We start from the raw sequence: 57,458 nt of genomic DNA, 5'->3' as shown, positions 1-57,458 counted from the left end.
GAGTGGTCCAGCCTCCCTTGCCATCAAATCGCCGATCGGTCATCTCCACCGTCCATGGCAGTCTATACCGAAGTGACCGACGATGCGTTGGCGGGGTTTCTTGAAGCCTATGATATCGGCCGCGTCGTCGCGTTTCGCGGCATTGCCGAGGGGGTCGAGAACAGCAATTATTCGCTGCGCACCACCGCGGGCGATTTTATCCTGACGCTGTACGAAAAACGGGTCGATCCGGCGGAACTGCCGTGGTTTCTCGGATTGATGGAGCATCTCGCCGCGAAATCCCTGCCCTGCCCGCTGCCGGTGCGCGCACGCGATGGCCGCAACCTCAACCCGCTGGCCGGGCGAATCGCCGCGATCACCACGTTTCTGCCCGGCATCTGGCCACGCCGGCCGACCGCCGCGCATTGCGCACCGCTCGGCGCGGCCCTGGCGCGGCTGCACGTCGCCGGGGCGGATTACCAGGCCGAACGGGTCAATGCGCTGGGCCCGGCGGGCTGGCGACCGCTGCTCGAACGCTGCGGCGACAGCGCCGACCGCGTCGAGCCCGGGTTGGGCGACGCGCTGGCGGCATCGCTGGATGGTATTCTGGATCAATGGCCGCAGAGCTTGCCGCGCGGGCAGATCCACGCCGATCTGTTTCCGGACAATGTGTTCTTCCTCGATGGCGCGATCTCCGGCCTGATCGATTTTTATTTCGCGGCAACCGATTTTTTCGCCTACGATATCGCGGTCTGCCTGAACGCCTGGTGCTTCGAGGCCGATCTGAGTTTCAACATCACCAAATCGCATGCCCTGCTGCGCGGCTATCAGAGCGTACGGCCGCTCGGCGCCAAGGAAGGCGCGGCGCTGCCGGTGCTGAGCGCGGGGGCGGCCATGCGGTTTCTGCTGACACGGCTATACGACTGGATCAACACACCGGACGGCGCGCTGGTGACCCGCAAGGACCCGATGCCCTATTACCGCCGACTGCGTTTTCATACCCAAACCACATCGGCGACCGATTATGGACTCTGAAACCGAACGTCTGGTGGAAATCTGGACCGATGGCGGCTGCAAACCCAACCCAGGCGCCGGTGGCTGGGCGGCGGTGCTGCGATTCGGCGATCATGAGCGGGAATTATCCGGCGGCGAACCCGCGACCACCAACAACCGGATGGAACTGACCGCCGCCGCCGCCGCGCTGGAATCGCTGAAACGCCCCTGCAAGGTACGCCTGCACACCGACAGCGAATATCTCCGCAACGGCATCACCCGCTGGCATTCCGGCTGGGTGCGGCGCAATTGGCGCAACGCCAAGGGCGATCCGGTCGCGAATTATGAATTATGGCAGCGCGTGCTCGCGGCGGCGAAACCGCACAGCATCGAATGGTTGTGGGTGCGGGGCCACGCCGGTGATGCGATGAACGAACGGGTGGATGTGCTGGCGACCAAAGCACGCGAAGCCATGGCGCCATAACAGAAAACCAGCAGCCATAATTGGCCGCTGGTTCCCCTGTGGCGGCGGGGGTGGGGAGCCCGCGCCGTATCGGGTCAGCCTGATGTTACGGCATCGAAAGGCGGCTGATACCCGAATCCGATCCGATCGTCGCGGTCTGGTAGCCAGGCATTGCATGTCAGGTCAGACAGGATCGCTGACAGTTATACGCAGGAACCCGGCGTAACGCGATAGCGGCATCGCAGGCGTATCGAACGCCATCGCGGATCGTGGGCGCGCGGCAATGCGCCTTACAGCGCACCGGTGAGGAATTGCGCCTCGCCATTGCCGAACGACCAGTCCTCATCGGCATTTTCGGTGATCGAGATCATCACGTCGGACGGCGCGATGCCGCACCGCTCCTGCAACGCCGCACAAAGCCCGGCATAGAACGCCTCTTTTTCAGCCCGCGTGCGCGGACGCGAAGTGACCTGGAACACCACCACCCGATCAGTTCGCACAATGCCGAGGCCGGTGTCCTGCACGATCAGGCGCGACGGTTTGTGCTCATGAACAATCTGGTAACGATCGCGCTCGGGAACACCGAACGCCGCCAGCATCGCGCCATGGGTGGCATCCAGCAGGGTTTCGAGCTCCGCATCGCTGCGACCCTCCAGCATATCGATTCGCAGCAGAGGCATGATACTCTCCTTCAATTGGTTCGCCGCGATATGGTGCGCCGCAACATGATTGACCAGACTGCCGCAAGGGGAAACACCATGAACGCCACAGAACTGCGCGCCATGCAGGCGCCGATCAAACAAGCCTACCGCGACCACCCGGAAACCGCCGTGATCCCGGCACGCGCCACGGGACGGATCGATCAGGCCGCCCTCGCCTGCGTGGTCGAAACCGGACACGCCACAATCAAGGCCGGACTGCACCCCGCCGCCGGCGGCGATGGCAGCCTGGCCTGCTCGGGTGACATGCTGCTCGATGCCGTGGTGGCCTGCGCCGGCGTGACCCTCGCCGCCGTGGCGACCGCCATGGGAATCACCATCCATCACGGCACAGTCACCGCCGAAGGCCATTGGGACGCCCGCGGCACCCTGGGCACCGACCGCACCGCACCCGTCGGCGTCACAGACATCACCCTCCGATTCGCCCTCGATACCGACGCCGATGCCGCCACCACCACACGACTGATCGCAACCACCGAACGCTACTGCGTCGTGCTGCAAACCCTCCGCAACCCACCGCAGATCACGGTCGATCCGGGTTAGACCGGGGCTGGGACGCTGCTGAGAGCAAGCAAGCCGGGGGGCTTTGCCCCCTCGACCCCCACTAAGGGCTCAGCCCCTAGAACCCGCTAGTTTTAGGCAAGGGGAGGGCGATACAGGCCAGATCAGCGGAAAGTCCGAGGCAGCGCCCTCCCCTTACCTAAAACTAATGGATTTTAAAGGCTCCGCCTTTAACGGGGTCCAGGGGCGGAGGAGCCGAAGGTTCCAGCGATGCTCCTCATCGCTGGAATGGCTCCGGAGGGAGAGCCCCTGGCCTTGCTTGCTCTCAAGAGCGCCCCACCCCTGGTCTCACACGAAGCTCGCCGCTGATTGTGCGATGGTGGCGATGGCGCGGGTGAGGCTGGCTTGGACGTTCGGGAAGTTTTCGTTGCGGGTGATGGTACGTTCGTCCATGTAGAGTGGTTTGGCGATTTCGATCTGGAGGACGTGGGTGCGTTCGCGGGGGCGGCCGTAGTGGCGGGTGACGTAGCCGCCGGCGTAGGGGTCGTTGCGTTTGACGAGGTAGCCTTCGGCGCGCAGGGATTGTTCGACGAGGGTGACGATGGGTCGCGCGCAGGCGGCGCCGTGGGCATCGCCGAGCACGATATCGGGGCCGTGACCGTTTGTGATGCCGTAGGGTGTCGGCATCGAGTGGATATCGAGCAGCAGGCAGGCGCCGAACGCCACGCGGGTTTCGGCCATCAGGGCGGTCATGGCGTCGTGGTAGGGTTGCCAGCAGCTGGTGATGCGTGACGAGGCTTCGGCGAAGGTGAGTTTGAGGCGGTAGATCGGCTCGCCGGTGGCGACGACGCGGGCGATGGTGCCGAGCCCGGCGGCGACGCGGGGGCTGGTGGTGTTGACGTAGTCTGGCAACCGATCCTCGAACATGGTGGGGTCGAGTTCCCAGGGTTCGCGGTTGGCATCGCAATAGGCGCGGGGGAATGCGGCGGTGATCAGCGGGATGCCGAGGCTGGGGGCGGCGGCGCAGAGTTCATCGACGAAACTGTCCTCGCTTTTACGGAGCGAGCGCGCATCGAGGCGGGAGGCGGCGAGAAACGCCGGCGTATAGAGGTTGCCCGAGTGCGGCGATGCGATCACGATCGGGGCGGTCTGGCGGAGCGGGCGGGTGATGGTGAAGGTTTCGTGCGGCAGCGCCTCGGTTTGCGGGGCATCTTCTGACCGGTGCGGGGCGCTGACATCCATGACCATTTCTGTGCACCATAAAGCCGATGCAGAGCGCGCTGGTCAATGTTATGTGAAGCAACCAATCAGGGGGAGTGCAGAAGATGCCCGATATTCTCGTCGTCACCGTCAACGAGGTCGCGAATGCCCAGATCAGCCGCGTGATCGGGCCGGTCTACGGCACGTCAATCCGCAGCCGCACCATCATCGGCAACATGCTCGGCGGCATTCGTGCGATTTTCGGCGGCTCGCAGGGCGGCTATATCGCGATGGTCAATCAGACGCGTGATGAGGCGATCGAGGCGCTGAAGGCCCACGCCGCCTCGCTGGGTGCCAATGCCGTGGTCGGCATGCGGTTTGATTCCAGCGAGTTCGACGCGGGACAGGGTCAGGCGATGAACGAGGTGACCGCCTATGGCACGGCGGTGTTGATTCACCCGATCAACTGAGCACAGATTCAGTTGTTGGCGATTGCACCCGCCGTGCTGAGCAGCTGCTGGCGGACGGCCGGGTTGCTCTGTGCCGAGGCGAGCACCTGATTGTACTGGCTCACCGTGAGACCCTGTGCGCTGATCGCCGCCATGGCCTTCTGCTTGGCAGCCGCGACGATCCGCGCCTTGGTCGAGGGATCGGTCGCCGCACTCATTTTGGCGCCGTAGGATTGGTTGATCGCCATGACCTGGTGCATCGCCTTGCCGGCTTTGGCGATGGTGGTGCGCGAGACATTGGCGGCCGGCATCGAACGTCCCATCGCCTGGGGCGTGACGGGGTGGGTGGTGGCGGTCTGTGCCAGGGCCGTGCCGCTTGCGAGCGGCACCGCGATGAGGCCGGCGGCGAGCGCCAGACGTGACATGAAGCGCGTGTGCTGTTCCATCGTCAAAATACTCCTTCTGATGGGACGACCCGGCTTGGGACGTCTTCATGCACGGCAGATGAGGTCGCCGGGCTGTGATGCAAATTGCAATTCGGTCATCGCAGGGTAATCACGATGGCGAAACTACGCAGCTTTTCCCTGTGAAATGATGCGCTGGAGATTCGCGACGAGATCCCGCGCCGCCGCCAGTCTTGCCTGCACGTCCATCTCGCGGGCCATCACCAGCTTATGGTCCGGCCGCAGGCGCAGCAGGCCGGCGCGGGTGGCGAGCCAGGCGATCAGGCCGCCGGGGTTGGCGAAACTGTTGCCGCGGAAGCCGATCACCATGCCTTTCGGGCCGGCTTCGAGTTTTTCCACCCCGATGTCGCGGCAGGCGCGCTTGAGGGCGACGGTGGCCAGCAGGTTCTCGACCTCGGCCGGCAGCGGGCCGAACCGGTCGACCAGCTCGGCGGCGAGCGCTTCGCTCTCGGCATCGGTGCCGAGCGAGCCGATCCGGCGATACAGGCCAAGGCGGACCGGCAATTCCGTGACATAGGCTTCCGGGATCAGCACCGGCAGGCCGAGGCTGATGTTGGGTGTCCAGTCGCGGGCGGATTCGCGCTCGGTCTTGCTGCCTGAGGCGCGCAGATCGGCCACCGCGTCCTCGAGCATCTGCTGGTAGAGCTCGATGCCGACTTCGCGGATATGGCCCGATTGTTCATCGCCCAGCAGATTGCCGGCACCGCGCAGATCGAGATCGTGCGAGGCGAGGGTGAAGCCGGCACCCAGCGTATCGAGCGTCTGCATCACTTCGAGGCGTTTCTGTGCCGAGGCCGCGAGTTTATGGGTCGCGGGCCAGGTGAGATAGGCGTAGCCGCGCTGCTTGCCGCGCCCGACCCGGCCGCGCAGCTGGTACAGCTGGCCGAGGCCGAACAGATCGGCGCGCCAGATCAGGATGGTGTTGACCGCCGGCATGTCGAGCCCGGATTCGATGATGTTGGTCGCGAGCAGGACATCGTATTTGCCCTCGCTGAACTCGGTCATCACCCGTTCGATTTCGGTGGGGGCGAGCCTGCCGTGGGCGGTGGCGCAGCGCAGATCGGGCGCGATTTCGGCCAGGCGCTCGCGCATCCGGTCGATATCCTCGATATGCGGCACGACGCAGAACAACTGCCCGCCGCGGAAGCGTTCGCGCGCGATTGCCTCGCGAATCACCAGCGCGTCCCACGGCATGATGAAGGTGCGGACGGCGAGGCGATCGACCGGCGGGGTGGTGATCAACGACAGGTCGCGCACGCCGGTCAGCGCCAGTTGCAGGGTGCGCGGAATCGGCGTGGCGGTGAGCGTCAGCACATGGACATCGGCCTTGAGCTGTTTCAGCCGTTCCTTGTGGGCGACGCCGAAATGCTGCTCCTCATCGACGATCAGGAGCGTCAGATCGGCGAATTCGATCGATTTGGCGAGGACCGCATGGGTGCCGACGATGATACCGACGGTGCCATCCGCCAGTTCGGCGCGGGTCTTTGCCGCGTCCTTGGCGGTGACCAGGCGGGAGAGTTGCGCCACCTTGATCGGCAGGCCAGCGAAGCGTTCGGCAAACAGGCGGTAATGCTGGCGGGCGAGCAGTGTGGTCGGCACCACGACCGCGACCTGGGTGCCGGCCATGGCGGCGACGAAGGCGGCGCGCAAGGCGACTTCGGTCTTGCCGAAGCCGACATCGCCGCAGACCAACCGGTCCATCGGTTTGCCGGAGGCGAGGTCTTCCAGCACATCGGCGATGGCGCGGGCCTGATCCTCGGTTTCGGTGTAGGGGAAGCGCGCGCAGAATTCGCCGAATGCGCCGTCTTCGGCGGCGAGCAGCGGTGCGTCGTGCAGCTTGCGTTCGGCGGCGATGCGGATGAGGCCGGCCGCCATATCGCGGATGCGGTTCTTGGCACGGGCCTTGCGCGCCTGCCAGGAGGCACCACCCAGCCGATCGAGCCCGACGCCGCCGGTTTCGGTGCCGAAGCGTGACAGCAGATCGATGTTCTCGACCGGCAGGAACAGCTTGTGGTCGCCGTCGTACAAAAGGCGCAGGCAGTCGTGCGGCGCGCCGTCGACGCTGAGGGTAACCAGCCCGTCATAGCGGCCGATGCCGTGCTCCTGGTGGACCACCAGATCGCCCTCGGCAATTTCGGTCGCATCGGCGATGAACTGATCGGCGCGCTGGCGGCGGCGCGGCGGGCGGGCGATGCGCGCGCCGAGCAGATCCTGTTCCGCGACGATGGCGAAATCATCGGCGACATAGCCGCGTTCGAGCCCGAGCACCGCGAGCAGCACGGCGTCGCCCTGGGCGATACGGGCTTCGGCTGCGTTGTCGATCGGGATCGAACGCATGCCGTGGTCGCGCAGCAGGGCGGCGAGGCGATCGCGCGAACCGGCACTCCAGGCGGCGAGGACGACTTTGCGCCCGGCTTCACGCCAGCGCGACGCGAGCATCCTGAATTCGTCGTAGACCGAGACGCCGGATTGGCCGGTTGCCAGGATGGCACCGGGCCGGCCGCCGGCTTCTACGCCTGCCGCGCCCTCGGGCCGGCCGAACGGCGAGAAGCTGGTCGCCTGGCGTCTGGCGAGGGTCTGCTCGAAACCTGCTGCGTCGAAATACAGCAGGTCCGGCTTGATCGGGCGGTAGGGCAGATCGCCGGGCCGGGCAGGTGCCAGGCGGGCCTGATAATGATCGGTGATCATTTCGAACCGTGCGGCGGCGGCGGCCTCGGCCTGATGATCGAGGGTGACGGCGGCGTTCGGTACATAGTCGAAAATGGTTTCCATCGCACCGGCGAACAGCGGGGCGAAATGTTCCATGCCCGGCTGGCGGCGACCATCGGAGATCGCCTCGTAGGTCGGGTCCTTGACTGCATCGGCGCCGAACATCTCGCGGAACGCCGTGCGGAACCGGCTCACCGAAGCGGTGTCGAACGGCAGTTCCGAGGCCGGGCGGAACACCAGAGTGGCCACCGTCTCGCCGCTGCGCTGGGTGCCGGGATCGAAACGGCGCAGGGTTTCCACCACATCGCCGAACAGGTCCATCCGCGTGGGCGTGGCCTCGCCGGAGGGCCAGACATCGAAAATACCGCCGCGGATCGCGAAATCGCCCGGCTCCATCACGGTGCCGACCCGGTGGTAGCCGTGCTGTTCGAGGAAGCGGGCGAGGTCTTCGGGGGCGATACTGCCGCCGGGCGCGATCGCGAGGCTGGCACCCTTGAACTGGGCGCGCGGCGGGGTGCGCTGCACCGCCGCGTTCACCGTGGTCAGCACGATGCGCTGGGTGGTCGGCGCATCGAGCAGCCGGGCCAGCGCGGCGACACGCTCGGCCATGATGGCGGGATTGGGCGAGACGCGGTCGTAGGGCAGGCAATCCCAGGCGGGGAACCGGATGATCTCGGCCTTGGGTGCGAAGAAGGTCAGCGCATCGGCGAGCCGCGCGAGACGGGCATCGTCGCGCGCGATGTGCAGGATCGTGCCGGTTTCCTCGGCACGGCGGGCGATCAATGCGGCATCGAACCCCTCGGGCGCGCCGTAGACGGTCAGCAGGCTCATCGTCCCTGCTTGGCCTGCGCAACCTCGGCCGCCTGATCGCGGATGCTGCGGAGCATCGGGGTATCCACGTCGTCGGGGATTGGCAGGCGGCCGGTCAGCCAGTCGGCCAGTTCGGCGTCCGGGTGTTCCATCACCGCCTCGAATTCGTCGAGCGAAACCTCGTCCATCGTGGCGATGTGTTTATGGGCATAACCGCCGATCATCAGGTCGTTCTCGTAGGTGCCGCGGTGCGTGGCCCGATAGAGCAGGCGGCGGCGGCGTTGCAGCAACGCGTCGGTGGGATCGGTGTGCATGATGGCTTGCGATATAGAGGACGGCCGCGCCACTGTCAGCCCGTGACGACCGATCCTGCCGATTCGCTTGCATTTTTTCGCGCGCCACTGACCAGCCTGCCCGGATTGGGGCCGCGCCTGTCGGTGCTGCTCGCGCGCGCGGTGGGCGGCGCGACCATCCGCGATCTGTTATTTCACCTGCCGGAGCATTTCATCGATCGGCGGTCGCGCTACCTGCTGAGCAACGCCATACCCGGCGCGATCGGCACGTTCACGGTCGAGGTGATGCGCCACGACAAGGGCGAGCGCGCGAAATCGCCCCAGCGGGTGGTGATCCGCGATGCCAGCGGCTTCGGCGAGATCGTGCTGTTCCATGCCGGGCGGCTGGCGCAGTTTCCGATCGGCGCGCGACTGACGGTTTCGGGCAAGGTCGAGCGGTTCAACGACCGGGTCTCGCTGCCGCATCCCGATTACGTGGTGCCGGCGGAAGCCGAGGCCGGGTTGCCGCTGGTCGAGCCGGTCTGGGGGCTGACCGCAGGATTGGTGCCCAAGGTGGTGGCGCGCGCGATGAACGCGGCCCTGGCCCGGTTGCCGGACCTCGCCGAATGGCAGCAGAACCAAATTCTGCGCGCGCGGGGCTGGCCCGGCTTCAACGCCGCTTTGCGCGCGTTGCAGGCACCCACGGACATCCCCGATGACAAGCCGGCCCGCCGCCTCGCGTATGATGAATTGCTGGCCCGCCAGATCGCCTTCGCGCTGATCCGCCGCCGCCGCCGCAAGCGGCCGGGCCGGTCGTTTCAGGGCGGCGCGGACCTGCGGCGCACCGCCCTCACCCGCTTCGGCCATCGGCCGACCGAAGCCCAATTATCGGTGCTCGCCGAGATCGACGCCGATCTGGCGGCACCGCACCGGATGCTGCGGCTGCTGCAAGGCGATGTCGGCTCAGGCAAGACGCTGGTGGCAATGCTGGCGATGCTGCGCGTGGTCGGCGCCGGCGCGCAGGTCGCGTTGCTCGCGCCCACCGAGTTGCTCGCGCGCCAGCATTTCGCCACGCTGTCGCGGCTCTGCCCGGTGCCGGTGGCGCTGCTGACCGGGTCGCTGAAAGCGGCCGAGCGCCGGCGGACGCTGGCCGGCATCGCCGATGGTGCGATCCCGATCGTGATCGGCACCCATGCGATCTTTCAGAAATCGGTGCAGTTCCATGATCTCGGTCTCGCCGTGATCGACGAGCAGCACCGCTTCGGCGTCGATCAGCGGTTCGCGCTGGGCGCCAAAGGCGCGGCAACCGACATGCTGGTGATGACCGCGACGCCGATCCCGCGCACCCTGCTGCTGTCGCACTGGGGCGAGATGACGATCAGCCGGATCACCGAAAAACCCGCCGGGCGCACGCCGATCCGCACCTCGCTCCACCCGATCGACAAGATGCCAGACGTGATCGAGGCGATCGAGCGGATGATCGGCCAGGGCGGGCGCGTCTATTGGGTTTGCCCGTTGGTGTCGGAGAGCGAGATGCTCGATATCGCCGCCGCCGAACTGCGCCATGCAGCGCTTGCCGAGCGGTTCGGCAACCGGGTGGCGCTGGCGCACGGGCGCCAGACGATCGAGGTGCGGGCCGCGGCACTCGATGGGTTTGCACGCGGCGCCGTCGATATCCTGGTCTCGACCACGGTGATCGAAGTCGGCGTCGATGTGCCGGATGCCAATGTCATGGTGATCGAGCACGCCGAGCGGTTCGGCCTCGCGCAGCTGCACCAGCTGCGCGGCCGGGTCGGGCGTGGCCGGGCAGCGAGCTTCTGCTTGCTGCTGCACGACAAGCTGACCAAGCCAGCGCGCAAGCGCCTCGCCATTCTGCGCGAGACCGAGGATGGGTTTCGCATCGCCGATGAGGATTTTTCACTGCGCGGCGGCGGTGATGTGCTGGGCGCGAAGCAATCCGGCCTGCCGGGGTATGTGCTGGCGAATGCCGAGCGCGACGGCGATCTGATCCCGATGGCACACAAGGACGCGACCATGCTGATCGATGCCGACCCCACCCTCGCCTCGCCGCGCGGACTCGCGGTGCGCACGCTGCTGCATCTGTTCGACCAGGCGCGCGCGATCCGCGCGCTGGTGGCCGGATGAGCCGGCGCTACCCCGATGCGCCGCGGGTGGGCATCGGCATCGTCGTGCTGCGCGGCGAGGCTGTTCTGCTGGTGCGGCGCGGCCAGCCACCGGCACAGGGCGCGTGGAGCCTGCCAGGCGGCGGGCAGGAATTGGGCGAAACCGCCGAGGCCGCGGCGCGGCGCGAGTTGTTCGAGGAAACCGGGCTCACGGTCGGGGCATTATGGCTCGCGGGCGCGGTGGATTCGATCCATCGCGACACCGAGGGCCGCATCGAATACCACTACACGATTCTCGATTTCGCCGCCGACTACCAGGGTGGCGAGGCACGGTCGGGCGGCGATGTCAGCGCCGTCGCCTGGGTGGCTGAGACTGAGTTCGATGCGTATGAATTATGGGCCGAGGCGCGGCGGATCATCGCCGTCGCCCGCCGGCGTTAGATCAGGCCCCACGCCTGAGGGCGCATGGTCGGGTCGATCGCGGATGCGGCTCGGCAGCAATTCGCCCTTGCTTTCCAGTACCGGATAGGCGGCGGCCGCGACCAGATGGGTGTTGACCCGCTTGAGGTCGCGCAACATGTCGAGATGCAGCGAACTGGTCTCCGTGCTGTCGAGCCGGCCGGCGCGCAGGCGCTGGAAATGCGCCTCGGTCGCGCTCGCCTCGATGTCGCGGAACTCCTGTTTCTCGGCGGCGAGGCGGCGGGCCAACCGCGCATCGTCGATCACGAACAGCGAGGCCGCGGTGCGGACATTGCCGAGCAGCCGGTCGATCGCGCCCAACAGCTCGGCTTCGCCCTGCGGTGAAAAGGCAAGGCCGCGCTTGATCTTTTTCGAAACCAGCCCGAGCAGATTGCGATCGACCACATCGCCCGCGTGCTCCATGTTGGTGGCGAACCGCAAAATCTCCATCGCACGACGATGATCATCCTCGGTCATCGCCGCCGGATCGAGGCCGACGACATAGGTCTTGATCGCGCCGTTCAGCCGGTCGAGCACGTCGTCGAGCGCCTTGGTCTCGGCCAGTTGCCTGCGGTCGCCCTTTTCGATCAGCAGGCGCAGGGCGATGAGCATGGATTCCAGCACATCGGCGAGCCGCAGCGATTCACGCGCCGCGCTGCCGAGCGCCACAAAGGGTGTTTCGACCGCCGAGGCATCGAGGTAGCGCGGCCGGGACGGATCGGCCGCGTTGATCCGCGAGGGCAGCAGGCGGCGCAGCAGACCGGCATAAGGGGCCAGCAGGGGCAGAAACACCAGCGCGAGCCCGATGTTGAACAGCGTGTGGAAATCGGCCACGGCGCGCGCCGGATCGGGCTCGATCGCGCTCATTTCACGGGCGATCCACGGCAGCAACGGCACGGCGATCGCAACGCCGAGGGCACGGTTCAACACATTGCCGAGCGGCAGGCGGCGGTTGGCCGGGTCATCGCCCTCCGGCCCTTCGATCAGCGGATTGATCGCGGTGCCGAGATTGGCGCCGAGCACCAGCGCGAGGGCGGCTTCGACCGGAATTGCCCCCCTGGTCGCAAACGACATGACCAGCAGCACGATGGCGACCGAGGAATGCGCCGCCCAGGTCAGCCCCGCCGCGATCAGCACATCGAGCACGGGATAGGCGGTGATCGCGCGCAGCGCGACGCGCAGCCCGGCGACATGCTCATAAGGGCTGAGCAGGCTGAGGAATTGATGCAAGGCGAGCAGCACGAGCCCGAGGCCGATCAGCACGCGGCCGAAATCCCGCGGCCCCTGCGTCATCCGGCGGAACATGGCAACGCCGGCCAGGATCAGGATGGGGGCGACGGCGCTGACGTTGAACGACAGCACCTGCACGATCAGCGTGGTGCCGACATTCGCACCCAGCATGACCGCGAGCGCCGGCACCAGGCCGACCAGGCTGTCCGCGGCGAAACCCGTTACCATCAGCCCGGTCGCGGTACTGCTCTGCAACACGGCGGTTACGCCGAGTCCGGCGATGAAGCCGGAAAATCGGTTGCGCAGGGCGGTATCGAGAAAGCCGCGTAGCCGAGCGCCGAAGGCGCGCTGCACGCCAGTCTGGACCATTCTGATGCCCCAGAGCAGCAGGGCGACGGCGCCGGCCAGATCGAGCAGGGTGAGGAGAATCATGCTTGATCTATAAATTAGCGACGCGGTGGGACAAGGGGGATCGTAAGGAGAGGAAGCACTTCTTTTTTTGCAAAAAAAGAAGCAAAAAAACTCTCGTTATCTGGGGCTGTGGCGTTGACGCGGGTGTAGTCCCAATAAGTGAAAGTTTTTTGCTTCTTTTTTACAAAAAAGAAGCGCTTTCTAAAACTTAACCTTAACCCCCACAATCCCCGCAATCGGCGCCGCAATACTATAGCTGCGCGGATTGCTGAAGCCCGGGTCCTGCGCCACGTAAACACCGCCGGCCGGCGAGAACGTGCCGTAATTATAGTAGGTGGTATCGGTGATGTTATCGACCACGCCGAACAATTCGAGCTTCGGGGTTAGTTTGTAGCGCGTGGTCAGGTTCAGGACGACATAGCCGGGCAGCGGCGGCGTCAGGTTGGCGGCGTCGCCGTACAGAAACGACGACGTCTGGGCGACGCCGGAAAGCCCGATCGACCATTTCGGCGTGACATCGTAGCTGCCGCCCGCCTTGAACAAATTGCGCGGAATGCCCGGCAGGTAATCGCCGGGTAGGATCGTGATATTGCCGTTGGCATCCGCGGCGGGGTTGTTGGATTGTGTGGTGAAGCCGTTCTGATAGGTCGCATTGACACGCGAATAGCCGAAATACGCGTGCCAGCGTGTCGCATCGAGGCGCAGTTGCAAGTCGAACCCGGCGCGCTTGACGTTGCCGATATTGCTGAAATAGCCGGTGCCAAGCGGGTTGTACGGCGATTGCAGGAACTCGATGTCATCGTTTGTGACGGTATGATAGTAATCAGCATTATAGCTGAAGGTCGACCCGCCCGGCCCGATCGTGGCACCGCGCAGCCCGAGCGCGAATGTGCGCGCCACGATCTGGCGCAGGTTGGGATCGCCCGACAGGAAATTCGCCAGCGCACAGCTATCGAGCGGACTCGCGCACGACAATTCGGCCGGCGTCGGCGCCGCATTCGCCTCGGAATAGCCGCCGTAGAGCGTCGTCAGCGGCGTGATGTTGTCGGCAAAGCCGAGGGCGGGGTTCAGATGCTCGTAATAATGCCGCCCGCTCAGACCAACGCCGGGGGCGTTCGGGTCGGTCGGATCCTGGTCGTGCAGCGCGATATTGGCAATATTGAAGCGCGCACCGGCGGTGAGGGAAAATGTGTCGGTAAGATCGAGCGTGTCCGACATATAGGCACCGTAATATTCGTTGCGAATCACGACGCCGACCGGCACGGTGCCGGGCTCATCGAGGATGTACCCCGGGCTCGGAATGCCGGGCAGCGTGTAGAACACGCGCGAGAACGTCGTGATGCCGCCGGCGTAAGCGGCCGCGTCGTAGGTGGTGAAGCCGCCATCGAAGCTGAGCCCGGCGATGATGTGGTTATGCAGGCCGAATACCGGCGTGGTGTTTGAGACCTGGATCGATCCGCCATAGCCGTTGGTGTTGGTCGAATTCAGGTCGAGCTGCCCATACTGATAATAACCCGCGGCATCGGCCTGGGGCAGGAAATTCGGAATCGGGGCGCCGCCGCGCGTCGTGCTGACCGGATTGCCGGGCCCGCCCTGGCACAGATAGCCCGCATCCGGTCCGGGGCCGCACGGCAGGTCGTTCGGGCCGTTGCCGTTGACCAGATGTTCGAGCAGGTAGTCGTAATAGATCACCCCCTGGATCGAGGTATCCTTGGTCAATTGATCGTTGAGGGTCGCGCTCAGCTTGGCGTATTTATCGGCGATCAGATTGGGGCCGGTGAACTGCGAGGACGGTGCGATGTTGAGAATCTCGATCGGCACCGTGCCTGGTCCGTTCAGCACGGAATTGGCGATGGTGGCATTGACATGCAGCGTCGAGTGCGGACCGCGCCAGCCCAGATCACCATAGAAATTCTGAAGATCGGAGGATTGCAGGTCGCGCCACCCCGCCTCGTGGCGTTCCTGCAGATCGACATAGGCGGCAACATTGCCGTGCTGGACACCGTATTGCAGGTTGGCGTCGATCTTGCCAAAGGAGCCGCCGGACAACTCGATCTCGCCGCCGTGATAATCGAAGCCCGTCTTCATCGCGATATTGACCGCACCACCCAGCGCGTTCAGCCCGAACAGCGGATTACCGTCCTCGACGCTGAGCGTATGGATCGCGCTGTCAGGCAATGCGCTCATGATCGCGAGATCGCCGAACGGCAGGTTGAAGCGCGCGCCATCGACATAGACGCTCAGCCCGGCCGGCGTGCCCTGAATCGGGGAGAGTTCGAAGCCGTGATAGAGAATGTTGGGCTGGTAGGGGTTGGCCTGACTGTTCACCAGATTGACGCCGGCGGCCTGGCGGTTGAGCGCCTGCGCCGCATCCGCCGTGCCGCCCGCGCTGATGTCCTTCGCATCGAGCACCTGCACCAGGGCGGGAAATTTGGCGATGTTGATGCCGGTGTCCGCCAGAGGCGAGGCATCGACCACGATTTTCCGGATGTGGATGCTCGATTTCGGTGCGGCCGGCAGCACGATGATCGGCGCTTGCGGCACGGTTTGCGCCCGCGCTGCGGACGCCGCCAGCAGAACCGCGACACCCGGTATCAGCCAGCCCGACCGGCGCGGATCACCCATGGAAAGCCTGATCATGTGTTCGTTTCGTCCCTGCCCGGCATGGCGCGTTCGTTGCCGGATTGGGCGAGTGTAGGGGTGCGGGATCGATGGGACAAGCTTGGTGACCAGCGGTCCGGCACGCAAAGGCAAGGGAAGATCTTCTTTTTTGTGAACAAAAAAGAAGCAAAAAAAACTTTGTTAATTTGGGCCCGTGCCGTTTCAAACGCCCGTGCCCCAGAGTCAGAAAGTTTTTTGCTTCTTTTTTACAAAAAAGAAGCCTTCCCTTTTATCCAAGCCACTCAATGGCACTTGAACCGATCGAACCCGGTCTCGCACGCGGTGCAGCGCCAGATCGCGCGGCAGGCGGTCGAGCCGAACGGGTTGACCTCCTCGACCGCGGGCGAGAGGCATTTCGGGCAAACCACCGGCTTGTTGCGTTCGGGCGGCGCGATGCCGGAAGCACTCAGTTTGCGCAGCGCATCGGGCGACATCATGTCGGTGCTCCAGTCCGGGCTGGTCACCATGGTGACCTTGACCGGAAAAATCCCGGCTGACGTCAGGGCGCCATTGATTTCAAGCGCGATCATATCGAGCGCGGGACAGCCCGGATAGGTCGGCAGCATCAGCACCTCGACCCCGCCGCGATAGGGCAGGATGTCGCGCAAGATGCCGAGATCGACGATGCTGAGCATCGGCAGTTCGGGATCGGAAACGGCTTCGAGCACGGCGCGCGCGCGCAGCACGATCGGGTCGTTATCGTCCTGTTGAATGTCGGCGCTCATCGGGACCTCCGTATGGCGTGTTCAAAATAGAAATCGTCGCTCGGCGTTCCAGGCGGTGACGATCTGCCTGGCTTCCGGCGAGCGATCCTGCAAGGTGCCGTGTTGGCGGGCGAGCTGCTCAGCGTAGTGCAGGGCGAGCATGAAGGCCTTGCGCGCCGGATCGTTCGCCTTGGTATAGCGCAAGGGGCCGCCGCGATAGGTGATCGGCGCCAGGATGGCGCCCTCGTGATCGACCGGCGGTGCCAGATAGCCGGTGTTGACCAGCAGCGTGCCCGGCGCATCGCGCATCCGTTCGAACGGGGCGCGGTAGTGCGCGGACCTGCCCTGATCGACGGTTGCCTGACCGGCGGCGAGCACCTTGAGCCAGCCGATCGCCGATTTCTGCATGTCGTGCCAGCCGGAGCGGCGCGGGTAGTGCGCGAGGGCGACGGTATGCGCGCGCGGCGTCGGCACCGGCCGGCCATCGAGCGTGCCGCCGTGATTGCCGGCATCGATCGTGATCCGGGTGCCGAGCCCGCCGCGGACGATCATTTTGGTGACACCGGTCGGCACGCGCACCCGCCAGCGCAGGCGCACCGGCACGATCAGTTCGGCCGCATCGTCTTCCACCGTGTCGAAATAATGCACCAGCGGCACCGCCACCGCACGGTCCTGCACCGGCCGCGCGGCCAGCAAATCGGCCAATGGCGCATCGGTCGTGGTGATGAACTCATCGGCATCGAGAAACACCACAAAGTCGGCGCGATGCATCTGGTCGGCCATGCGGTAGAGCCAGGTGTTCACCGCAACCTCGTCGAACCCCGCGGCAATCGTCTGAAACACCGACAGGCGCAGCCCCTCCGCCTGCAACTGGCGCAGGATGTCGAGCGTCGCATCGGTGCTGCCGTTGTCGAGAAACACCATGTGATCAAGGCTGGCGTGATTATGCCGCACGAACGCCTCGACGATGTCGTCCTCGTTCAGGATGCGCGTGACCGATACAAGGCGCATCGCAGCGATACTCAGTTCCGGCGCGTGACCGTATAGGCCGCGAGTGCCCGCAGCAGCGCAGCCTTTTCGCCGAAGCTGTCCAGATAGGTCGCCGCCTGCTTGGCCAGATGCTCCGCCTGCATCCGCGCGCGTTCGATACCCATCACCGACACCATGGTCGCCTTGCCCTGGGCAGCGTCCTTGCCGGCGGTCTTGCCGAGGGTGGCATCCGACCCTTCGGCATCAAGGATGTCATCGGCGATCTGGAAGGCGGCCCCCAGATCACGCCCATAAGCGGCGATGAAATGGCGCTGCGGGCCGGAGGCGCGGCCGAGAATGGCGCCGGCCTCGGCGCTGTACTGGATCAGCCGGCCGGTCTTCAGCGCCTGCAACCTGGTGATCAGGGGTGGCGCGAGGTCCTTGCCCTCGGAGACGATATCGATCATCTGGCCGCCGACCATGCCGCGCGAACCCGAGGCCGCACCGAGTGCGAGCACCAGTTCGCAGCGCACCTCGGCATCGGAATGGGTGTCGGGCTCGGCCAGAACCTCGAAGGCGCGGGTCTGCAGCGCATCGCCGGCCAGAATGGCGGTGGCCTCGTCGAACGCCTTGTGACAGGAGGGTTTGCCGCGCCGCAGATCGTCATCATCCATCGCGGGCAGATCGTCATGGATCAGCGAATAGGCGTGCAACATCTCGACCGAGGCGGCGACGCGCGCGGCACAGGTGATGTTGACCGAGAACATGCGCGCGGTTTCGATCGCAAGGAAGCCGCGCATCCGCTTGCCGCCGCCCATCACGGCGTAGCGCATGGCTTCGACCAGGCGGTGCTCCTCGCCCTCCGGCACCGGCAGCAAGGCATCGAGCTCGGTTTCGATCAGGGCGGCCGCGCCGTTCAACCCGTCACGCAGTGCGACGGTCTGCATGACTTCACTCATGACGAGGCATCCTTCAATCCGAGCGATCCATCGGCTTTCGCGACGATCGCCTGCACCCGGCTTTCCGCCTCGGCGAGGCGCGCGTCGCAATGGCGTTTCAGCGCGGCACCGCGCTCGTAGGCCGCGATGGCGTCCTCGAGTTTCTGCGACCCCGATTCGAGGCCGCGCACGATGCGCTCGAGCTCGGCCAGCGCGTCCTCGAAACTCAGCGCGCCGATGTCAGCGACCGCATCCGCCGCCGCCCCTGGTTTGGTGACCGCCATGGTGAAAACTCCTCGGTTTTGGCCACCGATAGCGGCGGATCAGATGCGCATCAAGGCACGGACATGCGCGGCGGTGCCGGCGGCGAGCGCTGCCAGATCGTAGCCGCCTTCGAGCAGCGAGACGATGCGGCCGCCGCAATGGCGGTCCGCGACCTCCATCAGCGCGGTGGTCAGCCAGGCGAAATCCTCGGTCTCGACATTGAGCTGCGCCAGCGGATCGGCGCGATGAGCATCGAACCCGGCCGAGATGATCAGCAGTTCCGGGGCGAACCGGTCGAGTGCCGGGATCAATATGTCGCGCCACGCGGCGCGGAACTCGGCCGAACCCGATTCGGGGGGCAGGATGGCATTGACGATATTACCCGCGATCCCGGTCTCGCTCGGCCCGCCGGTGCCGGGATAGCAGGGAAACTGGTGCGACGAGGCATAGAACAGGTCGGGGTCATTTTCGAACATCGCCTGGGTGCCGTTGCCGTGATGAACATCGAAATCGACCACCGCGATGCGGCGCAACCCGTGGGCGCGGGCGTGATTGGCGGCGATCGCGGCATTGCCGAACAGGCAGAAACCCATCGCGCGGTCCGGTTCGGCGTGATGGCCGGGCGGGCGGGTGGCCACGAAGGCGCAGCGCGCCCAGCCTTCCTGCACCGCATCGACCCCGCGCATCGCGCCGCCCGCGGCCCGCAGGGCGGCGCGCAGGGTACCTTCGCTCGCGATCGTATCGGCATCGAGGTGGATTTTTTCGTCGCTGGCCGGGGCGAGCGCGAACATCGCATCGACATAGGCGTCCTGATGCACGCCGCGAATCGCCGCTTCCGGCGCTTCCGGCGCGGCTTCGCGCAGCAGGGGTTGGAACTCCGGCTGTTCGAGGGCGGCGAGCACCGCCCGCAACCTTGCCGGCCGCTCGGGATGGTGCGGCCCGGTGTCGTGGTCGAAACAATCCGGATGGGTGATCAGGGCGACGGGCATGTCAGGGTCAGACCTTTGCGGGCGATGGCGGGGCGGCGCATTTGATGGTGAAGCTCAGGACACCTTTCAACTCGCTCCACGAGACCAGGGCGTGGCCGGTATCGCGGCAGAAATCGCGGAAATCGACCACCGCGCCGGGGTCGGTCGCCAGCACGCGCAGCCGCTCGCCGGGCGCGAGACCGCGCAGTGCGCGCGCGGCGCGCAGCACCGGCATCGGGCATTTCAGGAATCGCGCGTCCACCATCGCATCCGCCATGGCCTGTATGGTGGCGTGTCGGCCCCTCTTGAGCAAGAGCGTCATACGGGAGATAGAGGCGATAATAAAAACCCACAGGACGGACCATGACGTATCGTATCGGCATCGATCTCGGCGGCACCAAGATCGAAATCGCGGCGCTGATGGACAGCGGCGACCTTGAACACCGGGTGCGGGTGCCGACGCCGCCGGATTACCGGGCAACGATCGAGGCGATCGCGGAGCTGGTGGCGGGCACCGAGCGCGCGCTCGGGCGGGCCAACGGCATCGGCATCGGCATCCCCGGCACCATCAGCCCGGCCACCGGTTTTGTGAAGAACGCCAATTCCGAGCGGCTGAACGGCAATCCGTTCGACAAGGACCTCGAGGCACGGCTGGGAAGGCCGGTGCGTGTCTCCAACGATGCCAACTGCTTTGCGATGAGCGAAGCATCCGATGGCGCGGGCGCCGGCGCGCATTGCGTGTTCGGCGTGATCATCGGCACCGGCTGCGGCGGCGGCATCGTGGTCGGTGGTGCCGTGCTCGAAGGGCGGCATCGGATCGCCGGCGAATGGGGCCACACCCCCCTGCCCTGGCCACGCAGTGAAGAGGTGCCGATGCGGCGCTGCTGGTGCGGCAAGGTCGGCTGTCTTGAAACCTATCTCGCGGGTCCGGCGCTGGCGGCGGAGGCCGATGGCATCGGCGCGCGCGATGCCGGCGGGCTGCCGGCGCGGGCGGCGGCCGGCGATGAGCGGGCGATCCGGGCGCTGGCGATCCATGCCGAGCGGCTGGCACGCGGCCTCGCGATGATCGTGAACATCCTCGACCCCGATGTAATCGTGCTGGGCGGCGGGCTTTCCAACCTCGATCATCTGTACCGCGACGTGCCGGGCCTGATGAAACCCTTCGTGATCAGCGACACGTTCGACACGCCGATCCGCCGCAACAAGCATGGCGATTCGTCGGGCGTGCGCGGCGCGGCCTGGCTGTGGCCGGCCTGAGGGTCAGGGCCAGCTGCGGTCGCGGTTCGCGAGTTGCAGCGGGCTGAGCTGATAGGGTCCGGCGGCAACCTGCGGCGCGTGGTCCGGCAATTGCGAGGGATCGGCCCAGCACGTCGCGTTACCGAGCGTCTGCGTGCAATAGGGAACCGGCGGCGGCAGCGGATGCGGGTGGCGGCAGTAGGATTTGTTCTGGTCGAGCCGGACCATCGAGCAATCCTTGCCGGTGACCAGCGAGATCACCGCATCCGGAATGGTGCGGTGAATCGTGGTGATGGCAAGCACATTGGCGCCGGCGGTGACGCCGAGGTCGGCACCAGCGCCGAGGCCGCAGCCGGCGAGCGGGATCAGGCACAGCAGGGCGATGATGAAGCGCATGATCACTCCATGCCATGAAATAGTGAAAATCCGGTTACGTTGCCCTGAAACGCGCGCGCCGCTATGGTCCGGCCGCGTCAACCCCGAAATCGGCGCGCCGCCGCCCTGCCGGCAGCGCGCGCATTCCTGAAGCGAGACCCTGCGTGCCCGATATTTTCGACGAAGTTGCCGATGATCTGCGTGCCGAGCGCACCCGCAAGTTCATGGTCCGCTATGCCGGTGTGTTCATCGCAGCGGCCGGGCTGGTGCTGATCGGCATCGGCGGGTGGAAGACGCTGCAATGGTATCACCAGCGCGAGAATACCCGCGCGGCAACCGCCTACCTCGCGTTGACCGACCGGATCGCCGCGGCCGGCGCCGGCGCCACCAAAGCGAGCGATCTGGCGGATGCCAAATCGCTGGTCGCGTTCGCCGCGAAAGCCCCCGCCGGCTACGCAGCACTCGCGCGCTTCCGCGCCGCCGCCCTGTATCAGGGCGCGGGCGATACCAAGGATGCCGAAGCGCTCTGGAGCCAATTGGGCGCGGCGGATAGCGGCGCCGATGCGACCTTGCGCGGCCTTGCCAACCTGCTCTGGGCGCAGCACGCGATGGGCACGGTGCCGAACGCGACGGTGATGGCGCGGTTGCAGCCCCTGATGGCGGGGTCCAACCCCTGGCACGACATGGCGCAGGTGAGTGCCGCGGTGCTCGACATGCAGGACGGCAAGACCAGCGCCGCGACCACGCTGCTGGGCGAGGTCACCGCCGATCCGGCGGCACCGGCCAATGTGCGGAATCTGGCCGAAGGGCTGATGGCGAAACTGAACGGATGACCGAACATACCATGACAACACCACGCGCCATTTCCAACATCGGGCGGCGCGGCGCGCTGCTGATGTCGGCGGCCCTGCTTTCGGGCTGCAGCCTGTTTGAGGGTTCCGACAAGAAGCCGGTGCCGGGCATCAAGATCCCGGTGCTGCCGCCGCACGAGCCGCTCTCGGTCGACGACAACGCCCCGCCGGTCGGGCTGCCGGCACCGACGCCACGCGCCGACTGGCCGCAGGCCGGCGGCAATGCCAAGCACAACACCGGCGTCGCCGCGCTGCCCGAACGGCTGACCGAGGCATGGCGCACCAGCATCGGCGCCGGGGCGACCTATCGGCGTTCCCTGCATGTGCAGCCGGTCGTCGCGGCCGGCAAAGTCTTCACGATCGATGCCAACGGCTTCGTCGATGCCGTAATGTTCGCCAACGGACAGCATGTCTGGCGCCAGAAGATGCGCCCGAAACACGATAGCAGCTTCGCCTTCGGCGGCGGCCTCGCCTACGCTGAAGGCGCGCTCTATGTCGCGACCGGCTTTGCCGAGTTGCGCATGCTCGATCCGGCAACCGGGGCAACGCGCTGGACCCGCAAGCTCGGTCAGCCCGCGCGCTCGGCCCCCACGGTCGGCGGCGGCAACATCTATGTCGTGCTGATCGACAACACGCTGGTCGCGCTCGATGCGAAAACCGGCAATCTGGTCTGGCGGTTTCCGACCGGCTCGTCGTCGAACTCGATGTTCGGCGCCGGCGCGCCGGCCTACGACCAGGGCGTGGTGGTGGCCGGGTTCGGCACCGGCCTGGTGGCCGGAATCAATGCCGCGACCGGTTCGGCGGTGTGGGAGCAGAGCCTGGCGGCCGGATACGACACCGCCAATCCGCTCAATGTCTCGAGCATCGTCGCCAATCCGGTGATCGGCAATAATCTGGTCGTGGTGACCGGGGTCGCTGGCACCACGGTCGCGTTCGACCTGCGGTCCGGCCGGCGGATCTGGGGCAAAGGCGCCGGTGGCGCCGAGACACCGGCGATTGCCGGCGAATGGCTGTTCCTGCTGACCGATGACCAGCGCCTCGCCGCGATTCATATGGCGGAGGGCTATGTGTCATGGGTGACCGACCTGCCCGCCTTCAAGAACCCCAAAAAATCCTACGGCCCGCTGCGCTGGCATGGACCGGTGGTGGCCGGCAACGGCCTGATCCTGACCGGGTCGGACCAGCGAATGATCGTGGTGGATGCGCGGACCGGCGTGCTGCTCGCCAGACCCGAAGACAGCATCGAACTGCACGGCGTCGCCGATGAACCGCCGATCGCGGTGGGCGGCACCTTGCTGGCCATGACCCGCGATGCGGTGCTGACCGCGTACCGATGAGCGACATCGAGGCGCCCCTCCCCGAAAACCGGGCGCCGCGGGTTGCGATCTGCGGGCGGCCGAATGTCGGCAAATCGACCCTGTTCAACCGCCTCGCCGGCAAGCGCATCGCGCTGGTCGCCGATGAGCCGGGGGTGACGCGTGACCGCAAGGAGGCGTGGGGCGAGCTATACGGCCGCAAGGTTCAGCTGATCGACACCGCCGGGCTGGAAGAGGCACCGCCGGACAGCCTGCCGGGGCGGATGCGCGCTTCGACCGGCACCGCCGTCGAACAGGCGGATCTGGTGCTGTTCGTGATCGATTCGCGCGCCGGCCTGCTGCCGGAAGATCGGCATTTCGCGGCCTGGCTGCGGCGCGCTGGCAAGCCGGTGATCGTGGTCGCCAATAAATCCGAGGGGCGCGGCGGTGGCTCGGCGGCGCTCGAGGCCTATGCGCTCGGGCTCGGCGAGCCGGTGGCGATTTCGGCCGAACATAACGAGGGCGTTTCCGACCTGATCGACCAGATCCTGGATGCCCTGCCCGCGACGATCGGCGATGGTGAGCCCGAAGGCGAGCGGCCGCTGCATCTGGCGCTGGTCGGGCGGCCGAACGCCGGCAAATCGACCCTGCTCAACCGGCTGCTGGGCGAGGAACGCTCGATCACCGGGCCGGAACCGGGGCTGACGCGCGATGCGATTGCTGCCGAACTGACCGATGGCACCGGCACGCGCTACCGCCTGTTCGACACCGCCGGGCTGCGCAAGCGCGCGCGGGTCGAGGCGGGGCTCGAGAAACTATCGACCTCCTCGACGCTCGAAGCCCTGAAATTCGCCGATACGGTGGTGCTGGCGATCGATGCGCATGAAGGCATCCACGATCAGGATTTGCAGATCGCCCGGCTGGTCGAGCGCGAGGGGCGGGCTTGTGTGATTGCGTTGACGAAATGGGATCTGGTCGAGGATCGCGACAAGACGCGCCGCGTAATCAAGGATCGGCTGGAATCCTCGCTGTCGCAGTTGAAGGGGATCGTCACGGTCCCGCTATCGGCCGAGACCGGCGAGGGCATGAGTAAATTGCTGCCTGCGGTGCGCGAGGCCGATGTGATCTGGAACAAGCGCGTCTCGACCGGCGCGCTGAACCGCTGGTTCGAGGGCGCGCTGGAGCGGTTTCCACCGCCCCTGGTCGAAGGCCGGCGGTTGAAACTGCGCTATATCACCCAGGTGAAGGCGCGGCCGCCGAGTTTCGCGATGTTCGGCACGCGCTGCGAAATGACGCCGGAGACCTATCAACGGTATCTGATGAATTCGTTGCGCGAGCAGTTTCATCTGGAAGGCACGCCGCTGCGGCTGTCGTTGCGCGGCACCAAGAACCCTTACGCGGATGATTGAACGTCAGGCGCGCGGCGCTGATCAAAGCGCCGCGTCGCCGTTCATGCCGATTGCCTTTTCCGCCATGCTTGGCCAGAGAGAGGCGGCGTAGCGACAATCACGCCTGAGGAGTTTGCATGACGCCGTTGATCGCCGTTCTGTTCGCCATAATGCAGGGAGCGACCGAACTGTTTCCGGTCTCGAGCCTCGGTCACGCGGTGATCGTCCCTGCCCTGCTGCACTGGCACATCGACCAGCACGCGCCCTCCTTCCTGCCGTTCGTCGTCATGCTGCATGTCGGCACCGCAACCGCCCTGCTCGCCTATTTCTGGCGCGACTGGTGGGACATGCTGATGGGCCTGCTCGGCCGGGGCACCGGCGTGAACGAGCAGCGCGGCCTGCTGCTGCGCCTGGTGGTCGCGACGATTCCGGCCGTGGTGATCGGGTTCATTCTGAAAAAACCGATCCAGCATCTGTTCGCGAGCCCGCTGATTGCCGCGGTCTTCCTGATCGTCAATGGCGGCCTCCTGCTCGCCGGCGAACAATTACGCCGGCGCAAGGCCGCGCGCGGTATGGGCATCGCGCAACTCACGCTGGTCGATGCCTTCGTGATCGGTCTGTTTCAGTGCCTCGCGTTCCTGCCGGGTCTGTCGCGCTCCGGGGCCGCGATCGTCGGCGGCCTGACCCGAGGCATCGACCATGAGGCGGCAGCACGCTTCGCCTTCCTGATGGCGACACCGGTGATTGCCGGCGCCACCGTGGTGGAAGTGCCGAAACTGCTGCACCACCACAGCGCAAGCCACGGCATGTTCGGGCTGGCCGTGCTCGCGGCGGTGGTGGCCGGGCTGGTCGCATTCGGTTCGACCGCGTTCCTGATGCGCTATTTCCGCGATCACGATCGCTGGGCGCTCGGCCCGTTTGCCGCCTATTGCGCGGTGTTCGGCGTGCTGAGCCTGGTGCTGCTCACCGCCGGCATCTGATGCCGCCGATCCGCCCGGAGGCGAAAAAGCTGATGGGCGCGCGGCTTGCCCGCAGCATTGCCCAGGGCGCGCTGGTTGTCGATTTCGCACTTTATGTCACCAAGCTCGGCTGGAGTGCGACGTTTCTGGGCGTGGTGTTCGCCTTGGCAATCCTGTTCGCCGTGTTGCTCACCGCAACGATCGGGCCCGCCAGCGACCGGTTCGGCCGCAAGCGATTCGTGTTGATTTTCGAAGCCATCGCGATCATCGCCTCCCTGCTGGGGCTGTTGAGCCAGGCACCGGTCGCGCTCGCCTGTGCCGCGATCATCGGCGGCTTCGGCCGGGGTGCGAACGGCGCCGCCGGGCCGTTCGCGCCCGCCGAGCAATCCTGGCTGTCCGGCTACATCGACAAGCGCGATTTCGGTGCCGTGCTATCGCTCAACATCGCCATCGGCTTTTTCGGCATGGCGATCGGCGCGGTTCTGGCCGGCGTGATCGGCGCGCGGCAACCGCTGTTCATCCTGCCGCTCGCGGCATCGCTGGTTGCCGCGACGCTGCTGATCATCACACCGGATCGCGCCCGCAGCGTGGAGGTGGTACGAAACAATGAAGCCGCAGCCAGCAAAGTCGAGAACGGCCTGCTCTGGCGGCTCGCCGGGCTGAACGTGCTGAACGGCACCGGCATCGGCCTCAGCGGGCCGTTCATGTCCTGGTGGTTCGCCGCGAAATTCCACGCCTCGGCATCATCGATCGGGCCGGCGCTGGCAATCGGCTTCATCGCCGCGGGAGTGGCCTCGCTCACCTCCGGCCATCTGACGCGGCGGCTGGGCACGGTGCGCACCGTGGTGCTGATGCGCGGCATCGGCCTGGTCAGCCTGTTCGCGCTGCCCTTCGCACCAAGTTTCGTGGTGGCAACGTTTATCTACGCGGTCCGCTCCGCCTTCAACCGCGGCACCGCCGGTGCGCGCCAGGCGGTGGCGCTCGGGCTGGTGCGCGGCGACCGGCGCGGCCTTGCCGCCAGCGTGAACACGATTTCGGTGCTCGTGCCCCGCGGCATCGCCCCCGCCCTGGCCGGGGTGCTGTTCGAAACCGGTGCCCTCGCCGCGCCATTTCTGCTCGCCGGCTTGTTCCAGGGCGCCTACCTGTTCTTCTACCCGCGCGTGTTTGCCGCGCATGATCCATCGAGGTCCTGATGCTCAATCGTCTGCTGCTGGTCTTTGCCTTGCTCGCCGCCCCCGGCATTGCCGCCGCGCGTGTCAATCTGGCGGCGGCGCCGATCGGGCGGATGGATCTGCCCTGGTGGCGCGCCGGGTTCGAGGCCACGCTGGCGCAGGCCCGGACCGATCGCAACGCCCAACTCGTCTGGCTTGGCGATTCGATCACCTATTACTGGCAGCGCACCGGCGCGGCACCGTTCGAACAGATCAAGCCGATCTGGCAGCGCTACTACGGTCGCTATCATCCGCTCGATTTCGGCCTGATCGGCGATACCACATCGAGCGTGATCTGGCGGATCGACCATGGCGAATTCAACGGCCTGCACCCGAAACTGGTGATCGTGCTGATCGGTGCCAATAATCTGGGTGCCACGCATTGGGGCGCGCACCTGACCGTGCCGGGCATCAAGGCGGTGGTGGCCGACCTGCACCGCCACGTGCCGCACGCCAAAATCCTGCTGCTCGGCGTGCTGCCCTCGATCCGCTCGGCCTGGATTTCCGCAGAGACAGTCAAGATCAATCGCGATCTCGCGCAGATCTACCAGCACAACACACTGGTCACGTTCCGCAACGTCGGCGCCGTGCTCGAGCATGACGGCAAACCCGAAGCGTCGCTCTACGTCGACCCGCGACTACAACCGCCGCAGCCGCCGCTGCACCCCGATGCCACCGGGATGCAGCGAATCGCCGCCGCCCTCGCGCCGACCGTTGCCGTGCTGATGAAATAACTTCGCGTTATTATCCGGCGGATAACCGCAACGCTGAGTTCACCAGCGCGACATGGGTGAACGCCTGCGGAAAATTGCCGATCATGCGGCGGTTGATGGTGTCGTACTCTTCCGAGAACAGTCCGAGATCGTTGCGTAACGCAATCAGTTTTTCAAACAGCGTTTCGGCATCGTGCCGCCGCCCCATCATCGTGTAGTTATCGACCAGCCAGAAACTACACGCCAGAAACACGCCTTCCGTGCCGCTCAGCCCGTCTTTGCCGCCCGCCGTGTTATAACGCCGGACGAAACCGTCCTGCATCAGGTCCCGCTCGATCGCGGCGACGGTGCCGATAATCCGATGATCGGTTGGCGGCAGAAACCCCACCACCGGCAGCAGCAGCAGGCTCGCATCGAGCAGTTTTGAGCCATAGGCCTGCACGAAACTACCCAGCGCGGCGTCGTACCCCTCGGTACACACCTGTGCGTGGATCGTATCGCGGATCACGCGCCACCGATCAGCCGGGCCGTCGTAGCCGAACTCCTCAACCGAGCGAACCGCCCGATCGAACGCCACCCAGGCCATAACCTTCGAATGAACAAATTGCTGCCGGCCGCCACGAACTTCCCAAATCCCTTCATCGGGGAGCGACCAGATGGTCTCCAACTGTTCGAGCAGATTGACCCGCACGCTCCAACTGTTCTCGTCATGAAGCAGCCCGCCCTTGTGGGCCTGATAGAGCGTATCGAGCAACTCGCCGTACACATCGAGCTGCGTCTGCCCTGCGGCGGCATTGCCGATCCGCACCGGCTTCGAGCCCTCATAGCCGCCGAGCCAATCAACCTCCCACTCCGCCAGCCGCCGCTCGCCGGCGACGCCGTACATGATCTGGATATCGGCCGCGTTACCCGCCACCGCCCGGTCAAGCCAGTGACGCCAGGCCGAAGCCTCGTCGCGATACCCCGCCGCCAGAAACGCCTGCAGCGTGAAACTCGCATCGCGCAGCCAGCAATAGCGATAATCCCAGTTCCGCTCGCCGCCCAATTCCTCCGGCAAGGATGTGGTGGCCGCGGCAATGATGCCGCCGGTCTCCCAATGCGTCAGCGCCTTGAGCGTGATCAGCGAGCGCTTGATCACATCCACCCAGTGATTTTTAGCAGGCACCCTTCCGACCCATTTCTGCGATCGCTCGGCAGCCAGAGCAATGCCGTGCTCCGCATCGAAGGCGTGCGGGATGCGATGATGCGATTGCAGCCACGCCATCGAAAACGTCACCGTTTCACCGGCCTTGACGGTAAATTTCGCCTCGGTGTGACGGTTGCGCCCTTCCAGCGGCACGTCGGACCAGATCACGACCATATCCGGCCCGGCCACCGCAACCAGCCCTTCACCGTGCGGCAGGCGCTGCACCCAGGGGATGATCTTGCCGAAGCCGAAGCGGAATACCAGCTCCAGCTGCATATCCACTTCACCGTCGAGCCCGGTCACCTGCCGCACCAGGCGCGATGTATCGTGCGGGTGCGGCACCATGCAATCGGTCAGCCGGACCCTTCCGGCCGATGTCGTCATTTCGGTTTCGAGCACCAGCGTATCGTCGCGATAATACCGATGCGTACGAGCAACGGGATCAGCCGGTGCGATCAACCACCGGCCGTTCTCGCGCGTGCCGAGCAACGCCGCGAAACACGCATCGGAATCGAAACGCGGCAGACACATGAAATCGATCGAGCCATCCCGCCCGATCAGCGCCGTCGTCTGCCGATCACCGATCAGCCCATAATCCTCGATCCGTAAAGCCATGCGGACCCTCCTTCATCTCTGGTGATTGCGTGCCGCCAATCGGCGCGCTCAGACGCCCTCGGCAAGACGTTGCATGATCGAGGTGACAATCGCGATCGGCGATGCGTCAACGTCGATATTCATCACGGTTTCATCGGCACCGGGTGGTTCCAATGTCGCAAACTGGCTGTCGAGCAGATCAGGCGGCATGAAATGGCCGTGCCGCCCCGCCGCGCGCTTCGCCAGCAGATCGCGCCTGCCGGTCAAATTCACCAAAATCAGGCCCGCACAGCCGGAGCGGACCAGATCTCGATAATGACGCGTGAGCAACGAACTCACGATCACACCGCCGCAACCGGCATCACGCCATCCACGCAGCGCGCCGGCAATACGGTGTAGCCACGGCAGGCGATCATTGTCGTTCAGCGGATGCCCCGCCTGCATTTTTGCGCGATTGCTCTGCGGGTGCAGGTCATCGCCATCGATGAACGCAACCCCCAGGCACGCCGCCAGCAGAGCGCCGATGGTCGATTTTCCCGAAGCCGAAACCCCCATCACCGCGATCACCGGCTTGGGATGCGGCAGCGGGAGACCCATGCTGCGCAGCGTTGCCACATGCGATGCCACACCAGCCCGTGCCCAGGGGTCACCATCGAAACGCCGCGTGCTGCCATCCGTCATGCCGATGATCGCCGCGGCACAGCCATGGGTGAAGAGGCCGGTCTCGACCACGCCGGCAATGGTCTTCAGCGTCGCCTCCAACACCGGCGGCGTCATCGCCACCGCCATGGTACAGTCAACGATCCGATTACCATTGTCGGTCCGATACGGCGTCGCCGCATCGCTCATGCGGAGCACACCCGGCAAGCCGATATCGCCGATCCGCGCGATGGTCCGCTCGACCGCGAAATCCACGATCTCGACCGGCAGCGGCGTGCGCTCGCCAAGCCGGCGCACCAGCTTGCTCTCATCGGCAATCACCACGAACTGGCGGGCGGATTCGGCAATCTGCTTTTCGCGCAGCAGCGCCCCGCCCAATCCCTTGATCAGATGCAGCGTACCGAACTCAACCTCGTCCGCGCCATCGATCGCAAGATCGAGCATGCCGCTCAGCGGCACAACCCCGATGCCGAGTTCAGCCGCGCGGCGCTCGGTCACGAGCGAGGTCGCAACACAAGTGATCGACAAACTCTCAGCCTTTATCCGTTCCGATAACGCATCAAGAAAATACTCGACGGTCGAACCCGTGCCGAGCCCCAGATACATCCCCGTCTCGACCAGCAGCGCCGCCTCACGCGCGGCGGCGCGCTTCTGCTGATCGGGTGTGGCGATCATCGTCGCGCCGGTCACTGCGCCCATCGTCCCGCCGCATCCCGATCGACCAGCCACAGCACCCGCCCCGATGGCCTGATGCGCGCGGCCGGCACCGATGTCTCCGCACCGCTCAAAATACCATCCAGCATCGATCGCTTGCCGCTGCCAGCAACAACAAAGACAACCAGCCTTGCGCTGTCCAACACCGGATAGGTCAGCGTCACCCGCGCCTCGGGGCGTCCCTCGGTCACCGGCAGCACCCAGCGTGTGCGCTCCTCCAGCAACCGCTGCTGCCCCGGCAACAACGATGCCGTGTGTCCGTCATCGCCCATGCCGAGAAAACAGAGATCGAAAAACGGCCGCTCCGGGCTGAGCGTTTTGGCACCATACAAAGCCTGCAGCGCCTGTTCATAACGGTCCGCCGCCTGCTCCACCGTCAGCCCCCCATAGGGCACCGCGTGAACCCGCGCCGGATCATGCTCGACATGATCGAACAACGCCCGATCGATCATCCGCATATTGCTGTCAGGGTCGTCCGGCGCGACAAACCGCTCATCACCGAGCACGAAATCAAGCGCATTCCAGCGGACCTGATGATGATAGGGCGACGACGCCAGACGCTGATAGATCGATTTCGGGGTCGAGCCCCCCGCCAGCCCGATCACGCACCGCGCACCCGCCGTCGCTGCCGCATCGGCCAACAATCTAGCCCCGGCCTCCGCGAAAGCCTCGGCATCGGGCACTACCAGCAGCTCACCGAACGCCGGTTTCATGCGCCGAGCCCATCGAGAACGAAGCGCTCGATCGCCTTGGCAAACCCCTCGTCCTCATTGCTGTCGGTGGTGAATTTTGCGTGTGATTTCACCTCGTCATCGGCATTACCCATCGCGATCGCAACGCCGCTGCGCCGAAACATCGTCACGTCGTTCGGCATGTCACCAATCGTCGCTATCCGCTCGCGGGGGATGTTCAGCAATTCGGAAAGTTTGTCGACCACCGCACCCTTGTTAGCCTTCGCGTTGGTGATGTCGAGGTAATAGGGCTGCGAGCAGGCAGCCGTCACGTGGTCGCCGAATTCTTCCGTCGCGGCGGCCAGGGCAGCCTGCATCTTCGCCTTGTCATCGGTGACGCCAACGATCTTGACGACAGTCTTCAAATCTTCGGCCGAAAAATCATCCACCACCTCGGCATCGAACTGCACCGTGCTGGTCTCGCGCGCCACATGCGGCGCCGCGGCATCCCGGATCAACCAGCGCGTCTTGGTATAAATCCAGACGTCGAGCCCATGTTCACCAAGCAGCGCAACCGCCTTGCCGATCACGTCTTCCGGCAGATCATAGGCGTTCAGCACGGTCGTCATATCCGGTGCGAGCAGCACGCCACCATTGAACCCGGCAATCGGCGTATCGATCGCGAGCGGCGTGCTCACCATCGCCATGCCGCGCGGCGGACGACCGCTGGTGATCGCGAATTTGATGCCGGCGCGCCGCAAATCCGCGACCGCGCGCTGCGCCCGCTCGGTCAGGCGCTTCTCATTGGTGACCAGCGTGCCATCCACATCGGCCAGTACCAGATCGATCCGGCCGCTCATGCGCGATCATCCTTCGCCGGCACGCTGACCGGGCGCCAGTGGCGCGTCCTGTCATCATGCGACAGCAGCGCATCCGATGCCGCCGGACCCGCACCGCCACTCTCGTAATTCGGGAAATCGGCAGGTGTGGTCGAACCCCAATGGTCGATCACCCCCTGCACCACCCGCCAGGTTTCCTCGACCATGTCGGCCCGCTGAAACAGCGTCTGATCCCCGATCATGCAATCATACAGCAGCGTCTCGTAGCCGACGTTCGGCTCCGGCTTGAACCAGTCACTATAGCGGAACTCCATATTCGCCGGTGCCAGGCGCATGCTCTGCCCGGGCCGCTTGACCTCGAATTGCAGGGCAATCCCTTCATCGGGCTGAATGCGCAGCACCAGCCAGTTCGGCGGCAGGGTTTCGAGCGAGGTGTCCTGAAACGCCGCCAGCGGCGCCTTCTTGAACTGGATCGCAATCTCGGTCATCCGGCACGTCATGTGCTTGCCGGTGCGGATATAAAACGGCACGCCGGCCCAGCGCCAATTGTTGATCTTCAAGCGCATCCCAACATAAGTCTCGACCGCGGACTCCTTCGCGACATCCGGCTCATCCCGATACGCAATTACTGGCTTGCCGGCGACAGTGCCGGCGCCGTACTGGCCGCGCACCGCATCGTCATCCGCCAATGTCTCGATCGAGGCGAACAGATCGTATTTCTTGGCGCGGATCGCTTCGGGCTTGAAGCCCACCGGCGGCTCCATCGTCACCATGGCGAGCAGCTGAAACACATGGTTGGGCACCATGTCGCGCAGCGCGCCGGTCTGCTCATAAAATTTTCCCCGCCCCTCGACCCCGACGGTCTCGGCAACCGTGATCTGCACATGATCGATCCGATCGCGATTCCAGATCGGCTCGAACATACCATTGCCAAATCGCAACGCCATGATGTTCTGCACCGTTTCCTTGCCGAGGAAATGATCGATCCGATAAACTTGTTCCTCCTTCAGTACCGCAAGCACCTGCGCGTTCAGTGCTTTGGCCGAATCAAGGCTGTGGCCGAACGGCTTTTCGATCACCACCCGCCGCCAGGGCGCACCCTCGTCGCCCTTGTGCTCAACCAGCCCGGCCGCACCTAGATGTTCCACGATCGTGCCAAAAAACCGATCCGCGACCGCCAGATAAAACAGCCGGTTGCCGCCGGTGCCATGCTGCGATTCCAGCGATTCCAGCTCGGTCTTCAACGATTGGTAGAAACCGGCATCGGTGAAATCACCCTGCACATACGACATATGCGCGGCCAGTTTCGACCAGTTCGCTTCGTCGATCGCCTTGATCTGATCTTCCGCATTCGGATCGCCGATGAAGCTCTCCAGCGTCTTGTGCAACGAGGCTTTCCAGTCATCGGTGCTGCGCTTGGCAATATCCGCACCGATCAGCACGAATTTCTCGGGGGTCAATCCGGTATTCGCCAGATTATACAACGCCGGCATCAACAGCCGCTTGGTCAGATCACCGCCGGCCCCGAAAATAACGATGCTGCACGGTCCAGGCGGCTTGGCCGAAGCAGGCTGCGCCGGCGTCGCGGTTTCACCATGCGGATGGTTCATCAGATCGCCCATGATCAATCGCCTTTCGCAACCGGCGTATGCCCCTGCTCCAGATGACCGCCGAAGCCCTGGCGCATCGCTGAGAGCATTTTCTCGCCGAACGTGTGTTCCTGGCGGGACCGGAATCGCGCGAACAGCGATGCGGTCAGCACCTCCGCCGGCACCGCTTCCTCGATCGCCGCCTCAATCGTCCAGCGCCCTTCACCGGAATCCTCGACATATCCGGTATAGGCAGCAAGCTTCTCATCCTTGGCCAATGCGGAAGCGGTCAGATCGAGCAGCCACGATGATATCACGCTGCCGCGCCGCCACACTTCGGAAATATCGGCGAGGTTGAGGTCGAACCGCTGCGCCTCCGGCAGATCGGTCGAGGCCTTGTTGCGCAGAATATCGAACCCCTCCGCATAGGCCTGCATCAGCCCATATTCGATGCCATTATGCACCATTTTCACGAAATGCCCGGCGCCGACCGGGCCGGCATGAATATAGCCCTGCTCCGCCCGCGGATCATGCCCCTTCCGATCCGGCGTCTTGTCGATCGTGCCGATGCCGGGTGCCAGCGTCTTGAAGATCGGGTCCAGATGATCGACGATCTCGGTCTCGCCGCCGATCATCATGCAATACCCGCGATCGATGCCCCAGATCCCGCCCGAGGTGCCGACATCGACATAGTGCAGCCCCTTCTCCTTCAGGCTGGCGGCGCGGCGGATGTCGTCCTTATAGAAACTGTTGCCGCCATCGATGATGATGTCACCCACCGACATCGCCCCGGCCAGCGCCTCGATCGTATCCTCGGTAATCTTGCCGGATGGCAGCATCACCCAGATCGCCCGCGGCGCATCGAGCGCCTTGACCATCGATGCCAGATCAGCCGCACCGGTCGCGCCATCCTTCTCAAGTCCCTTGACCGCGTCGGTCGATTTGTCGAACACGACGCATTCGTGCTTATCACGCATCAAGCGGCGCGTAATGTTAGCACCCATGCGGCCAAGGCCGATAATTCCGATTTTCATGTGCCGGCTTTCCTTGTTGAGGTCCGTTCGGTCGTCTCAGTGAAACGAGTGCTCCATCGCGTGGGCAAGATCCTTCAGCCCGCTCGCGACATCCTTCAAATGAACGCGGATCACCCGCCGTTCGCGCTCGACCAGCACGCTCAGATCACCCTCGGCCTGCGCGGCCTTCACCTGGCTGAAACTGTATTTATGGTCGGGCACCGGCAGATCATGCGCATCGTCCGTCGTAATCTGCAGAAACACGCCGCTGTTCGGCCCACCCTTGTAGGCCTGGCCTGTGGAATGCAGGAACCGGGGCCCGAAGCAGAGGCAGGTCGCAACCTTGCGGTGGGTCATCAACCGCTTGCGCACGCCCTCCAGCGCCGCAAGATGCGCCTTGTCGCGTTCGATATAGGCAAGAATCGCAATGTAATCGCCCGCCTCGGCGCGCCCGAAATGCTGCTTCAAATAAGCCGACAGCGAATTATGCCGGCCCAACGCCGCTGCGTTTGCCGCATCGGCAAACACCGCAATGCCGTTCTCGCGAAACACCGGCTCACCCTGCGGGGCCGACCCGCCCTGCTCATAGGCATCGGTCAAGGCGCGTGTCTTGATCTTGCTCGCCTCGACATCGGGCTGGTCGAACGGATTGATCCCGATCACCGCACCGGCGATCGCCGTTGCCATTTCCCAACGGAAAAACTCCTGCCCGATGCTCATCACATCACGCACCATGATCCGTACGACAGGATGCCCCGCCCGCGCGAGTGCGGCCACATGCGCCGCCTGTCCCTTGTGCTCGTCACCGGCGAGGCAAAGATAGGCGAACACCCGGTCCTTGCCATAGACGCTGACATCCTCAAGCGGTTCGCCATCCACCGGGATCAACCCATGCCCCAGTTTGCCGGTCGATTCGGCGATCAATTGTTCGAGCCACGCCCCCAGATCGGCAATACCGGGCGAGGCGATGATCGTCACCTTGTCGCGCTTGAACTGCTTCGCCGCAACGCCGAGCAGCAAGCCCAGTTGCGCCCCCGGATTCTGATCAACCGGCACGCTCGCGCTGCACGATTTCACCATATGCGCCGTATGCGTCAGGAATGTTTCGACATCGATGCCCATGGCCGCCGCCGGCACCAGGCCGAATTTCGACAGCACGGAATACCGCCCGCCGATCGATTTCACGCCGTGGAACACATGCGCGAAACGATCATGCTGGGCCACACGCTCCATCGCCGACCCCGGGTCGGTCACCGCGGTGAAATGCTTCGCCCAATCGGCCGCACCAACCGTCTCGATCATGCGCGATTTGAAATAAGCGAGGAATATGTTGGGCTCCAGCGTCGAGCCCGATTTCGACGACACGATGAACATCGTCTTCTTCAAATCCAGCGCGGCTTCCAGCGTGCGGATCTGCGCCGGATCGGTCGAATCCAGCATATGAAACTGCGGCCATCCCGCCTTGTGGCCAAAGCTCCGCGCCAGCACTTCCGGCCCGAGGCTCGAGCCCCCCATGCCGAGCAGCGCGATATGGCTGAAACCCTGCGCCTTGATCGAGTCCGCGAAGCGCGCGAGCGTGCCGACATGCGCATGCTCCTGGCCAACAATATCGAGCCAGCCGAGCCATTTGTCTTCATCCGCGCCGGTCCACACCTGCTTGTCGCCGGCCCACAGCTTGCGGATCGTGCCTTCCGCCAGCCAGTGCTTGCTGGCCTCGGCAACCGCCGCCTTCAACGCGCCATCCGCCTCGATCGTGGCTTCGTTCACCGGCACCAGCGCCGAACGCTTGACCGCCACCGCGCCGAGCAGTTGGTCGAACGCGGTCGCGAACTGGCGCACCCCATCGATCACCAGATCATCCGTGACGGTCTCAAGCGAAATACCGTGCTGTTCGAGCGATTTCAGAATAGCCAGCGCGCCGTCAAGGTCCTGCTCCACCGCATCCGGCATCGCCTTGCCATGGTCGCGGAACGCATCCATCGTCGCCGGCGGCATGGTGTTCACCGTATCACGGCCGATCAATGTCTCGACATAGAGCGTATCCGGATAGGCCGGATTCTTCACGCTGGTGGAAGCCCAGAGCAGGCGCTGGCTATGCGCGCCTTTCGCTTCCAGTGCTTGCCATTTCGTACCTGAAAACAACTTCTTATAGGCAGCATAAGCAACTTTCGCATTCGCGATCGCCGCCTTACCCAGCAACGGCTTCAGCGCCGCATCGCCGCCGGCATCGATCTTGCCCTGCAACTGCTTGTCGATCACATTATCGATCCGGCTGACGAAAAAGCTCGCGACACTCGCGATTTTCGAAACATCGCCACCCTGTGCAGCGAAATGCTCCAGCCCGTCGATATACGCATGCGCCACCGCCTCATACATCGGCACCGCGAACAACAGCGTCACATTGATCGAAATCCCCTCGCCGATCAGCGTGCGGATCGCGGGAATCCCGGCGGTGGTTGCCGGCACCTTCACCATCAGATTGGGCTTGTCGACCGCCTTGTGCAGCCGCCGCGCTTCAATGATCGTCGCCTCGGTGTCCATCGCGAGATACGGTGAAACCTCGAGGCTGATATAACCATCCCGCCCGTTGGTCGCCTGATACACCGGCAGCAGCACATCGGCCGCCGCCTTGATGTCACCGATCGCCAGATGCTCGTAAATCGCCATCGGCTCATGATCGCCATGCTGCACGAAGCGCTCGAACGCCGCGCCATATTCCGGCGCATGCGCAATCGCCTTTTCAAAGATCGATGGGTTGGACGTCACCCCCTTCAGCCCGTCCCGCTCGATCATCCTGGCCAGCTCGCCGCCCTCGATCAGGTCGCGCTGAACGAAATCGAGCCAGGGGGCCTGGCCGGTTTCAGCGAGTTGTTTGAGCGGGTTCATAGCAGAATCTCCTGAAGTTGGTCGTGGATGATGATCGTTTCAGTGCAGGCCGAGACATCACGATGCCGGTCATCCGTGGCGGCAGGTGGTGCGGCATCGGCCGGAAGTCACGCCCATGCGGCCGGTTGTGACCGCATCGTGATCACGCCCGGCGCCGGAACACACCGTCCCACAGGCGCACACCGCCGGTGATGCCGGTCTCGTTCGACACCAGATGCACATCGGCCGGCAGCGCAAAATTGATCGCGGTCACGTTGCCGCCGCCGATATAGAGCAGATCGAAATTGACCAGCACCCGCAGCGCATCGACGGTGCGCAGCACGTGTTTGTTCCATTTTTTGACCCCATCGCGGATCAGCGCGGCATGGCCGATATATTGGTCATAGCTGTATCGCTTATGCGCATTGTGCTGCCCCATCTCCAGATGCGGCGCCGGCTTGCCGTCGGTGAACAGCGCAAATCCCATGCCGGTGCCGAGCGTAATGGTGCATTCCAGCCCCCGCCCGGCAATCGCCCCCAGCCCCTGCACCGTCGCATCATTGGCCAATCGCACCGGCCGCGTCAGGCGCGCCGCCAGCCGCTCGGCCAGCTTGAACCCGTGCCACAAATCGTTGCCAAGGTTGGGCGCGGTCAGCACCGTGCCCTCGCGCGTCGCCCCGGGAAACCCGACCGAAACCCGGTCGAACCGCCCGAGCGGTGCGACCAATGCGCTGATCGTATCCACAACCACGTCCGGCTTGCGCCCGAGCGGCGTCACCACGCGCTCATAATTGGTCAGCAGCGCGCCATCGGGTGCCACCAGCGCCGCCTTGATATGGCTGCCGCCCACATCAATCCCCAATGTCACCAAGTCCGGCTCAGTGGCACCCGGGGGCTCGGTGGCACCTAGCGGCGCGGCGGAATGCAGCGGAACATCCATTCGGTCGTCTCCGGCTAAAGGCCCTTTCCGCCGATGTGGCGCGAGCGATCGGGGTTTTCAATCGCACCACGAAACTGTCGCATAAACGGCCGCCCCGTTGAAGCCCCCCGCCCAGTCCGACCGGAGCGCTGACACGGCACGGTTTTTCGACTATGACGGCAGCATGACCTCGACCCCCACCGAACTGATCCGCAATTTTTCGATCATCGCCCATATCGACCACGGTAAATCCACCCTGGCTGACCGGCTGATCCAGGCCACCGGCGCGCTCACCGCCCGCGAAATGACCGAGCAGGTGCTCGACAACATGGATATCGAAAAAGAGCGCGGCATCACCATCAAGGCGCAGACGGTGCGGCTCAGCTATCCCGCCAAGGACGGCAAGACCTACATCCTGAACCTGATGGACACGCCCGGCCATGTCGATTTCGCCTACGAGGTCAGCCGCAGCCTCGCCGCCTGCGAAGGCTCCCTGCTGGTGGTCGATGCCTCGCAAGGCGTCGAAGCCCAGACCCTCGCCAATGTCTACCAGGCCATCGACGCCAATCACGAGATCGTGCCGGTCCTCAACAAAATCGACCTGCCCGCCGCCGAACCCGACCGCGTCAAACAACAAATCGAAGACGTGATCGGCCTCGATGCGTCGGATGCGGTGGAAATCTCGGCGAAAACCGGCCTGAACATCGAAGCCGTGCTCGAAGCGCTGGTCACCCGCCTGCCGCCGCCGGTCGGGGATGATACCGCCCCCCTTACCGCCCTGCTGGTCGATAGCTGGTACGACCAGTATCTCGGCGTCATTATCCTGGTGCGCATCAAAAACGGCCGCCTGCGCAAGGGCATGCGCATCCGCATGATGTCCTCCGGCGCCGTCCACACCGTCGAACAGGTCGGCGTCTTCGCCCCCAAACTCCGCCCGGAGCCCGATCTCGGCCCCGGCGAAATCGGCTTCATCACCGCCGCCATCAAAACCGTCGCCGATTGCAACGTCGGCGACACGATCACCGATGATCGCCACCCCGCCACCGAAGCCCTCCCCGGCTTCAAACCGTCAATCCCCGTCGTCTGGTGCGGCCTCTACCCGGTCGAAGCCGATGATTTCGAAAAACTGCGCGAAAGCCTCGGTCGCCTCCGCCTGAACGACGCCAGCTTCCACTACGAGGCCGAAACCTCGGCCGCGCTGGGGTTCGGCTTCCGCTGCGGCTTCCTCGGCCTGCTGCATCTCGAAATCGTGCAGGAACGCCTCTCCCGCGAATTCGACCTCGACCTGATCGCGACCGCGCCCTCGGTGGTGTATCGCCTGACCAAGACCAATGGCGAAACCATGGACCTGCATAACCCGGCCGACATGCCGGATGGTTCCCTGATCGACCATATCGAGGAACCCTGGATCAAAGCGACCATTCTGGTGCCGGACGACTATCTCGGCGCGGTCCTCACGCTGTGCAACGAGCGGCGTGGCCACCAGGTCGATCTTACCTATGTCGGCAATCGCGCCATGGCGGTCTATCGGCTGCCGTTGAACGAGGTGGTGTTCGATTTCTACGACCGGTTGAAGTCGATTTCGCGCGGCTACGCCAGTTTCGATTACCAGATGGACAATTACCTCGAGAGCGACCTCGCCAAAATTTCGATCCTGGTCAACCTCGAACCGGTCGATGCGCTGTCGTTCATCGCGCATAAATCGGTCGCCGAGACCCGCGGGCGGGCGATCTGCGCCAAGCTGAAGGATCTGATCCCCAAGCAATTGTTCAAAATCGCGATCCAGGCCGCGATCGGCGGCCGGGTGATCGCGCGCGAAACCATCAGCGCGCTGTCGAAAGACGTGACGGCGAAATGCTACGGCGGTGATATTTCCCGCAAGCGCAAACTGCTCGACAAGCAAAAGGAAGGCAAAAAGCGGATGCGCCAGTTCGGCAAGGTCGAAATTCCGCAATCCGCCTTCCTCGCCGCATTGAAAATGGACGCCTGATGCTGCCAATCGTGGTGGCGCTGGCCGTCCTCGGCCTGCTGCTGCTGATCGTCCTGGTCCTGCTGGTCGGACAAAATCGACGGATCGAGGCATTGCGCCTGTCGATCGACGCAGTGCCGCACGCAATGACCGAACCGGCACGCCAGGCACTCGCCGGCGGCATCGAGCGTCTGCAGGACGGCGCACGCAGTCAGGCCGAACACCTCGCCCGCAGTTTCGGCTCGATCAACGCAACGATCGGTGATTTGTCGTTGATGATCACGCAACGCCTCGGCGAAGCCGAAAGCGCCGCCCAATCCGGCCGCGCCCAAACCCTCAGCGAAACCCTCGCCGTGATCGCCCGCCTCACCGAAAGCCAGACCAGCCTCGCCGACCGCGTCAGCCGCGACCTTGCCGCGGTCTCGGTCACCCTGCGCGACGAACAGGAAAAACTCCGCACCCAGGTCGAATCCAAGCTCGAGACGATCCGCGAAGGCAACGAGGCCAAGCTCGAAGCCATGCGCCGCGCGGTCGATGAACAACTCCAATCGGCGCTCGAAAAACGCATCGGCGAAAGCTTCCAGCGCGTCTCCGAGCAATTCGCCCAGGTGCAGCAGGCAATCGGCCAGGTGCAGAACGTCGCGGTCCAGGTCGGCGACCTCAAACGCCTGTTCGCCAACGTCAAATCCCGCGGCGGCTGGGGCGAGGCGCAGATCCGCCAGACCATGGAAGACACCCTCCCCCCCGGCACGTTCGAGGCCAATTTCCGCCCCGACCCCGCCAGCGCCGAAACCGTCGAATTCGCACTCCGCATGCCGGTGCGCGAAGGCGACCAACCGGTCTACCTGCCGATCGATGCGAAATTCCCCACCGAAGACTACGACCGCCTGCTCCTCGCCGCCGAAGCCGGCGACCGCGCCGCCGAGGACACCGCAATCGCCGCCCTCGCCACACGCATCCGCAACGAAGCCAAAAAAATCGCGACCAAATACATCCGCCCCCCCCGCACCACCGACATCGCCATCCTCTATCTGCCCAGCGAAGGCCTGTTCGCCGAAGTCGCCCGCATCCCCGGGCTGATCGAAACCATCCAGCGCGAAACCCGCGTGCTGATCCAAAGCCCCAGCCTTCTGCCCGCCCTGCTGCACACCATCCGCGTCGGCCATTTCACCGTCCAGCTCGAACGCAAGGCCGGCGAAATCGGCAAAATCCTCGGCGCCGTCAAAGCCGAATGGGGCAAACTTGGCGACGCGATGGACAAACTCGCCAAACGCGCCACCGACATGACCGGCGAAATCGACAAAACCCAAATCCGCATCCGCGCCGTCGGCCGCACCCTGCGCGAAGTCGAAGCCATCGATGACACCCAGGCCGCCCCCCTGCTCGGCCTGCCCCCGCAAGCCGAACCGTAATACCTGCCAACCACCCCCGCCCGAAGCCCTTGTTCCCCCTGAACTTGTTGGCTATGAACCGCCCACGCGGGAGGGATGGCCGAGCGGTTTAAGGCGCACGCTTGGAAAGCGTGTGTGCGTGAAAGCGTACCGTGGGTTCGAATCCCACTCCCTCCGCCATTTCAGTCCCTGAGTGGGCACTGAATTTGCGCTATTTTTTCCGGTCAGCACCTGTAGCAGCCGCGACTTTGATCCCATGATCCGGACCTCGCCATCGGCGACCTCCACGCGCTGTGCGAGCGCGCGAAGATGGTCGCGGCGATAGCCACCCCCTTCAAGGCGGATACGCCGCCGTGCGATTTCGGCGAAGTTGCGCACCATCTGCGGGGTAACGGCCTTGCTGCCGGAGTTCTCAAGCATGGCCTGGGCGCGCTCGGCATCGGCCTTCGACTGATCGCGGATGGCCTTCAGGCCGTCGATGCGGTCCTTGAGCGCCGGGTCGTTCAAGTCGGCGACGCCCGCCTCGATGGCGTCGTAGAGGCGTTTGAGGCGCGCTTCGGATTCCGCCGCACGCCGGTTCAGTTCGCCAATGTGCTCATGCTGGCGCTCGGATCGCTCCTGTCTCCGGTCGAGCACGGTGGCGAGGATCGTTTCCAGCCTTTCGGGCTGGAGGAGACGGTCTTCGAGATGGCTGGCGACAAGATCGTCCAGCTTGTCCATCGGCACCGCCATGCCTTCGCAGGCGGTCGGCCCCTGCCGGGCTTTCATTGAACAGGCGTAGTAACGATACCGCCCGCCCTTGCCGGTGCGGATGGTCATGGCTCCGCCGCACTTGGCGCAGTAGATCAAGCCCGTGAGCATCGTTGGACCGCTGATGACGGCGGATGGCGTCACCGTGGGGTGTCGGGCTTTGAGCAGCGCCTGCACCGCGTCGAAGGTCTCGCGGTCGATGATCGGCGGCACCGGCACGACGACGATCTCGCTGACCGGCTTCAACTCCTTGGACTTGGACCGCTTGTTGAACTCATGCTCGCCCATGTAGGTGCGGCGGGTCAGGATGCGGTGGACTTGGCCGATACCCCAACGGCCGCCGTCGCGGGTGAAAATGCGATTGCGGTTCAAGTGGCTGACGATGTTCTTCACGCCCATCTGGCCTTTGGCGCCGTCGCCGTGGAGCGCAAGCCGGTAGATCAGGCGTACCGTTTCGGCGTGGAGCGGATCGATCTCCAGCTTCTTCTTGACCTTCGCGCCGCGTTGCCCGGCCGCGACGACACGGTAGCCGATGGGCGGCAGCGAACCGTTCCAAAAACCCTGCCGGGCGTTTTCCTTCAAGGCCCGCATGACGTGCTTGGCGTTTTCCTTGGACTGATATTCGTCGAACAGCGCCATGATCTGCCGCATCATGACGTGCATCGGATCGTCGCCCATCTCCTGGGTAATGGAGACGAGCTTCACCCCATTCTTCGCGAGCTTCCGGACATAGAACTCCAGCTCGAAGTGATCGCGAAAGAACCGGCTGAACGAATGGACGATCACCACGTCGAACGGCGCGGGCTTCGACGTGCCCGCCTCGATCATGCGCTGAAACTCGGGGCGCCGATCATTGGTGGCCGATGCGCCCGGCTCCACATAGGTTTCGACGAGCTGGTAGCCGCGTGAAGCGCAATAGGCTTCACCCTGACGCTTCTGATCGGGGATCGACACATCATGCTCGGCCTGCCGCGCCGTCGAGACGCGCAGATAGAGGGCGGCCCGTAGCGGCACGGTCATGGCGTATGTCTCCCTGTCACATCATCGGCACGACCCGGACAACTTATCGAAGAGGTCGCCGAACCACGCCTCAAACACGTCCACCTCGGCTTCCGTGACCGGGATATGCTCGGGCCAGTCGTCGGTGACAGTCCAGGTGGAGAGGTCATGCTTCGGCGGCCGGCCCGGAAACGGCCAGGGTTGACCGAGCAACGCTTTAAGTTGCTCCGATGCGGTTGGGGTGCATTCTTTGCGAAGTCTTGCCATTGCGCCAGAATCGCCGAACGAGGCCCTTCAAAGAATAGCCTTTTTCTACACTGGAAGCCTCCGCGCGCCATGGCGCAAAAAGACCTGCGCGCGGCGGCGCGGGGCTGAAACGGCGTAGGGGCGAAGGCGGTTGTCATGGCGATATCAGGTTCAACGCCGTCGCCACAGGCAGATAGAGGGTGCGCGGCCGTTGCACCAAGGGCGCGAAGCCGAATGCCACGTAGAAGGCCGCCGCCTGGTCGTCGATCGCGTCGGCGAAGATGGCGTGGGCGCCGATCGGCGCGTTCGCCACGGTCTTGATGGCGTCAAACAGCAGGGCTTCTCCCAGCCCTTGTCCAGCATAGTCGCTATGGCGGCCAAGCCAGCCGATCAGCACCGCCGGGACGGTCGGGTAGCGCGGCAGCCTCGTTGCCAGCGGCTCGGGAACCTCGGTCAACGGCACGTTGCTGGAAGACAGCGTGTAGAAGCCCGCCACCCGGTCCGTCGCGATCTCCCTGGCGACGAAACAGGTGGCGTAATTACGCTTCACGTCCTGGGAGACGGTCTCACGAAAATAGCTGTCGATCCGGTCGTTGCCGGAGAAAAAATCATCCCGCTTGTGCGCCTTCGCCAGCGGTTCTATGGCGAAGCGGACGCTCACCGGCGCTCGATCAGCTCAGCATGGCGCTTTGCCGCACGAGCCAGCCGCGCGTTCGGCTGGGGCGGATTGATCAGCGCCTCGGCGAAGCGGATTTGGTCCTCGCGCGCGAGGCGCATGATGTCGGCGTCCTCGACAACGCGGCGCGCGTCCTCGCCGGCCGTGGCGATGAGATAGCCGGTCAGGGTCATGCCGCGCAGACGGGCAGCGCGCTGCATCTGGTCGTAGACCAGGACCGGGATGCGCGCTTCCAATCGGGCGGTCTCGGCTTCGATTTGGGGCTTGGGCATGGGGGCCTCCTTCGACTCCATCATATACGGCATAATGCCGTATCGTTCAAGGCGGATCAAAGCCCCAGTCCGATCTGCCGCTTGCGGCTAAAACTCCATTCGATGGCGCCATCGTCGCGACGGACGCCGCTGATATGTTGGTCGAGGCGCTTCTCCAGCACGGGTTGCCAGGGCACGAGTTGGAAGCCGAGTCCGTCCTCGATCATGGCGAAGCTACCGCTGGCGAGATTCGCGACGCCCGCCAGCCGGCCGGAGACATATTCGCCGGGCCCAGACGGGGCGTAGGTCAGCCCCCGCTCGGCGGCGATCTCTTTGCCGACGCGATCGATCTCCTGGCGCTCCAGCGCCGCGATCGTGCGCCGGGGGATGGAAATGAAGCCGTCCTTCACGCTGGCGTGGCCCATTTCGACGAGACGCGCGGCGCGCCGGTCGAGTGCCGCGTTCACCTCCTGGCCGAAGCCGGTCCCGGCAAGGGGCAGGTGGTCTTTCGCAACCAGCTCACGGTCGAGCCAGGTCGCGCCGTCGCTGCCAACCTGCCGGTCGAGGTCGAGTGTGGACAGCGTGCGGATGCCGAAATCCTTGGGCCGGCCGGGGGCGTCATAGGCAATGCCCCGCTCGGCGATGTCGCCGGGGATTTTCCAGTGGTCGGCGTCGATGCGCTCGACATGCCCGGCGCGGCGCAAGGCTTCCAGGCGGCGTACATGGGATCGAATGAAGGCGTCGGGGTCGCCGTGGCGCTGCTCGATGATGTCCCGCGTCGCTTCCAGATGCAGGCTCGGCTGGTAGATGCCGCCATTGGTCTCCGCCATGATCTGGATGTTGACATCCGCCGGCCGGGGCTCGGCCTTGGTCGGCGCCGGATCGAGCGCGACGATGTGGCCGCGCCGGATCTCATCCAGGCGGCCGGCGTCCGCCATCTCGACATAGTGGGTGCGCCCGTCCACGCCATCGATGACGAGGTGCAACCGGTCGCCCATCTCGTCCCCGGCAAAGCCCTTGGCGAGCACGCGGCCCACGATCGGTTCGGTGATCTGCTTGCCGTGGGTGGCATATTGCGCTGGGGCGCGTTCGTCAGAGAGGCCGTGGTCGGCCAGCGCACGGTGCATGGTCTTGATGATGTCGCCGCGCTCGCCCAGTTCGCGCAAGGTCGGCTCAGCCTGTGCGGAGATGGACCAGCGGCCAACCTCCACCTCGGTCGCCAGCCCCATGCTCTCCAGCCTGCGGGCGCGGGCGATCAGCAGCGCCCGATTCCGCCGCGCGGTCTCCAGCATGTCTTGGTCGGGGCGCAGATCGGCGAACCCGTGGCTCGCCTCCTGTTCGGCGATCAGCATGCGGTCCAGGCGGGTGAAGCGCTCGGCGTCCACCTCGCGCTCAAGCTGGCGGCTGACCTCCTGCTCGGTCTGCCGGCCCAGCTCCAGCGTGACGATTTCGCTCGCCCGCTCGCGGATGCCGTGGGCGATGTAGTCGCCGGCGATGTTGAGTATCTTCCCGTCGTCGGTAACGCCGCGCAGCAGGATGTGGGTGTGCGGGTGGCCGGTGTTGTGGTGATCGACCGCGATCCAGTCGAGCCTAGTGCCGAGGTCAGCCTCCATCGTCTTCATCAGGTCGCGGGTGGTCTCCCGCAGGTCGGCCAACTCTACGCCTTCCTCGGCGGAGACGATGAAGCGAAACTGGTGGCGGTCGTCGCGGCCCCGGTCGAGGAAGGTGCTGCCGTCCTCGGCGTCGCGCTCGGCCGAATAGACCTGTCCCTTCTCGCCGTCGCGGTTGACACCATCGCGCTCCAAATAGCGCAGGTGGGCGTCCACCGCCTTCGCGCTGACGAATGACCGTCCGCGCGCCGCGCCGCGCTGCGGGTTGAGCTTCACGATCCGCGCCTTCACCGTCACGCGCCGGGCGCGGGTCCGCCCGCCGCTGGCGTCTCGGCTCCAGGCGCTCCGGCCCCTCAGCCCGACGGCAGCCATAGCGCCCCGGCCTCGCGCGTTGAACCGCCCGCTTCCCTTCCCGGCCGAGCCCAGCCGATTGGGGTCGCCGCCAGCGCGGCGGATGGCCTGATGCACCTCGGCCAGGAAGGTCTTCGGGCGCGGCCGGACGGCTCGCGTGGTGCGCCTGCCAGCACGGTCGCGGACCCGGCCGGGACGGATGCGGAAATGGTCTTCGTCGGTCGCCATGACGCGACGATTGGAAGATCAAACGGCCGACACAAGGTCGAAAATGACGGCGTAGGGCTGTGGCGTCGAAATACTTGCTATAGCGTAGAAGCGGCGGAACTGCACACGCCGCACATTGCAGGCGCCACCCAAAATGCCATTGAAAACATTATGGAAATCGACTTCTCCGGCACCGGCGCACCTCGCGCCTTCAGCGGCAAGCCGCCAAAAAACAATGTGCAGACAAACGCTTAGGAACGAAGTTCCGGCGGCGAGGCAACTCGCTTTATCTTGCCCTCCTAATTCGCCCCCTTCTTCGGGGCTCATATCAAACTCAAAATGCACCCACGCCCCCCGAATCAAAACCGCAAATGCGCCGTTGCCAAAAGGAGCTATTCTGCCCTAAATGGCTGCATGGATCGCCACAGGATTCGGCCATGAAAACCATGTCGGCGCGCGAGGCGAAGAACGCTTTCGGGCTGATGATCGACACCGCGCGTGCAGGCCCTGTGCTGATCGAAAAGCATGGGCGCGGCGTGGTGGTGGTGGTCGCAGTGGAAGAATATGAGCGACTTTCCGTGCAATCCGGACGCACGGAAAAGGGGGAAACGGGGACCACGCAGGCGTCGAAAAGCGGCCGATGAAGCGATAACCCACGTCAAGATAGATTGGGTTCTGAACGGTCGTCGCCACTGGTATCAGGCGACATTGAATGAGGAGTGGGCGTGAGAACGGGACGATCGGGCATCAAGGATAATCGTAGCAGGGGAGCGGTCCACGAGTTCATCACTGAGCGCGCGGTTCCCGACAGCCGGCTGTCCGTTGTCTCGGCCTATTTCACGACCTTCGCTTACGATGGTCTCCGCAAGACATTGGACGGCGTCGCCCACATGCGCTTCCTCTTCGGCGAGCCGCGGTTCCTGAAGGATACGGACAACGCTGGCCTCGTGCCGCCAGCCTTCTCGTTCGATGAGTCTGGACTGCGCCTCACCGAGCAAATACGGCAGCGCTCTGCCGCGTGGCGCTGCGCCCAATGGATCAAGGATCGCGTCGAAATACGGTCGGTCAAGCGCTCCGGCCTGTTGCACGGAAAGCTGATCCATATCGACGACGGACGCCGCCCACACGCCGTGCTCGGCAGTTCGAACTTCACGATCAACGGGCTCGGACTGGGTGATTCGCCGAACATCGAACTCAATCTGATTGTCGATAGTGATCGCGACCGGGAGGACCTTCTGGCCTGGTTCGACGAGCTATGGAGCGACACCAGCCTGACCGAAGACGTGCGCGACGAAGTGCTGCGCGCGCTCCAAGCTAGCTATGCCCACGCCGCTCCCGAGTTCGTCTATTTCAAGACGCTGCTTCACCTGTTCGGCGACTTCCTGACCGACCAGGCGGCGGAGGATGCGCTGATCCAACAGACCGCGTTCGAGCAGACTGCGATCTGGCGCGCTTTGTTCGATTTCCAGCGTGACGGCCTCCGCGCTGTGCTTGGCAAGATCGGAAAACATGGCGGCTGCATCCTCGCTGACAGCGTCGGTTTGGGCAAAACCTTCACCGCTCTGGCGGTCATCAAGTGGTTCGAGAAGCGCAACAAGAACGTGCTCGTGCTGTGTCCAAAGAAGCTGCGCGAGAACTGGACCGACTACCTCGCCACCAACAACAGCGAGATGAACCCGCTGCGCGAAGACAGGTTCGGCTATACCGTCCTGTCTCATACCGATCTTTCGCGTGAGAAGGGCAAGGTCGGCGACATTGACCTCGCGCGGATAGAATGGGGCAACTACGATCTCGTCGTTATCGACGAGTCCCATAATTTCCGAAGCGCATCGCGCAACAAGACCGCTGGCGGGCGCCGCAGCCGCTACGAGCGGCTAATGGACGAGGTCATCAAGGCCGGCCTGCCGACCAAGGTTCTGCTGCTCTCGGCTACGCCGGTGAACAACGATCTAAGCGACCTCAAAGCGCAACTCGACCTGATTTCTGCCGACAGGGGAGATGGATTCATCGACCTGGGCGTGCCCAACCTGGGCACACTGATCGGCGGGGCACGACGACGCTTTGCCGACTGGGCGAAAAGCGGCAGCCGTGATGCCGGCGAGTTGCTGAACAAGTTGCCGCCTGCGCTGTTCGGCCTGCTCGACGGCGTCACCATCGCGCGTTCGCGCAAACACGTCGAACGCCATTACGCCGCTTCGATGGAAAAGATCGGCGGGTTTCCGAAACGGGCCGCACCCGAATCCATATTCGCCAACATCGACAGCCAGGGCGGCTTTCCGGCTTTCGAGGACGTAGATGCCGCAATCGGCAAGCTAGAGCTGGCACTCTACGGCCCGTTGACCTTCGTGCTTCCCGAGTATCGCGCCCACTATGATAAGGGAGGGAATTTCGACCAGGCCAATCGCGAAAAATACCTCATCGCTATGATGAAGATCGGCTTCCTCAAGCGCCTGGAAAGCTCGGTTAGCTCTTTCCGCCTGACGATGGATCGTATGATCGCTCGCATCGACCAGCGGCTTGGCGATCTCGACAGCTTCGAAGCGACGGCGGCCATCGACACGCCGCCGCCAGATGAGATCGAGTTGGATGACGAATTGGAAGAAGCCTTCGAGGTCGGCGGCGCGCTGAAATACAACCTCGCCCACATCGATAGGGCGGCGTGGAAGGCGGCGTTGACGCGCGATCGCGACCGGATCGCCGCGCTGGCCTCCGAAGCGCGCAAGGTTACGCCCGATCGGGACGCCAAGCTGGCGCGGCTTAAGGAGATCATCCGCGCCAAGGCGGATAAGCCCACGACCAACCGAGATGGCGAGGCCAACCGCAAGATCATCCTGTTCACAGCCTTCACCGACACGGCCCGCTATCTCTACGAAGAGTTGCGTCCCCTTGCGCGCGAATGCGGGCTGCAAGCGGCACTGGTGACGGGCGACGGCTGCAAGGCGACTTTTGGCCCGGCGCGCTTTCAGGACGTGCTGGTCAATTTCGCGCCGCGCGCCAAACGCCGTGCCTTGATGCGCGGCGCCGAGACCGGCGGCGAAATCGACCTGCTGATCGCCACCGACTGCATCTCGGAAGGCCAGAATCTCCAGGATGCCGACTTGTTGGTGAATGTGGACATTCACTGGAACCCCGTGCGCCTTATCCAGCGCTTCGGGCGGATCGACCGGATCGGCAGCCGCAACGCCACAATCCGTATGGTCAATTTCTGGCCGACCGAAGACCTGAATAGATATTTGCGCCTCAAGGATCGAGTGGAGGCCCGCATGGCGCTGGTCGATCTCTCGGCCACGGGCGACGACGATCTACTCAATGCGCGGGCCGAGGCCGATGGCGACGCGCGCTGGCGCGACGAGCAACTGCTCCGTCTGAAGGACGAACTGTTCGACCTAGAAGAAGCGGGGGGAGGTGTGACGCTCGCCGATTTCGCGCTCGACGACTTCCGAGCGGACCTGCTCGGCTTTGCGCGCACGAACGAGCAGGCGTTGCGCGACGCGCCGCTGGGGCTGCACGCGATTGTCCCAAATGATGTCGACGGCGCCCTCCTCGATCCCGGCGTGATTTTCTGTCTGAGGCGCCGCCCGCCCGAGCCGAGCACGGAGCAGGCGAAGATCAACCCGCTCGATCCATATTATCTCGTCTATGTGAAGGATGACGGTTCAGTGCGCCTCGGCTTCGGTCAACCTAAGCCGATCCTGGAAGCCTATCGCGTGCTCTGCCTTGGGCATGATGAGCCATTCGAGGTGCTGTGCAATGACTTTGACGACGAGACGGTCCACGGCGAGAAGATGGAGCGGTATGACGGGTTGATCCGCGCGGCAGTGGCCTCCATCGGCGAGACCTCCGCGACCCGCACATTGGCGGCGTTGACGGGCTCGCGCGGCGCACGGGTGCCCGACGGGATAGCACAGGCGCGCGCCAGCCTGGACTACGACCTCATTACCTGGCTCATCGTCAGGCCGGCGACGGCGGCGGCATGAGCCACGCCGCAGAACGTCTAGCTGCGATCCGCGACGCGGTTTCGGGGCTTGCCGGCGAGAACCTCGCGGGCGCGGGTCGGACGCTGCTCGATGTCATGGGCTATCGCAGCCCCAAGACGCTGGACGCTCCCGCCACGCCCGCCCAGTTTCTTGCTGCACTGGGCATGGATGCGGCGCGTTTCGAGACGGGCCGCTGGCGTGCGGTACATTTCCTGTTCCAGCTCACAGGCGACGAACTGCCCGCCCTGTCGCGCGGCGGCGATCCGGCGACCGGCGAGGCTTTCCAGCGGGGCGCGATCGATTCTTTCGTTTTCCTCGCGATCGACCTCGACGACGGCGGTTGGTCGCGCCGGCAACTAGTGGCGATTGTGCGTGCCCTCAATCGCGGGTTCGCCATGCCCGCGATCGTGTTGTTCCGCCATGACGGGCAAGCGACGCTGACGGTGATTGACCGCCGCGCCAACCGGCGCGACGCCTCGCGCGACGTGGTCGGCGGGCGGATCAGCCTGATCAAGGACATCAACCTTGCCAGGCCCCACCGCGCCCATGTGGAAATCCTGGCAGACCTGTCTCTCGCCGCACTCGCCGGGCGCAAGGCTCCATCGGATTTCCGAGCGCTCTATGATCTGTGGCTGGAGACGCTGTCGGCCGCCGAACTCAACAAGCGCTTCTATGAGGAACTGGCCGACTGGTTCGCCTGGGCCAGCACCAGCGCGCCGCTCGCCTTCTCCAAGGGACAAGGCAATGGCGCGGGCGCGAAAGAAATCGCACTGATACGCCTGCTCACGCGGCTAATGTTCGTCTGGTTCATCAAGGAAAAGGGCCTCGTCCCCGAGGCGCTGTTCGATGGACCTTCGCTGGCGAAGCTGCTGAAGGAGCCGCCGTCTGCGACGCCCAGCGGTCACGGCTATTATCTTTCCATCCTCCAGAACCTGTTCTTTGCCACCCTCAACACCGAAATGCCCGAACGGCGTTGGCGGCAAGACGATGCCGGGCAATCGAAGGATTACCTCGGCCACCATGTTTATCGTCACGCCGCCCAGTTCACCGAACCGGACAAGGCGTTGGAAGCCTTTGCCAACGTGCCATTTCTCAACGGTGGCTTGTTCGAATGCCTGGATACCGAGGTCGCCAGCGACGATCCACGCGCGGGCGATGCCGAGCGGGAGCGGCAACGGCTGATCTTGCGCATCGACGGTTTTTCCGATCAGTCAGACAAGCAGCCGCGGCTACCCAACGCCCTGTTCTTCGGGGGCGCGAAGGGTGTCGATCTGTCCGGCTGGTTCGAGAAGGCCAAGTCGCCGCGCGACGTACCCGGCCTGATCGACCTGTTCGAGCGCTATAAATTCACGGTCGAAGAAAACACGCCTCTGGAGGAAGAGGCCGCGCTTGATCCCGAACTGCTGGGCAAGGTGTTCGAGAACCTGCTCGCTTCCTACAACGAGGACACCAAGACCACCGCTCGCAACAAGTCAGGCAGCTTTTACACGCCGCGCGAGGTCGTCGATTTCATGGTCGATGAGGCGCTGGTCGCCTGGCTGCTGCCGAAACTGCCGAGCGAATTGGGATTGGAGTCCGATGGCGGAGACGAAACCCGCCTCCGTGCCCTGCTCAGCTTCGCCAGCCGTTCGCACGATTTCAGCCCTGCCCAGGTGGATGCCCTGATCGCCGCCATCGAGAGCTGCAAAGCGATTGACCCCGCCGTAGGATCAGGCGCCTTCCCGCTCGGCCTGTTGCAGAAACTGGTTCACATGCTCGACGTGCTGGATCCCGGCGGGGAAAAGTGGAAGGCGCGCAACCGACTCTATTACGAACGCCGGCTCGCCGAGGCCGATGCCATTCCCGCCGCCACTGAGCGCGCCGCTGAGATCGAGAAGGCCCAGGAAGCGCTCGGTGAATTCGACGCCAAGTTCGAAAGCGGCCACTATCCCGACTATACCCGTAAGCTGTTCCTGATCGACCGTTGCCTGCACGGCGTGGATATTCAACCGATCGCTGTACAAATCGCCAAGCTACGCTGCTTCATCAGCCTGGCGGTCGAGCAGAAGGAAAATCCGGGCCGTCCCAATCGCGGAATCACACCATTGCCGAACCTCGAAGCAAAATTTGTCGCCGCCAATACGCTGACGCCGCTGCACCGTCGTGGCCAGGCGGGGCTGGTCAGCAAGGACTTGCTCAGGAAGCAGCGGGCGCTGCGCGAAGCAAATCGCGCCTTCTTTGCCGCCGCGAATAGCGCCGCAAAACGGCGGGAGCAGCGCAGGATCAAGCTGCTGCGCGCGGAAATCGCCGACGAGGTTATGCACGACCATGCCTTCGCCGGAGATGACGCCAGGAAGCTTGCAGCGTGGGACCCGTTCGATCCCAACGCTTTCGCGCCCTTCTTCGATGGCGAATGGATGTTTGGGCTCGACGCCTCGGCCGATGAAGGCTGGTTCGACATCGCCTTCGCCAATCCGCCCTATATCCGGCAGGAAAAGATCGAAAGCTTCCGCGTCAACGACAAGCCGGTGATCGCCAAGGCGCAACTCAAAACGGACTATAAGACCTTCGCCGGCACGGCCGACATCTATATCTATTTCTACGAGCGCGCGCTGCGGCTCCTGAAGCCAGCGGGCGCGCTGGCCTTCGTCACTTCGAATAAATGGTATCGGCTGCCTTACGGCAAGGGCCTTCGGGAGTGGCTCACCACCAACGCTCGTATCTTGAAGATCGTCGAATTTGACGATGCACCCGTGTTTGAAGCGATTGCTTACCCGACCATACTGGTCGCCACTCGCAAGCCTTTGCCGGGTCAGCCCGGTCCGAATGATCTTATCCAGGCACTGAATTGGACACCGATTGACGGAGAAGAACCAAAGGAATCGGTCAAGCGCTTCCCCGAGCGGTTCGCTGACGAGGCGTTCGCTTTACCTCAACAGGCCCTAGCCTCTTCGGGATGGCAAATTGAACCACAGGCGCAACGCGGTCTTTTGGAACGAGTACAGGCAGTCGGTCGCCCTCTCCTGAGTTTGGTGGATGGGCGTGTGTCACGGGGAATCACGACCGGACTAAACGATGCTTTCGTGCTTAATAGCGAGGAAAGAGCGGAGCTTGTGGCAAAGCATCCCGCTTCGGATCGCATCATCGTTCCGTACCTTGGCGGGCGAGAGGTCAAGCGCTGGCACGTGGATTCATCCGGTAATTGGCTAATTAAGTTGGAATCCTCGGCTAATGTTGAACATCCGTGGTCCGGCATGGCTGACCGCGAGGCGGAGGAGCGCTTCAGGAAAACTTGGCCCGCTATCTTTGAACGGTTCACGGCGGGAATCATGCGGCAGCGGCTCATCGACCGCGACGATCAGGGTCGATATTATTGGGAGCTTCGGTCCTGTAAGTACTGGGATGACTTTTCCCTACCTAAGATAATTTCTACAAAAATATCTAGCGAGCCAACATTTTCCGTCGACACTGAGGGCTTCGTTCTCGCCAATACGAGTTACTTTTTGTAATCCGATAATTCTTTTTATCATTCGGCAGTTCTAAACTCGTCTGTAAGCAATTACATTTGCCGAAAGGTTTTTGCGAGCAAGCAGGGTGGATTCTACGAAGTTCAACCAGCTCCCCTAGAAAAATTCCCAGTCCCGGATGCTTCGGACGAGCAAAAGACTGCGGTTAACACTTTGGCAAAGTCGCTACACTCCGGGGCCGACCGTCCCCGCCTCGAAGCCCTCATCAACGCCTTCGTCTACGAGCTGTTTTTCGCCGACGAACTGCACGCGCGCAATCTGCACCCGTTCGCCGCCGCGCGCGAGGCCGGGCTGATGAACCTCACCACCCTTGAAGGCCCTGCGCTCGCCCGCGCCGCCGAAGACTGGTCCCGCTGCCTCGCCGACCCCGCCCACCCCCTCTACGCCACCCTCTTCGACCTGCAATCCATCGACGCGGTTAGGATCATCGAGGGTCGAACTTGAAATGGCGAATGAGGGTGGGGAACAGGTTACTTTAGAGACGGCGTTAGACTCGCCGCCTTCGCTGCCGCTCAGAATCGAAAGCCTGCTGGTGCGCGCATATCGCGCGTTCAGCGTCGCGATGGAAATTCCGGTTAATGGCCGCAACCTGATCGTCTACGGCGAGAACGGCGCTGGCAAATCTTCCATATACAAGGCGCTCCGCGACCTGTTCGCCCGGCGTCCGCGCCGGGACGCTTTGAAGAGCAATGCCCATGTCCACGCGCTCGACCCGCTTCTGACGCCGCGCGTTACCGTCACCTTCAATGATGGCAAGCCGTCGCTCGAATGGACGGAGACGCGGCATCCTGGCCTCCCGACGGCGGACCCGCGCGTCGCGCTGGCGGCGTTGCGCAGTTCCTTCCTCGACTATCACGCGCTCCTGGAAACCAACGCCTTCCATGGTCAGCACCGTCCGAACCTGTTCGACCTCGCCATCGAAACCCTGCTCGCCGATTTCGCCGACGCTACATCCGGCAAGACCCTCGCCGAGCGTTGGACGGAGACCGAACGCGCCAGGCCGCACGTCCATAGCTCGAACACCGACTATATGACCCAGGTCGAGGCGGCCTGCGCGGCATTCAACGCCGGCCTGGAAGCAGCGCTCGACGCCATGCTGCCGATCATCAACACCCTACTTGCCGATCTCGGCCGTCACGAAATGAGGATCGAGGCCTTCGAGCGCGGAACCGTCCGCTACAACAATGCGCGGCTGAAAAAGGATCGCGGTTTTGCGGCGAAGGAACTGTACGCAAAGCTGGAGTTTCGAGGATATTACCCGCAGCAGCCGCAGCACTTCCTGAACGAAGCCCGGCTTTCAGCCTTGGCGCTGGCCTTCTATCTCGCCGGCCGTCTTGCCTGCGTTCCCTCGGCGCCCTCGCAGGCGCTCAAGCTGTTGGTGCTGGACGATGTGCTGGTTGGCCTCGACTACGCGAATCGCCGGCCGCTCCTGGCCGTATTGGATAAGCATTTCGCCGATTGGCAGATCGTGTTGCTCACCCACGACCGCCATTGGTTCGAAGTGATCCGAGCCGCCATCCCAACCGATCGCTGGACCTGCCATGAGATGTACGAGATGGTCGCGGTGACGGGCGAGGCCACGCCCTATCTGCGTCCCGTTCCGTCTGACATCGTTAAAGCCACGCTCAAGCAGGCCCGCGATTTCATCGCTCAGAAGCATCTGCCCGCCGCCGCCAATTACGCGCGCTCCGCCTGCGAGTTGTTGCTCCGCAAGCAGTGCGAGGACAAGAAGGTTGCGTTTCCTTACAAGCCTGATCCGAAGAAAATCACGTTCGAACAACTCAAGACCGGCCTTGAGAATAAGTTCGCCGGAGATCAACCGAAACTCGACGCTCTGGCGGCGATCACCCCGCACCAGGCCCGCATACTCAACCCGCTGTCGCACGACCCCACGACCTCGCTCAATGAGGCCGAGGTAGTTGCGGCCATAGACGCGGTCGAAACCCTCACGACGGCGCTGCGAACCCCGTGATCGACTTGGCGCGGAGCGTCATAGGGCTATGGCGTAAACGTAGTGATCATCGCTATCGTCCGTGGCCCGCCAAGACCCCGTTCGCCACAGTTCAGTATGCACCGAAAATCTGAGCAATTCCCTCCCTTCTGACCGGGTTTGCGTTCGCCACCGTCAGCTTGCGTTCGCCACAATCCGCGTTCAATGTGCATACCCATGTGCACACCAGCATCATCCCCAGCAACGCCACCGAGCCCAGAGGTGGCCGGGTTTGTTTGAACACCGTTTCGCTTTTTATAGGTGAAAGTTCTGCCGGGTTGATTGTCCATATGCCGGGATCGGGGCGTTGCGCAAGGAGAGCGTAGCCCGACTGGAGCGACGCCCCGATCCCGGTTCGTGAATTTTCAGGCGGCCGCAAGCAGCGGCGCCTGGGTGAAAAAGGCGGCATCGGGCGTGCGGGCGCCAAGGCTCGAATGCGGGCGCCGGCCATTGTAGAAATTCAGGTAACGGCCGAGCCCGGCGCGCGCCTCCGCCACGCTGGCATAGGCGTGCAGATACACTTCCTCGTATTTCACCGAGCGCCAGATCCGCTCGACAAACACGTTGTCACGCCAAGCCGCTTTGCCATCCATGCTGATCGCGATATCGTTTTTCAAAAGCAGACCAGTGAAGGCCACGCTGGTGAACTGACTGCCCTGATCGGTGTTGAAAATCTCCGGGCAGCCGTACCGGGCGAGCGCCTCCTCGACCGCCTCGATGCAGAACTCCACCTCCAGCGTGAGTTCTCCGATCTTCGCATGCAGCGATTTCAAATCCACTGCCGGTGGCGCATCAGCGGCGGGCGCGCCGCCAAACAACCCGGCAGCACCCTGCGTATTCCGTTGATCGCGATCATGATGTTCACCATGCCTGAGGCGGGCTTGGGGAACGGCATGACGCGGTGTTGTGGGATACCACTGACGGTTGAACAGGTGTCATTTCTCGGTGGTGTTCGTCACGTCAGATGAAGGGGTGAGGGTCTGGCGTTTTCGAAGGCTTTCTCCTTTCAGTTCGATGCGGTGGGCGCGGTGAACGATGCGGTCGAGGATGGCATCGCCGAGGGTTGGGTCGCCGATGATTTCGTGCCAGCGGCCGATGGGAACCAGGCTGGTGATCAGCAGGGCGCCCTTGCCGTCGCGATCATCGACGATCTCGAGCAGGTCGCGGCGCT

The 57,458-nt window shown here is 64.2% G+C and carries 49 protein-coding genes, 1 tRNA gene and 2 pseudogenes; 23 read left to right on the top strand and 29 right to left on the bottom strand.

Going from position 1 to position 57,458, the window contains the following annotated elements; genetic code table 11:
- Positions 1-54: 54 nt before the first annotated feature.
- Positions 55-1,014 (top strand): homoserine kinase, encoded by a 960-nt coding sequence (locus BW994_RS12975; RefSeq protein ID WP_029312211.1) that lies wholly within the window; start codon positions 55-57, stop codon positions 1,012-1,014.
- On the top strand, positions 1,004-1,456 hold the full coding sequence (rnhA, locus tag BW994_RS12970; protein ID WP_029312212.1) for a ribonuclease HI: 453 nt from the start codon (positions 1,004-1,006) through the stop codon (positions 1,454-1,456). Before BW994_RS12975 ends, rnhA begins: the two co-directional genes overlap by 11 nt.
- A 269-nt stretch (positions 1,457-1,725) precedes the next feature.
- Here the strand turns inward: rnhA and BW994_RS12965 are convergent, their stop codons facing one another.
- Positions 1,726-2,115, bottom strand: a complete 390-nt coding sequence (locus tag BW994_RS12965) for a tautomerase family protein (RefSeq protein ID WP_029312213.1) — start codon at positions 2,113-2,115, stop codon at positions 1,726-1,728.
- A gap of 78 nt (positions 2,116-2,193) precedes the next feature.
- On the opposite strand from BW994_RS12965, the gene BW994_RS12960 reads away from it, so the two are divergent.
- Positions 2,194-2,697 carry an OsmC family protein gene (locus BW994_RS12960; protein ID WP_029312214.1) on the top strand — a complete coding sequence of 168 codons (504 nt, stop codon included), beginning with the start codon at positions 2,194-2,196 and terminating at the stop codon, positions 2,695-2,697.
- Positions 2,698-3,003: 306 nt separating this feature from the next.
- On the opposite strand, the gene BW994_RS12955 is transcribed toward BW994_RS12960, so the two are convergent.
- Positions 3,004-3,897 carry an N-formylglutamate amidohydrolase gene (locus BW994_RS12955; protein ID WP_029312215.1) on the bottom strand — a complete coding sequence of 298 codons (894 nt, stop codon included), beginning with the start codon at positions 3,895-3,897 and terminating at the stop codon, positions 3,004-3,006.
- 83 nt (positions 3,898-3,980) lie between these two features.
- Between BW994_RS12955 and BW994_RS12950 the strand changes: the two genes are divergently transcribed.
- Entirely contained in the window at positions 3,981-4,325 is a 345-nt protein-coding gene (locus tag BW994_RS12950) for a YbjQ family protein (protein WP_029312216.1), read from the top strand.
- Positions 4,326-4,333: 8 nt separating this feature from the next.
- On the opposite strand, the gene BW994_RS12945 is transcribed toward BW994_RS12950, so the two are convergent.
- The 3 genes from BW994_RS12945 to BW994_RS12935 form a co-directional block, all read right to left on the bottom strand.
- Entirely contained in the window at positions 4,334-4,750 is a 417-nt protein-coding gene (locus BW994_RS12945; protein WP_029312217.1) for a DUF4168 domain-containing protein, read from the bottom strand.
- Between the two features lie 123 nt (positions 4,751-4,873).
- Positions 4,874-8,308 carry a transcription-repair coupling factor gene (gene mfd, locus BW994_RS12940; RefSeq protein WP_029312218.1) on the bottom strand — a complete coding sequence of 1,145 codons (3,435 nt, stop codon included), beginning with the start codon at positions 8,306-8,308 and terminating at the stop codon, positions 4,874-4,876.
- Positions 8,305-8,601: an FAD assembly factor SdhE gene (locus tag BW994_RS12935; RefSeq protein ID WP_029312219.1), complete on the bottom strand. Its 297-nt coding sequence runs from the start codon at positions 8,599-8,601 to the stop codon at positions 8,305-8,307. The genes mfd and BW994_RS12935 overlap by 4 nt, the downstream gene beginning before the upstream one ends.
- A 42-nt stretch (positions 8,602-8,643) precedes the next feature.
- Here BW994_RS12935 and recG point away from each other — a divergent pair, with 42 nt between their 5' ends.
- Together recG and BW994_RS12925 are read left to right on the top strand one after the other, a co-directional pair.
- A complete protein-coding gene (gene recG / locus BW994_RS12930) occupies positions 8,644-10,704 on the top strand; it encodes an ATP-dependent DNA helicase RecG (RefSeq protein ID WP_029312220.1) in 2,061 nt (686 codons plus the stop codon).
- The gene (locus BW994_RS12925) at positions 10,701-11,123 is read left to right on the top strand and encodes an NUDIX hydrolase (protein ID WP_029312221.1); all 423 of its coding nucleotides are present in this window, start codon (positions 10,701-10,703) and stop codon (positions 11,121-11,123) included. The genes recG and BW994_RS12925 overlap by 4 nt, the downstream gene beginning before the upstream one ends.
- Here BW994_RS12925 and BW994_RS12920 read toward each other — a convergent pair.
- The 8 genes from BW994_RS12920 to BW994_RS12885 all read right to left on the bottom strand — a co-directional run bounded on the left by BW994_RS12920 (position 11,076) and on the right by BW994_RS12885 (position 19,563).
- A complete protein-coding gene (locus tag BW994_RS12920; protein ID WP_051657392.1) occupies positions 11,076-12,803 on the bottom strand; it encodes a Na/Pi cotransporter family protein in 1,728 nt (575 codons plus the stop codon). The two genes, BW994_RS12925 and BW994_RS12920, sit on opposite strands and share 48 nt — an antisense overlap.
- Before the next feature lie 180 nt (positions 12,804-12,983).
- Entirely contained in the window at positions 12,984-15,422 is a 2,439-nt protein-coding gene (locus BW994_RS12915) for a TonB-dependent receptor (RefSeq protein ID WP_051657393.1), read from the bottom strand.
- Between the two features lie 263 nt (positions 15,423-15,685).
- Positions 15,686-16,168: a 1,2-phenylacetyl-CoA epoxidase subunit PaaD gene (gene paaD / locus BW994_RS12910; protein WP_076454626.1), complete on the bottom strand. Its 483-nt coding sequence runs from the start codon at positions 16,166-16,168 to the stop codon at positions 15,686-15,688.
- Between the two features lie 21 nt (positions 16,169-16,189).
- Positions 16,190-17,158, bottom strand: coding sequence for a glycosyltransferase family 2 protein (locus BW994_RS12905; protein WP_029312225.1), 969 nt, complete (start codon positions 17,156-17,158; stop codon positions 16,190-16,192).
- A gap of 11 nt (positions 17,159-17,169) precedes the next feature.
- Positions 17,170-18,075 (bottom strand): polyprenyl synthetase family protein, encoded by a 906-nt coding sequence (locus BW994_RS12900; RefSeq protein WP_029312226.1) that lies wholly within the window; start codon positions 18,073-18,075, stop codon positions 17,170-17,172.
- Positions 18,072-18,338: an exodeoxyribonuclease VII small subunit gene (locus BW994_RS12895; RefSeq protein ID WP_029312227.1), complete on the bottom strand. Its 267-nt coding sequence runs from the start codon at positions 18,336-18,338 to the stop codon at positions 18,072-18,074. The genes BW994_RS12900 and BW994_RS12895 overlap by 4 nt, the downstream gene beginning before the upstream one ends.
- A gap of 39 nt (positions 18,339-18,377) precedes the next feature.
- The gene (locus BW994_RS12890; RefSeq protein WP_029312228.1) at positions 18,378-19,307 is read right to left on the bottom strand and encodes a histone deacetylase family protein; all 930 of its coding nucleotides are present in this window, start codon (positions 19,305-19,307) and stop codon (positions 18,378-18,380) included.
- Positions 19,308-19,314: 7 nt separating this feature from the next.
- Complete coding sequence (locus tag BW994_RS12885; protein ID WP_029312229.1) at positions 19,315-19,563, bottom strand: sulfurtransferase TusA family protein; 249 nt, start codon at positions 19,561-19,563, stop codon at positions 19,315-19,317.
- Positions 19,564-19,649: 86 nt separating this feature from the next.
- Between BW994_RS12885 and BW994_RS12880 the strand changes: the two genes are divergently transcribed.
- Positions 19,650-20,543: an ROK family protein gene (locus BW994_RS12880; RefSeq protein WP_029312230.1), complete on the top strand. Its 894-nt coding sequence runs from the start codon at positions 19,650-19,652 to the stop codon at positions 20,541-20,543.
- Between the two features lie 3 nt (positions 20,544-20,546).
- On the opposite strand, the gene BW994_RS12875 is transcribed toward BW994_RS12880, so the two are convergent.
- Positions 20,547-20,918: a hypothetical protein gene (locus BW994_RS12875; RefSeq protein ID WP_245594137.1), complete on the bottom strand. Its 372-nt coding sequence runs from the start codon at positions 20,916-20,918 to the stop codon at positions 20,547-20,549.
- A 143-nt stretch (positions 20,919-21,061) separates the two neighbouring features.
- Between BW994_RS12875 and BW994_RS12870 the strand changes: the two genes are divergently transcribed.
- The 6 genes from BW994_RS12870 (at position 21,062) to BW994_RS12845 (ending at position 27,335) form a co-directional block, all read left to right on the top strand.
- Positions 21,062-21,730 (top strand): tetratricopeptide repeat protein, encoded by a 669-nt coding sequence (locus BW994_RS12870; RefSeq protein WP_029312232.1) that lies wholly within the window; start codon positions 21,062-21,064, stop codon positions 21,728-21,730.
- 11 nt (positions 21,731-21,741) lie between these two features.
- Entirely contained in the window at positions 21,742-23,085 is a 1,344-nt protein-coding gene (locus tag BW994_RS12865; protein ID WP_245594138.1) for an outer membrane protein assembly factor BamB family protein, read from the top strand.
- Entirely contained in the window at positions 23,082-24,452 is a 1,371-nt protein-coding gene (gene der, locus BW994_RS12860; protein ID WP_029312234.1) for a ribosome biogenesis GTPase Der, read from the top strand. The genes BW994_RS12865 and der overlap by 4 nt, the downstream gene beginning before the upstream one ends.
- Before the next feature lie 116 nt (positions 24,453-24,568).
- On the top strand, positions 24,569-25,411 hold the full coding sequence (locus BW994_RS12855; RefSeq protein ID WP_029312235.1) for an undecaprenyl-diphosphate phosphatase: 843 nt from the start codon (positions 24,569-24,571) through the stop codon (positions 25,409-25,411).
- Entirely contained in the window at positions 25,411-26,583 is a 1,173-nt protein-coding gene (locus BW994_RS12850; RefSeq protein ID WP_029312236.1) for an MFS transporter, read from the top strand. Before BW994_RS12855 ends, BW994_RS12850 begins: the two co-directional genes overlap by 1 nt.
- A complete protein-coding gene (locus BW994_RS12845) occupies positions 26,583-27,335 on the top strand; it encodes a GDSL-type esterase/lipase family protein (protein WP_029312237.1) in 753 nt (250 codons plus the stop codon). The genes BW994_RS12850 and BW994_RS12845 overlap by 1 nt, the downstream gene beginning before the upstream one ends.
- Positions 27,336-27,345: 10 nt before the next feature.
- Here the strand turns inward: BW994_RS12845 and BW994_RS12840 are convergent, their stop codons facing one another.
- The 8 genes from BW994_RS12840 to BW994_RS12805 form a co-directional block, all read right to left on the bottom strand.
- Positions 27,346-29,115: a glycoside hydrolase family 15 protein gene (locus BW994_RS12840; RefSeq protein ID WP_029312238.1), complete on the bottom strand. Its 1,770-nt coding sequence runs from the start codon at positions 29,113-29,115 to the stop codon at positions 27,346-27,348.
- A 48-nt stretch (positions 29,116-29,163) separates the two neighbouring features.
- Positions 29,164-30,453: a ribose 5-phosphate isomerase A gene (rpiA, locus tag BW994_RS12835; protein ID WP_245594139.1), complete on the bottom strand. Its 1,290-nt coding sequence runs from the start codon at positions 30,451-30,453 to the stop codon at positions 29,164-29,166.
- The gene (gene pgl, locus BW994_RS12830) at positions 30,441-31,181 is read right to left on the bottom strand and encodes a 6-phosphogluconolactonase (RefSeq protein ID WP_029312240.1); all 741 of its coding nucleotides are present in this window, start codon (positions 31,179-31,181) and stop codon (positions 30,441-30,443) included. Before pgl ends, rpiA begins: the two co-directional genes overlap by 13 nt.
- A complete protein-coding gene (locus BW994_RS12825) occupies positions 31,178-31,999 on the bottom strand; it encodes a Cof-type HAD-IIB family hydrolase (RefSeq protein WP_029312241.1) in 822 nt (273 codons plus the stop codon). Before BW994_RS12825 ends, pgl begins: the two co-directional genes overlap by 4 nt.
- Positions 31,996-33,600, bottom strand: coding sequence for a glucose-6-phosphate dehydrogenase (zwf, locus tag BW994_RS12820; protein ID WP_029312242.1), 1,605 nt, complete (start codon positions 33,598-33,600; stop codon positions 31,996-31,998). The genes BW994_RS12825 and zwf overlap by 4 nt, the downstream gene beginning before the upstream one ends.
- Positions 33,601-33,602: 2 nt before the next feature.
- Positions 33,603-34,601, bottom strand: coding sequence for a phosphogluconate dehydrogenase (NAD(+)-dependent, decarboxylating) (gnd, locus tag BW994_RS12815; protein ID WP_029312243.1), 999 nt, complete (start codon positions 34,599-34,601; stop codon positions 33,603-33,605).
- Between the two features lie 36 nt (positions 34,602-34,637).
- Positions 34,638-37,466 (bottom strand): bifunctional transaldolase/phosoglucose isomerase, encoded by a 2,829-nt coding sequence (locus tag BW994_RS12810; protein WP_029312244.1) that lies wholly within the window; start codon positions 37,464-37,466, stop codon positions 34,638-34,640.
- 142 nt (positions 37,467-37,608) lie between these two features.
- Entirely contained in the window at positions 37,609-38,385 is a 777-nt protein-coding gene (locus tag BW994_RS12805) for an ROK family protein (protein ID WP_081849110.1), read from the bottom strand.
- A 163-nt stretch (positions 38,386-38,548) separates the two neighbouring features.
- On the opposite strand from BW994_RS12805, the gene lepA reads away from it, so the two are divergent.
- The 4 genes from lepA (at position 38,549) to BW994_RS20010 (ending at position 42,495) form a co-directional block, all read left to right on the top strand.
- A complete protein-coding gene (gene lepA / locus BW994_RS12800; protein ID WP_029312246.1) occupies positions 38,549-40,354 on the top strand; it encodes a translation elongation factor 4 in 1,806 nt (601 codons plus the stop codon).
- The gene (locus tag BW994_RS12795) at positions 40,354-41,745 is read left to right on the top strand and encodes a DNA recombination protein RmuC (RefSeq protein WP_029312247.1); all 1,392 of its coding nucleotides are present in this window, start codon (positions 40,354-40,356) and stop codon (positions 41,743-41,745) included. The genes lepA and BW994_RS12795 overlap by 1 nt, the downstream gene beginning before the upstream one ends.
- 69 nt (positions 41,746-41,814) lie before the next feature.
- A tRNA-Ser gene (locus BW994_RS12790) sits at positions 41,815-41,904 on the top strand.
- 129 nt (positions 41,905-42,033) lie between these two features.
- Complete coding sequence (locus tag BW994_RS20010; RefSeq protein ID WP_029312248.1) at positions 42,034-42,495, top strand: hypothetical protein; 462 nt, start codon at positions 42,034-42,036, stop codon at positions 42,493-42,495.
- On the opposite strand, the pseudogene BW994_RS20550 reads toward BW994_RS20010, so the two are convergent.
- The 4 genes and pseudogenes from BW994_RS20550 to BW994_RS12765 all read right to left on the bottom strand — a co-directional run.
- Positions 42,469-43,494: pseudogene (locus BW994_RS20550) on the bottom strand (recombinase family protein); the annotation flags it as partial. The gene BW994_RS20010 and the pseudogene BW994_RS20550 sit on opposite strands and share 27 nt — an antisense overlap.
- Before the next feature lie 379 nt (positions 43,495-43,873).
- On the bottom strand, positions 43,874-44,380 hold the full coding sequence (locus BW994_RS12775) for a GNAT family N-acetyltransferase (RefSeq protein WP_029312251.1): 507 nt from the start codon (positions 44,378-44,380) through the stop codon (positions 43,874-43,876).
- Positions 44,377-44,667 (bottom strand): type II toxin-antitoxin system TacA family antitoxin, encoded by a 291-nt coding sequence (locus BW994_RS12770; protein ID WP_029312252.1) that lies wholly within the window; start codon positions 44,665-44,667, stop codon positions 44,377-44,379. The genes BW994_RS12775 and BW994_RS12770 overlap by 4 nt, the downstream gene beginning before the upstream one ends.
- Positions 44,668-44,723: 56 nt before the next feature.
- Positions 44,724-46,835, bottom strand: coding sequence for a DUF3363 domain-containing protein (locus BW994_RS12765; RefSeq protein WP_029312253.1), 2,112 nt, complete (start codon positions 46,833-46,835; stop codon positions 44,724-44,726).
- Here BW994_RS12765 and BW994_RS19270 point away from each other — a divergent pair.
- The 6 genes from BW994_RS19270 to BW994_RS12740 all read left to right on the top strand — a co-directional run bounded on the left by BW994_RS19270 (position 46,815) and on the right by BW994_RS12740 (position 56,269).
- Positions 46,815-47,069, top strand: coding sequence for a hypothetical protein (locus BW994_RS19270; RefSeq protein WP_139334106.1), 255 nt, complete (start codon positions 46,815-46,817; stop codon positions 47,067-47,069). The two genes, BW994_RS12765 and BW994_RS19270, sit on opposite strands and share 21 nt — an antisense overlap.
- A 182-nt stretch (positions 47,070-47,251) precedes the next feature.
- Positions 47,252-47,458 (top strand): type II toxin-antitoxin system prevent-host-death family antitoxin, encoded by a 207-nt coding sequence (locus BW994_RS12760; protein ID WP_035229069.1) that lies wholly within the window; start codon positions 47,252-47,254, stop codon positions 47,456-47,458.
- Positions 47,459-47,539: 81 nt separating this feature from the next.
- Positions 47,540-50,791 carry a helicase-related protein gene (locus tag BW994_RS12755; protein WP_029312255.1) on the top strand — a complete coding sequence of 1,084 codons (3,252 nt, stop codon included), beginning with the start codon at positions 47,540-47,542 and terminating at the stop codon, positions 50,789-50,791.
- The gene (locus BW994_RS12750) at positions 50,788-54,279 is read left to right on the top strand and encodes an Eco57I restriction-modification methylase domain-containing protein (protein WP_051657394.1); all 3,492 of its coding nucleotides are present in this window, start codon (positions 50,788-50,790) and stop codon (positions 54,277-54,279) included. Before BW994_RS12755 ends, BW994_RS12750 begins: the two co-directional genes overlap by 4 nt.
- Positions 54,280-54,450: 171 nt before the next feature.
- Positions 54,451-54,741 (top strand): hypothetical protein, encoded by a 291-nt coding sequence (locus BW994_RS12745; protein WP_029312257.1) that lies wholly within the window; start codon positions 54,451-54,453, stop codon positions 54,739-54,741.
- Between the two features lies 1 nt (position 54,742).
- Complete coding sequence (locus BW994_RS12740; RefSeq protein WP_029312258.1) at positions 54,743-56,269, top strand: OLD family protein; 1,527 nt, start codon at positions 54,743-54,745, stop codon at positions 56,267-56,269.
- Positions 56,270-56,652: 383 nt separating this feature from the next.
- On the opposite strand, the pseudogene BW994_RS12735 reads toward BW994_RS12740, so the two are convergent.
- The 3 genes and pseudogenes from BW994_RS12735 to BW994_RS12730 all read right to left on the bottom strand — a co-directional run.
- Positions 56,653-57,030 (bottom strand): annotated as a pseudogene (locus BW994_RS12735) (transposase); the annotation flags it as partial.
- Positions 57,031-57,056: 26 nt separating this feature from the next.
- Positions 57,057-57,182 (bottom strand): hypothetical protein, encoded by a 126-nt coding sequence (locus BW994_RS20435; protein ID WP_281247773.1) that lies wholly within the window; start codon positions 57,180-57,182, stop codon positions 57,057-57,059.
- Between the two features lie 40 nt (positions 57,183-57,222).
- A partial coding sequence (locus BW994_RS12730) for an ATP-binding protein (protein ID WP_175612118.1) occupies positions 57,223-57,458 on the bottom strand: 236 nt, incomplete at its 5' end.

The organism is Acidiphilium rubrum, assembly GCF_900156265.1.
GTDB classification, from domain to species: domain Bacteria; phylum Pseudomonadota; class Alphaproteobacteria; order Acetobacterales; family Acetobacteraceae; genus Acidiphilium; species Acidiphilium rubrum.
Note: the sequence above shows the minus strand (reverse complement) of the source record. Positions and strands in the feature narration are given on the sequence as shown.

Bases quoted from the DNA above. Each gene is read 5' to 3' on its own strand.
- BW994_RS12810 (WP_029312244.1), bottom strand. From the start codon at position 37,466: ATGAACCCGCTCAAACAACTCGCTGAAACCGGCCAGGCCCCCTGGCTC.
- BW994_RS12935 (WP_029312219.1), bottom strand. From the start codon at position 8,601: ATGCACACCGATCCCACCGACGCGTTGCTGCAACGCCGCCGCCGCCTG.
- BW994_RS12880 (WP_029312230.1), top strand. From the start codon at position 19,650: ATGACGTATCGTATCGGCATCGATCTCGGCGGCACCAAGATCGAAATC.
- mfd (WP_029312218.1), bottom strand. From the start codon at position 8,308: ATGAGCCTGCTGACCGTCTACGGCGCGCCCGAGGGGTTCGATGCCGCA.
- BW994_RS12975 (WP_029312211.1), top strand. From the start codon at position 55: ATGGCAGTCTATACCGAAGTGACCGACGATGCGTTGGCGGGGTTTCTT.
- BW994_RS20435 (WP_281247773.1), bottom strand. From the start codon at position 57,182: ATGCCGTTCCCCAAGCCCGCCTCAGGCATGGTGAACATCATGATCGCG.
- rnhA (WP_029312212.1), top strand. From the start codon at position 1,004: ATGGACTCTGAAACCGAACGTCTGGTGGAAATCTGGACCGATGGCGGC.
- BW994_RS12845 (WP_029312237.1), top strand. From the start codon at position 26,583: ATGCTCAATCGTCTGCTGCTGGTCTTTGCCTTGCTCGCCGCCCCCGGC.
- BW994_RS12805 (WP_081849110.1), bottom strand. From the start codon at position 38,385: ATGGATGTTCCGCTGCATTCCGCCGCGCCGCTAGGTGCCACCGAGCCC.
- BW994_RS12890 (WP_029312228.1), bottom strand. From the start codon at position 19,307: ATGCCCGTCGCCCTGATCACCCATCCGGATTGTTTCGACCACGACACC.
- BW994_RS12885 (WP_029312229.1), bottom strand. From the start codon at position 19,563: ATGGCGGATGCGATGGTGGACGCGCGATTCCTGAAATGCCCGATGCCG.
- paaD (WP_076454626.1), bottom strand. From the start codon at position 16,168: ATGAGCGCCGACATTCAACAGGACGATAACGACCCGATCGTGCTGCGC.
- BW994_RS12760 (WP_035229069.1), top strand. From the start codon at position 47,252: ATGAAAACCATGTCGGCGCGCGAGGCGAAGAACGCTTTCGGGCTGATG.
- BW994_RS12740 (WP_029312258.1), top strand. From the start codon at position 54,743: ATGGCGAATGAGGGTGGGGAACAGGTTACTTTAGAGACGGCGTTAGAC.
- BW994_RS12770 (WP_029312252.1), bottom strand. From the start codon at position 44,667: ATGCCCAAGCCCCAAATCGAAGCCGAGACCGCCCGATTGGAAGCGCGC.
- der (WP_029312234.1), top strand. From the start codon at position 23,082: ATGAGCGACATCGAGGCGCCCCTCCCCGAAAACCGGGCGCCGCGGGTT.
- lepA (WP_029312246.1), top strand. From the start codon at position 38,549: ATGACCTCGACCCCCACCGAACTGATCCGCAATTTTTCGATCATCGCC.
- BW994_RS19270 (WP_139334106.1), top strand. From the start codon at position 46,815: ATGGTCTTCGTCGGTCGCCATGACGCGACGATTGGAAGATCAAACGGC.
- rpiA (WP_245594139.1), bottom strand. From the start codon at position 30,453: ATGGGCGCAGTGACCGGCGCGACGATGATCGCCACACCCGATCAGCAG.
- BW994_RS12965 (WP_029312213.1), bottom strand. From the start codon at position 2,115: ATGCCTCTGCTGCGAATCGATATGCTGGAGGGTCGCAGCGATGCGGAG.
- BW994_RS12915 (WP_051657393.1), bottom strand. From the start codon at position 15,422: ATGATCAGGCTTTCCATGGGTGATCCGCGCCGGTCGGGCTGGCTGATA.
- BW994_RS12795 (WP_029312247.1), top strand. From the start codon at position 40,354: ATGCTGCCAATCGTGGTGGCGCTGGCCGTCCTCGGCCTGCTGCTGCTG.
- BW994_RS12895 (WP_029312227.1), bottom strand. From the start codon at position 18,338: ATGGCGGTCACCAAACCAGGGGCGGCGGCGGATGCGGTCGCTGACATC.
- BW994_RS12950 (WP_029312216.1), top strand. From the start codon at position 3,981: ATGCCCGATATTCTCGTCGTCACCGTCAACGAGGTCGCGAATGCCCAG.
- BW994_RS12850 (WP_029312236.1), top strand. From the start codon at position 25,411: ATGCCGCCGATCCGCCCGGAGGCGAAAAAGCTGATGGGCGCGCGGCTT.
- BW994_RS12920 (WP_051657392.1), bottom strand. From the start codon at position 12,803: ATGATTCTCCTCACCCTGCTCGATCTGGCCGGCGCCGTCGCCCTGCTG.
- BW994_RS12750 (WP_051657394.1), top strand. From the start codon at position 50,788: ATGAGCCACGCCGCAGAACGTCTAGCTGCGATCCGCGACGCGGTTTCG.
- BW994_RS12960 (WP_029312214.1), top strand. From the start codon at position 2,194: ATGAACGCCACAGAACTGCGCGCCATGCAGGCGCCGATCAAACAAGCC.
- BW994_RS12905 (WP_029312225.1), bottom strand. From the start codon at position 17,158: ATGCGCCTTGTATCGGTCACGCGCATCCTGAACGAGGACGACATCGTC.
- BW994_RS12945 (WP_029312217.1), bottom strand. From the start codon at position 4,750: ATGGAACAGCACACGCGCTTCATGTCACGTCTGGCGCTCGCCGCCGGC.
- BW994_RS12865 (WP_245594138.1), top strand. From the start codon at position 21,742: ATGACAACACCACGCGCCATTTCCAACATCGGGCGGCGCGGCGCGCTG.
- BW994_RS20010 (WP_029312248.1), top strand. From the start codon at position 42,034: ATGGTCGCGGCGATAGCCACCCCCTTCAAGGCGGATACGCCGCCGTGC.
- gnd (WP_029312243.1), bottom strand. From the start codon at position 34,601: ATGAAAATCGGAATTATCGGCCTTGGCCGCATGGGTGCTAACATTACG.
- pgl (WP_029312240.1), bottom strand. From the start codon at position 31,181: ATGAAACCGGCGTTCGGTGAGCTGCTGGTAGTGCCCGATGCCGAGGCT.
- BW994_RS12855 (WP_029312235.1), top strand. From the start codon at position 24,569: ATGACGCCGTTGATCGCCGTTCTGTTCGCCATAATGCAGGGAGCGACC.
- zwf (WP_029312242.1), bottom strand. From the start codon at position 33,600: ATGGGCGATCTGATGAACCATCCGCATGGTGAAACCGCGACGCCGGCG.
- BW994_RS12825 (WP_029312241.1), bottom strand. From the start codon at position 31,999: ATGAGCGGCCGGATCGATCTGGTACTGGCCGATGTGGATGGCACGCTG.
- BW994_RS12900 (WP_029312226.1), bottom strand. From the start codon at position 18,075: ATGAGTGAAGTCATGCAGACCGTCGCACTGCGTGACGGGTTGAACGGC.
- BW994_RS12955 (WP_029312215.1), bottom strand. From the start codon at position 3,897: ATGGATGTCAGCGCCCCGCACCGGTCAGAAGATGCCCCGCAAACCGAG.
- BW994_RS12925 (WP_029312221.1), top strand. From the start codon at position 10,701: ATGAGCCGGCGCTACCCCGATGCGCCGCGGGTGGGCATCGGCATCGTC.
- BW994_RS12875 (WP_245594137.1), bottom strand. From the start codon at position 20,918: ATGCGCTTCATCATCGCCCTGCTGTGCCTGATCCCGCTCGCCGGCTGC.
- BW994_RS12840 (WP_029312238.1), bottom strand. From the start codon at position 29,115: ATGGCTTTACGGATCGAGGATTATGGGCTGATCGGTGATCGGCAGACG.
- BW994_RS12765 (WP_029312253.1), bottom strand. From the start codon at position 46,835: ATGGCGACCGACGAAGACCATTTCCGCATCCGTCCCGGCCGGGTCCGC.